Consider the following 40,689-nt stretch of genomic DNA (forward strand, 5'->3'; position numbering starts at 1 on the left):
TGCTCCGCGGCGGGCATGCCCGCCGCGCAGCAGCCGTCGGCCGCCGTTCCCGCCCCCGTGCCTGTGGCCGCGGCGCCTTCGCCGGCCCTGGTGGCCCCGCTGCCCGGGGCCAGCCCCTGCCAGCTTGCGGGCGCATCCGGCAAGGCGGTGCCATCCGGCCCGCGCCCCGCGCGCGATCGATGAAGCACCAGGACTGCCATGCAACTCGCTGAAATATCGATACGCCGGCCGGTCTTTGCGACCGTGCTGTCCCTGCTGGTGCTGCTGATCGGCGCCGTGAGCTTCACGCGCCTGTCGGTGCGCGAGTACCCCAAGATCGACGAGCCCGTGGTGACGGTGAGCGTGCGCTATGCGGGCGCCTCGGCGGAGGTGATCGAGTCGCAGGTCACCAAGCCGCTGGAGGATTCCATCGCCGGCATCGACGCGGTGGATGTGATCACCTCCATCAGCCGCCCCGAGCAGAGCCAGATCAGCGTGCGCTTCCGCCTGGAGAAGGACGCGGACAACGCGGCCGCCGAAGTGCGCGACCGCACGGCCCGCGTGCGCAACCGCCTGCCCGACGCGGTGGACGAGCCCGTGATCGCCAAGGTGGAGGCCGACGCCTCGCCCGTGATGTGGCTGGCCTTCAGCAGCGACACCCGCACGCCGCTGGAGATCAACGACCTCGTCAACCGCATCGTCAAGCCGCGCCTGCAGACGGTGACCGGCGTGGCCGACGTGCCCATCTATGGCGAGCGCAAGTACGCGATGCGGGTGTGGCTGGACCCCGAGCGCATGGCCGGCTACCGCCTGACCACGCAGGATGTGGAAGACGCCATCCGGCGCAACAACCTGGAGCTGCCCGCGGGGCGCATCGAGTCGCAGCAGCGCGAGTTCAGCGTGACATCGCAGACCGACCTGGCCACGCCCGGGCAGTTCGCCGAGGTGGTGATCCGCACCGTCAACGGCTTTCCGGTGCGCATCCGCGACGTGGCGCGCGTGGAGGAGGGCGCGGCCAGCGACCGCAGCCGCGTGCGCCTGAACGGGCGCGAGGCCATCTCGGTCGGCGTGATCCGGCAGGCCACGGCCAACCCGCTGGAGCTGTCGCAGGGCGTGCGCGCGATGATGCCCGTGCTCAAGGACGACCTGCCCTCGGACATCGTGATCGACGTGGCCAACGACAACTCGCTGTTCATCGACCGGTCCATCAAGAGCGTGTACTCCACCATCGCCGAAGCCGTGGTGCTCGTGGCGCTGGTGATCTTCGTGTTCCTGCGCACGCTGCGCGCGTCCATCATCCCCATCATCACCATCCCGGTGAGCCTGGTGGGCAGCTTCGCGCTCATGTCGCTGGCGGGCTTTTCCATCAACACGCTCACGCTGCTGGCGCTGGTGCTGGCCATCGGCCTGGTGGTGGACGACGCCATCGTGATGCTGGAGAACATCTACCGGCACATCGAGGAAGGCCTGGACCCGTTCTCCGCCGCCATCAAGGGCGCGCGCGAGATCGGCTTTGCCATCGTGGCCATGACGCTCACGCTGGTGGCCGTGTATGCGCCGCTGGCCTTCACGCCCGGCCGCACCGGGCGCCTGTTCGTGGAGTTCGCGCTGGCGCTGGCCGGCGCGGTGGTGGTGTCGGGCTTCGTGGCGCTCACGCTGTCGCCCATGATGTGTTCGCTCCTGCTCAAGCACAACCCCAAGCCCAACTGGTTCGACCGCTCCATGGAGCGCTGGCTCACGGCACTGTCGGACGCCTACGGCCGCCTGCTGCGCTGGATCGTGACGGCGCGCTGGGGCGGTCAGGGCGCGGGGCGCGGCGGCATTCGTGGCGCGGTCTTCCAGGCGCGCTGGATCGTGATCGCGGTCATGGCGGTCAGCGGCGCCGCGCTGGTGGTGGTGTACCCGAGCATGCGGCAGGAGCTCTCGCCGCTGGAAGACCGGGGCACGGTGCTCGTCAACGTCACCGCCCCCGACGGCGCCACGCTGGACTACACCAACCGCTACGCGCTGGAGCTGGAGAAGGTCGGCCGCGAGTACCCCGAGTTCGACCGCATCTTCGCCAACATCGGCAACCCCACCGTGGCGCAGGGCAGCGTGATCTACCGCACGGTGGACTGGGAAAACCGCAAGCGCACCACGCTGGAGCTTGCGCGCGAGCTCCAGCCCAAGGTGGGCAACCTGCCGGGCGTCAGCTCGTTCCTCATCACCCCGCCGTCGCTGGGCCAGGGGTTCCGGGCGCGCCCGCTCACCTATGTGATCCAGACCTCGGACAGCTACGAGAACCTCAACCAGGTGACCACCGCGTTCATGGCCGAGATCGCCCGGAACCCCGGCATCATCGGGCCCGACATCGACCTGCGCCTGAACAAGCCCGAGCTGCGCATCGAGGTGAACCGCGAGCGCGCGGCCGACCTGGGCGTGAGCGTGGACGTGGTGGCCAAGGCCATCGAGACCATGCTGGGCGGGCGCACGGTGACGCGCTACAAGCGCGATGCCGAGCAGTACGACGTGATCGTGCAGACGGCGGCCCGGGGCCGCACCACGCCCGAGAACATCGACACCATCTACGTGCGGGGACGCAACGATTCGATGATCCCGCTGTCCAGCCTGGTCAAGGTGCGCGAGAGCGTGAGCCCGCGCGAGCTCAACCACTTCGGGCAGCGCCGCTCGGCCACCATCACGGCCAACCTGTCGCCCGACTACTCGCTGGGCGAGGCGCTCAAGTTCATGGATGACACCGCCGCCAAGGTCATCCGGCCGGGCTACACCACGGATCTGAACGGCACGTCGCGCGAGTTCAAGAGCTCACAGGGCGCTTTGGGCATCGTGTTCGTGCTGGCGCTGGTGTTCATCTTCCTGGTGCTGGCGGCGCAGTTCGAGAGCTTCATCGACCCGCTGGTGATCATGGTCTCGGTGCCGCTGTCGATGATCGGGGCACTGCTGGCCCTCAAGTGGAGCGGGGGGTCGCTCAACGTGTATTCGCAGATCGGGCTGATCACGCTCGTGGGGCTGATCACCAAGCACGGGATCCTGATCGTCGAGTTCACCAACCAGCTGCGCGAGCAGGGCATGGAGATGGTGGACGCGCTGGTCAAGGCCTCGGCGCAGCGCCTGCGCCCCATCCTGATGACCACGGGCGCGATGGTGCTCGGCGCCATCCCGCTGGCGCTGGCCTCGGGCGCGGGGGCCGAGACGCGCACGCAGATCGGCTGGGTGATCGTGGGCGGCATGTCGCTGGGCACATTGCTCACCATCTTCGTGGTGCCCACCATGTACACGCTGTTCGCGCGCCGGGCCGTGCCGGGCGCGAACACGGCGGTGGCGGCCGAGGAGCCCGCGCATCCGCTGCACCCGCATGACTACGTGGCCAAGTAGCGCCCCTCCCGGTCCGGGGCGCCGGGCGCGTGCATGAGGAACGGATGAAAGGAAAGCCCCCTCGGGGCTTCTTTTCGTTCAGGGCGCCCGGGCGTGGTCAGGCCGGCCCCGCGTTCGCCTGCAACGCATCCAGCACCTCCTGCAGGGCCTGCGGCCGCACGAGGCGCGCCACTTCCTGCCCGTTCTTCAGGAACACCAGCGTCGGCCACAGCTTGACCCCAAAAGTGCGGCCCAGGCGCTGGCCGGGGCCGTCTTCCACCTTGATGTGCGCCACGTCCGCGCGGCCCTTGAGCGCCTGCTCGATGAGGGGCTGGGCCCGCTGGCAGTGGCCGCACCAGGGCGTGCCGAACTCGACGACGGCCGCGCCCGGCAGGCGGTCCACATCGTCGCGGGAGGGGGGCGTGGCAAGGTGCTGGGCGGCGTAGGTCATGGGCAGAGTCCACGGAGGGAAATAAAAACAAATGGAAGGCAGTGGGTTCCAGACTAGCGGGACAGGGGTGGACGGGTACCGGCCCGGTACCCGTGGCCGTGTCAGATCACGCCGTCAAAGAGCATCACATCCACCGCGTCGCCCACCGCCACATTGCCCTGGCCGTGGTGCAGCACGATGAGCCCGTTGGCCTGCACCATGGAGCTGAGCACGCCCGAGCCCTGGTTGCCCGTGGTGCGCACCTGCAGCGTGCCGTCGGCGGCGGTGGTGACGGTGCCGCGCTGGTACTCGGTGCGGCCGGGTTTCTTGCGCAGGGCTTCGGTGCTGGTGGCGCGCACCAGGGGCGGGGCGGTGTGTGTGCTGCCCATCATGCGCAGCAGGGCGGGGCGCACGAAGGCCAGAAACGTCACCATCACGGCCACCGGGTTGCCGGGCAAGCCGAACAGCACCGCGCCGTTGTGGGATTGTTTGCTATTATTTTGGTAGCTATTGGCGCTTGCTGGATCAGCGCCAGAGGCTGTTTTTTCCTCAAATTCCGTGGCGGCGATGCTCCCTGCGGCCATGGGGCGGCCGGGCCGCATGGCGATGCGCCAGAAGGCCACGTCGCCCAGCTTTTTCATCATGGTGCGCGTGTGGTCGGCCTCGCCCACGCTCACGCCGCCGCTGGTGATGATGGCGTCGGCGCGCTGTGCCGCGTTGCGAAATGCCGCCTCCAGCAGCGCGGGCTCGTCGCGCACCACGCCCAGGTCGATCACCTCCACGCCCAGGCGGGTGAGCAGGCCGAAGACGGTGTAGCGGTTGCTGTCGTACACCGCGCCTTCGCGTGGGGCTTCGCCCAGGCTCAGGATCTCGTCGCCGGTCGAGAAATACGCCACGCGCAGGCGGCGGAACACCGTCACCGTGGGCAGGCCCAGGCTGGCCACCAGGCCCAGCGCGGCGGGTGCCAGCAGCGTGCCCTGGGCCAGCGCAACGCCGCCTTCCAGGAGGTCTTCGCCCTTGAAGCGGCGGTTGTCGCCGGTCTTGAGCACGCCGGCCGCGATGGTGATGTGGCCATCATCGGCTGCGGCCGTGGTGAACTCCTGCGGCACCACGGTGTCCAGGCCCGGGGGCATGATGGCGCCGGTCATGATCTTCACGCAATCGCCCGCCGCCACGGTGCCCACCCAGGCCTTGCCCGCCAGCGCCGTGCCCACCACCCGCAGCGTGAGGGGCTGCCCTGGGGTGAGTTGTGCGCCGGCGAACGCATAACCGTCCATCGCCGAGTTGTCGTGCGGGGGCACGCTGAGGGGCGAGACGACGTCCCGCGCCAGCACGCGGCCCAGGGCGTCGAAGAGGGGGAGCTCTTCGGTGGCGGTCACGGGCTCGACCAGCCGCTGCAGAAACGCATTCACGTCGGCGGCGCTCAGGGCCTGCGGGTCGTAGCCTTGCAGTTCGGCGGCAATCTGGGCAATGGTTTTCATGGGTCTCAGTAGCTTTCAATCAGTCGTGCAGCACGCGCACCATGTGCAGCTTGTCGAAGCCCACGCCGTCCACCACGATGGCGTGGGGCAGCAGGCCCCAGGCGCGGAACCCGGCCTGCTCGTACAGGCGCACGACGTGCGTGTTGGAGGCGGTGACGGTCAGCACGAGCTGGGTCAGCCCGGGCACGCGGCTGGCGGCCTCCACACAGGTGGCCACCAGTTGCTGGCCGATGCCCTGGCGCTGCGCACGGGGCGCCACCATCATGCCCACCACCACGGCGCAGTGGCGCTGCTTGGCGCGCTGTTCGCGTTCACAGCCCAGGCAGCCGAGCAGTTGGCCCGTGGCGTCGAAGGCCCCCAGGAAGAACTGGCCGGATTCCAGGGTGCCAAAGCGCGTCACGTACTCGCTGGCATCGCGGCCCACCGAGGATTCGTAGTCGGAGGTGAACGCATCCGGCGCCGTGCGCAGCGCCTCGTCGCGCAGGGCCTTGTAGGCCACGGCATCCGCGGCGGCCAAGGGGCGGATCTGTACGGAGCTGGTGGCCGGAAACGGGCGCGTGTTCATGGCGGTTGGGGGGCGCGTCAAGCCTGTGAGGCCTGTGGGGCCTGCGGTGTGCTGGTGCTCTCCAGCGCGTGCAGCTCGGCCAGCGTATTGGCGTTGAAGAAGGCCTTGGGGTCATCGCCCGGCTGGTCGAAGGGCACGATGGCGCAGTGGTGCTGGCCCGTCCAGGCGTCGATCTTGCGGCCGCCGGCCTGGGTGAAGGCGACCAGGCTTTCGAGCAGGTCCACGCGCAGCAGGCAGAGCACCGGCTGGGTGCGCACGCTGGTGCGGCCCGTGCCATCGTCCTCGGGCGCCGCGGCCATGGCGATGTCGGCGTCCTGGGCGTCCGCCGCGGCCGCCAGGCGCTGGGCCAGGTCCAGCGGGAACAGCGGGGTGTCGCAGGGCACCGTCAGCAACCAGGGTGTTTCGCAACGCTCCAGCCCGGTCAGAAAGCCCGCCAGCGGGCCGGCATAGTCGGCCAGCACATCGGGCCACACGGGGGCGCCAAACGCCTCGTAGGCCGCGAGGTTGCGGTTGGCATTGACCATGGTGGCGCCGGTCTGCATCTGCAGCCGCATCAGCGTGTGCAGCGCCAGCGGCAGGCCGCGAAAGTTCTGCAGGCCTTTGTCGACGCCGCCCATGCGGCTGCCGCGTCCGCCTGCGAGCACGAGGCCGGTGATGTCTTGGGTTTCGATCATGGGGGTGGGCGATGGGGTGAAAAGCAGGGTGCTACAGCGGCTGCCGGGCACGCAGCGCGGTCAGTTGCAGGCACGAAAGGACGGCCGTGCAGGCCAGCAGGCCCAGGGACACGGGTTGCGCGAACGCCCCGTGCCCCAGGGCAAAAAACAGGCCGTGGATCGCCACGGTCAAGGCTCCCAGGCAGGGCATGAGCTTGTAGAAGGCCAGGGCCGAACGGCCGTCGCCCCGGGCGACCTGCGCCTGGGCATACAGCACCAGCGCAATGATGGGCAGGTTGAGCAGCAGGTTGACCTGGTTGCCGCCGGGAATGTGGAACAGCTCCCACTCATGCCAGTACGCGGCGTCGATCTGGTGCGTGACCAGGACGGTGGCATTGGCCAGGAACAGTGCACGGTGCGTGGATTGAAGGAGCATGGGGTGGGTGTGGGCAAGAGGTGAAGGCCGCGGCCACCCATGGTGCCTGAAAACCGTCGGCGCCCGGACCATGGCGCGGGGCGGGGGCTCCGCAGGGCCGAGATGCACGGGGCCGGCCCCACCGCTAGCCGCCGATATAGCTCATCTCCACCCGCCGCGCGCCACCCTGTGTGGTGTCCGCCGGCAGGCTGCTGCGCAGCTCCGAATAGCGGTCGCCGCGCTGTTGCCAGATGGGGGCGATGGCCGAGGCGATCGCTTCGTCGCTGGCGCCGCCGCGCAGCAGGGTGCGCAGGTCGTAACCCTCCGAGGCAAACAGGCACAGGTAGAGCTTGCCTTCGGTGGACAGGCGCGCGCGGTTGCAGTCGTGGCAGAAGGCCTGGGTCACGCTGCTGATCACGCCCACCTCGCCCAGGGCGGGGTCGTACTGGCCTTGTGCGTTGGCATAGCCCCAGCGCTCGGCGGTCTCGCCGGGGCTGCTGGGGTCGAGCTGCACCAGCGGCAGCTCGGCGCGCAGGCGTTCGATCAGCTCGGCCGAGGGCAGCACCTCGTCCATGCGCCAGCCGTTGGTGGCGCCCACGTCCATGTATTCAATGAACCGCAGCGTGGTGCCAGTGCCGCGAAAGTGGCGCGCCATGGGCAAGATTTCATGGTCGTTGGTGCCGCGCTTGACCACCATGTTGACCTTGATGTGCGACAGGCCCGCCGCGTGCGCGGCTTCGATGCCCGCCAGCACGTCGGCCACCGGAAAGTCCACATCGTTCATGCGGCGAAAGATCGTGTCGTCCAGTCCGTCCAGGCTCACGGTCACGCGGTTCAGGCCCGCATCCTTCAAGGCCTGGGCCTTGCGCGCCAGCAGCGACCCGTTGGTGGTGAGGGTGAGGTCGGGCGCCAGGCCGTCCACCGTGCGCAGCTGGGCCAGCTGGGCCACCAGCGCTTCCAGGTTCTTGCGCAGCAGGGGCTCGCCGCCGGTCAGGCGGATCTTGCGCACGCCATGCGCCAGGAACAGCCGCGCCAGCCGGGTGATCTCCTCGAAGCTCAGCAAGGCACCGTGCGGCAGGTAGGGGTAGTCCTTGTCGAACACTTCCTTGGGCATGCAGTAGTTGCAGCGGAAGTTGCAGCGGTCCGTCACGCTGATGCGCAGGTCGCGCAGCGGGCGGCCCCGGGTGTCGGTGAGTTGGCCCGTGGGGGCCACCGGGTGCGTGGGCACCCGCGCCGCCAGTGCGGCGATGCGTTGGTCCACCAGGGGAATCACACGTTCGGCCATGGGGTGATTTTGCCGCAAGGGGCCCCGCGGAGGGGCAAGCCCCTGCGCGCGGAGTTGATCGCGGTCAAGTTCTGCCCCGGCGGCGGCGTGGCCCGCCTTTGACATGGCGCAGGGCGCTCTGGATGTTGCATTGCAACAATACGGCATCCGATTTCAGGGGATTCCCATGCCAGTTCGTGAGTTCTTCGCCGACGCCCTGCCATGTCAGCGCCGCGTGGCGGTTCAATGGGTGGCGGCGGGCATCCTGCTGCCCACCTGGGGCCACAGTGCCCAGGCGCAGATAGGGCTGTCGGGGGCCATCAACTATGCGGGCTGGTTCCGCGCCCTGTCGCAGCGGATGGCCAAGGCCTATTGCCAGCAGTACCTGCAGGTGCTGCCGGGGGCGGCGGTGGATGTGATGGGGCTGGCGCGCAAGATGGTGCAGTCGGGCAGCAGCGAACTGGCGCGGGGCCTGCAGTCGGGGCGCTGGCCGGCCGACGTGGGGCGCCAGCTGGAAGAAGTGCAAAAGCAGTTTGCCCTGCTCAACCAGTTGACCGCCGTGCCAGCCACCCAGACGGCGCTGGTGGTGGCGGCGTCCGACCAGGCCGACCGCACGCTGCTGGTTTCCCAGGCCGTGACCGAGTCGATCGAGAGGCTGGCGCAGGCCCCCAGCGCGCGGCTGGTGAACCTGGCGGGCCGCCAGCGCATGCTGTCGCAGCGCCTGGCCAAGAACTACTTTCTGCACGCGGCCAAGGTGGAGTCCAAGGTGGTGCAGGCGCAACTGGCCTCCGACGCCGCCGACTTCCGCCAGGCACTGCAGACGTTGAAGGCGGCGCCGGTGTCCACCCCCGCCATCCGCAACGAGCTGGAGCTGGCCGACTCGCAGTGGCTGTTCTTTGAATCGGCCCTGCGCCGCCCGGCCGATGACGTGGGGCTCAACGCCGTGGCCACCACCAGCGAGCGCCTGCTGGGCGTGATGGACAAGCTCACCAACCTGTACGAGGCAGCCCTGCGCGAGGTGCTGGGCTGAGCGTCCGGGGGCAATCCGGCCATCCGGCCCCCCATCAGCCGCTGCAGGCCGCGTGCTGCGTGAAGTCCGCCAGGCGGCAATCGCGCCCCACCAGCACCAGCCGGGTGTCCAGCGCGTCGAAGAATCCCGGGGGTGGTGGCAGGGGCAGGCGCTGCACGCGTTTGTGCGCGTCGATGCGCACCGCCGCCAGCTCATAGTCGCGCGCCAGGGCCATCCACAGGCCGTGGGCCCCGGCGGACTGGCGTGCCCCGGTCATGAGGCTGCGGCCCGAGTCCAGCCACCAGCGGTAGATGGCGGAGGCAATGCCCATGCGGCGGTAGCCGTCCACCACCTTGGTGTGGGGCGCGCGCAGGTGGCGGTCGGTGCGGCGGTCCACCTCGACCAGACGGTTGAACACGGTGTAGGCCACGATGCGGTTGCGCTGCGGGTCGATGGCGTAGACAAAATACTCGCCGTCGGCTTCGCGCAGGCGCAACTCCAGCCCGTGCAGGCGCAGGGGCAGCGCGCGCATCGCGTCGCGGGTGCGGTGGTTGGTGCGGATGCGTTCGTGCAGTGCGTCGAACTCGCGCTGGATGTCGCGGCCCGACAGGTCCACGTCGATGCGAAGTTCGGTCAGCAGGTGGCCCAGCGCACCCAGCCAGCCCCGGCCGGCCGGGGCACCGGGGGCGATGCGGGGCGCGAGGTGCAAGGCGCAGGCCCCGGGCATCATGGCGTGTGCCCCTGGCCATCGGTCCAGCAGCCGCTCAGCAGGCGCGCGGGCTGCTCACGGGCGCACACCCGGGCGCTGTGGGGCCAGTCGGGCAGCGGCACCACCAGGCCGGCATACACGCCATAGGCTTCACCCGCCGCGATGGTTTCCCCCGCCGACAGGCTTTCGCCCGCGCGGATGGCCCCTCCTGCGTGGATGCGCCCGCCCGCGCGGACGCCCGAGCCCACCTGCAGGTGGCCGCGGCAGTCCACGTCGCCCGCCACCTGCAGGCCGTGCGTGGCCTGCACGGCCGCGTCGCCGTGCAGGTGGCCGCCCACCTTGATGCCTCCGCCGCCGTCCAGGGCGCCTGCCACGCGCAGGTCCTGGCCCACCGTGCAGTGGCCGCCGATGTGGGCCGAGGCGCCAGCGTCCAGCTCACCGCCCACGCGCAGGCCGCCCGTGCACTGCAGCCGCTGCGCCACCACCAGGGAGCCGCCCACGCGCGCGTCGCCGTGCAGCCGCACGCTGCCCTCACAGCGCAGCGCGCCCGCGACGCGCAGGTCTTCTCCCACCCGCAGCGCACCGCCCACCCGCAGGCCACCCAGCACGCTGAGGCTGCGGCCGGTGCGCAGCACACCGTCCACGTCGGCGCTGCCCTGGCACCGCACGCTGCCGGCGAACACCAGCGCGTCGGCCTCCAGATGGTCCACCTCCAGCACGTCGTTGGTGGGGCCGAACTGGTCGAGCATCCAGCAGGCGTCCTCCACCCGGCCTTCGCGCACCAGGTCGTCCAGCAGGGCCTGGTAGTTGCTGGCGCCCTCCTGGCGGCGCAGGTACCAGCGGTAGCCGTCGGCGCAGGGCCGTTTGGCGCGGATGAAGTGGCGGGTGATGTCGGTGGCGGCCGTCAGGCCGGCAGCGGCTCCGTCGGCGGGGTCGTGGCGCGCGGGGGGGCACGGGGCGAGCGATATCTCGCCGGAAGGGAACGGGGGCATCAACACTCCTCAAGGCTGCCCCGGGCCGTGGCCTGGGCGCAAGCAAGCGCCTGGGGGATGGGCCCGGCGACAGGAGGTGCGCGAAAGAACGTGGGGGAGAGGGTGTCGCCGGGCTCAGGAGTCTGCAGCAAGCGTGCAGACCCGGCGGTCGCCGGCCTGGAGGGTGGCTTGCGAGCGCGCGGCACGGCGCAGCGGCGCGGTGCCGCTGGGGGTCGTGACGGGAGAGGCGCTTGCAAACATGGATGGGCGGCACTATAGGCAGCTGCCCTGCAACCGTCAATCAATCCGCACCTTCCTGGTGCGGCTTGTGCCTGCGCGGGGCGGCCTCCGGCGGCCTTGCAGGTGGCGGGCGCCCGGGCGCGATCCCTTGCGAGACCGCCAGCAGGTGACTACACGCAGCGCCCGCCGTCCACCTCGATGCACACGCCGCTGACGAAGGACGCCTCGTCGCTCGCCAGGTACAGCGCGGCGTTGGCCACGTCGAGCGCGGTGGAGAAGCGGCCCAGCGGGATGGTGGCCAGGAACTTGGCGCGGCGCGCCTCGTCCACCGGGCCGCCCGCGAACTCGGCGGCCAGGCCGGTGTCGGGGTTGAACACGGGGTTGATGCAGTTCACGCGGATGTTGTCGGGGCCCAGCTCGGCGGCCATGGACTTGCTGGTGATGATGACGGCGCCCTTGGAGCCGTTGTACCAGGTCAGGCCCGGGCGGGGGCGCAGGCCGGCGGTGGAGGCGATGTTGATGATGCTGCCGCCACCGGCCTGGCGCAATGCGGGCACGGCGTGGATGGCCGACAGGTAGATGCTCTTCATGTTGATGGCATAGACCTTGTCGAACTCGTCCTCGCTCACTTCGAGCATGGGGCGGTTGCGGTGCGTCCAGCCCGCGTTGTTCACCACCACGTCCAGGCGGCCGTACAGGCGCACGGCCTCGTCCACCATGGCCTTCACTTCGGCGGACTTCGTCACGTCGGCCTTGAAGAAAGCGGCCGTGCCGCCTGCCGCCGTGATCTCGGCCACCACGCGCTGGCCTCCTGCCTCGTTGATGTCATTGACGATGACCTTGCCGCCCTCTGCGGCCAGGCGCTTGGCGATGCCTTCGCCAATGCCGTTGCCGGCGCCGGTGACGATGATGGATTTGTTCTGCACACGCATGGGTGTCTCCGATGGGTTGTGGTGAGATATATCAAAATTGATAGCTGCCAGCGCTTATTCAACCAGCGCTAGAGCCCGATGGGGCTGAAACTTCAGTGGCAGGGGCCGTCGGGGCGGCCGGGGCGGATGCCTTGGGGTCCCGGCCATGGAACTGGGGGAAAAATTCCTTCACGCCGCTGCCGTTGAAGTCCCACCCCGTGCACTGGCCCAGGTGGCGCGGCGGCTCGTCGGGGTGGCTGGCGGCAAACACCGCAGGCACCGACTGGAAGGCCGCCGTGGCCAGGTTGAACAGCAGTTCGCGCAGGTGTGTGCAGCTTTCCACGCCGCCCAGGTGCTTCTGGATGGCCTGGCGCCAGCCGCGCGCCATGCTGCAGCCCACCATGCGCTGCAGCGCCGCCTGGGCCTCGGTGCAGCCTTTGAGCGGGTGCGAGTCCATGGACACGTCCACCGCCTGCACCACCAGCTGGCGGTTCACGGTCACGCGCAGCCACATGTGGTGGATGGCCTCACCCGCCAGGCGCGTGCGCGTCGGGTCGCGGTGCGAGGGGGCGTCGTAGGCCTTGCTGTCGTGCAGCTCGCCCTCGATGTCCCACAGGCCATCGTCGCGTTCAAAGCCCTGGTAGTTCACCCGGCGGACATGCTTCAGGGTGCGGGGGGCGGGGGGGCTCAGGGGCATGGAGGAAGAAAAATCGTCGTACAGAAGCAGCCGAGGTTAGCGGGGCCTGCCCGTGCCGTCGTGCGCGGGCGGGACACTGAGAACGTGTTCACGATCTCGCAGGGGATCGCGTTGGAGCGCAATCGGGATGAGTGGATGCTTCGGATGCGCCGCATGGGCTCATGCCCATGCAAGCAGCCGAGGCGCCCAATCGCCCGATTTCGCTCCAACCCTTCGGGCAGTGGTCTTTGCGGGCAGTCTGCGGCGTTGCGGCGCTTGCCAATAGCCGAGCTATTGGCTGTCCACCGCGCCTTGCATCCCATCCCGCAAAAACCACTGCGCGACCCCTGGGAGATCGTGAACACGTTCTAAGGCCTTCAACCGTACTTGATGGCGACGGTCTTCAAGGTGGTGAAGCCGTACAGCGCCTCAAAGCCCTTTTCGCGCCCGTAGCCGCTGGATTTGACGCCGCCAAATGGCAGCTCCACACCGCCGGCCGCGCCGTAGTTGTTGATGAACACCTGGCCGCTGTGCACGCGCTTGGCCATGCGGAACTGGCGCGCACCGTCGCGCGTCCAGATCCCGGCCACCAGGCCGAACTGCGTGGCATTGGCGAGTTCCACCGCATGGTCCTCGTCCTGGAAGGCCATGGCCGACAGCACGGGGCCGAAGACTTCTTCCTGCGCCAGGCGGTGGCCCACGGGCACATCGCGCAGCAGCGTGGGGGCTTGGTAGTAGCCGGTCTCGGGCGCTTCGTCCACCACCACGCCCTGGGCCACCATGGGGATGCCGGCCACCTGCGCGTCGGACAGGAAGTCCCACACGCGCTGCTGCTGCGTCTGGCGGATCAGCGGGCCCACGTCCAGGTCCATGGCGGCGGGGCCCACGCGCAGCTTTTCAAACGCCTTGCCCAGGCGTTCGAGCAGGGGTTCATAGATCAGCGAGTCGATCAGCACGCGCGAGCCCGCCGAGCAGGTCTGCCCGGCGTTCTGCACGATGGCGTTGATGACCACGGGAATGGCGGCGTCCAGGTCGGCATCGGCAAAGATGATCTGCGGGCTCTTGCCGCCCAGCTCCAGCGTGACGGGGCAGTGGCGCTCGGCGGCCACCTGCTGGATCAGCGTGCCGATCTTGGGGCTGCCGGTGAAGCTGATGTGGTCGATGCCGGGGTGGCGCGCCAGCGCGTCGCCCACCTCGTGGCCGTAGCCGGTGACGATGTTCAGCGCGCCGGAGGGGAAGCCCACCTCGGCCGCCAGCTGCGCCACGCGGATCAGCGACAGGCAGGCGTCCTCGGCGGGCTTGACCACGCAGACGTTGCCCGCCGCCAGGGCGCCGCCCACGCTGCGGCCGAAGATCTGCATGGGGTAGTTCCAGGGGATGACGTGGCCCGTCACGCCGTGGGGTTCGCGCCAGGTCAGCACGCTGTAGCCGTCGGGGTAGGGAATTGTCTCGCCGTGGAACTTGTCGCACGCACCGGCGTAGAACTCGAAGTAGCGCGCCAGCGCAATGGCGTCGGCGCGTGCCTGCTTGGTGGGCTTGCCGCAGTCGCGCTGCTCCAGGGCCGTGAGTTCGTCGGCATGCTCCAGGATCTTGGCCGAGAGCTTTTGCAGCAGGCGGCCGCGCTCCACGGGCGCCATCTTCTGCCACACCGCGTGGTAGCACTGGCGCGCCGCATGCACCGCCGCATCGATGTCGTCGGCGTTGCTGCGCTGGATTTCGTCGAAGGTCTGGCCGTCGGACGGGTCGATCACGGGGATCGTGCGGCCCGAGGCGGACGGAACCGAGGCGTTGGCGATGTAGTTCAGTTGCATGGCCGTCATTTTGCCCGGAAATGGAATGTGTGCTTACTATTTGTATGAAAAATGGCTATGGCGCTTGATGGTAAAGCGCTGGTTGCTATATATTTAATAGTAATTCAATAGCAGGTGGCCCGCAGCGCCGCCAGGTCCAAGATCTCCACCTCGCCACGCTGCACGCGCACCAGGTGGCGCGACTCCAGGTCCTTGAGGATCTGGTTGGTGGTCTGGCGCGAGATGGCCAGCATCAGCGACAGCTGCTCCTGCGAGATGCCGATCACGCGGCGCGACTGGCCCTCGGCCGTCCACTGGCCGTAGCCCTCGGCCATCATCACCAGGCGGCGTGCCAGGCGCTGCGGGGCGGGCAGCAGCGCCAGTTCCTCCATGGCCACGAAGGCGGTGCGCAGCTTGTCGGTGAGCAGCAGGGCCAGCGCATGCCAGTGTTGCGGGTGGGCCTGCAGCCAGGCCTGCAGCCGTTCGTGCGGCACCTGCAGCAGCGTGCTGGCCTCGGCGGCATGGGCGTCGTGGGTGCGCGCCGAGCCGTCGAACACCGAGATCTCGCCAAACCAGTGCGGCGGCTCCAGCCGCGTGAGCAGCGCAGCGCGCGCCTCGTGCGCCCGCCCGCCCGTGCCCGAGATGCTGATGGCCCCGCGCACCACCGCGTACAGCCCGCAGGGCGCGTCGCCGCGCAGGAACAGCACCTCGCCCGGCTGCAGCTGGCGCAGGTGGGCCATGGCGATCAGCGGCTGGGCAAAGTCCGGCGGCAGGTGGGCAAACCAGCGGCCGGACTGGAGAACGGGCAGGTAGGCGGCGGGGTCGGTCATGCGGGGAGGGCGGGGCGCGCGCGGGGCGGAAGGAAGGGGCTGAAGGGGAAGTGCTGAAGGGAAGGGGGCTTTTTGTCGTGTGTACGACAGACGTTGCGGCCCCTGCGGGGCGACCATTGATCCTGCTCAAAACAATACCAGGAGACACCCATGAAAACCCTGATCGACCACCTGGCCCAGTACGCCGACTACCACCGCGACCCGCGCAACATCCACACTCACTTCGTGGGCGTGCCGATGATCATGTTCGCGGTGGTGGTGCTGCTCTCGCGCCCCGCGTGGGCGGTGGGCGGCCTGCCCCTGACCCCGGCGCTGTTCTGCGCGCTGGCCAGCAGCGTCTTCTACCTGCGGCTCGACCTGCGTTTTGGCCTGGCCATGGCGGCGCTGCTGGCCGCGATGCTGGTGGTGGCGCAGTGGGTGGCGCTGCAGTCCATGGCCGTGTGGCTGGCCACGGGCATCGGCCTGTTCGCCGTGGGCTGGGTGATCCAGTTCGTGGGCCACCATTACGAAGGCCGCAAGCCCGCGTTCGTGGACGACCTCGTGGGCCTGATCGTGGGCCCGCTGTTCGTGGTGGCCGAGTGGGCCTTCGCGCTGGGCCTGCGCAAGGAAGTGCAGGCCGCCATCGAACTGCGCAGCGGACCGGTGCGCCTGCGCACGGGCCAGGCGGCGGCCTAGGGGCACGCCGCTTTTCCCGCCCGCCTCGCTGCCCCTTTTTCCTTCTCTTTCTCTCTCTCCTTGTCGTCCGGTCGCGGCACTCCGCCCATGGCGCCCTTGTGGCGCCGTGGGCATCGCCGTTTCCACCCGCTTTGAACGGAGCACGGCCCTCTGCGGGCCGTGTGTGCACATGAGCTTTGTTTCCATCCTTCCCACCCTGCTGTTCATTGCGCTCGGGCTGGTCATGTTCGGCCTGGGCCTGTCGCTCACGGTGGGCGACTTCAGGCGCCTGCTGCAGCATCCGCGCGCGGTGCTGCTGGCCCTGGTGCTGCAGGTGCTGGTGCTGCCGGCGGCGTGCTACGCCCTCATCGTGCTGCTGGGCGTGGCCCCCGTCTACGCGGTGGGGCTGATGCTGCTGGCGGCATCGCCCGGCGGCGTGTCGGCCAACCTGTTCAGCCATCTGTTCGGCGGCAACGTGGCGATGAACATCTCGCTCACCGCCATCAACACCGTGCTGTCCATCGCGAGCCTGCCGCTCATCACCAACTGGGCCATCGACACCTTTGCCCGCACGGGCCAGGTGGTGCCGCTGCAGTTCGGCAAGGTGGTGGAGGTGATCGTCATCGTGCTGGTGCCCGTGGTGCTGGGCATGGCGGTGCACCGGCGCGCGCCGGCGTTCAGCGCACGCATGGAAAAGCCCATGAAGATCTTCAGCGCCGTGGTGCTGGCGGCGTTCGCGCTCATCGCCATCGCTAAGGAGTGGACGGCGCTCGTGGAGTCCTTCGCGGGCATCGGCCCGGCCGTGCTGCTGTTCAACGCCATCAGCCTCGCATCGGGCTACTACCTCGCACGCGCGGCGGGGCTGGACAAGTCCATGGCCACGGCGATCAGCTTCGAGATCGGCATCCATAATTCCACGCTCGCGATCTTCATCGCGCTGTCGGTGCTCGGCAACTTCCAGCTCGCGCTGCCCGCCGCCATCTACTCGGTCAGCATGTACCTCCTGGCCACGCTGTTCGGCATGCTGGTGCTGCGCCGCCCTGGCACGGCGGCCGCGGCCAAGGTGGCGTGAGCGCGATGCGGCCGCTGATGAAGAAGGCGCTGCTGGCCCTGGGGCTGCTGGCGGTGTTCGCGCTGGGCGCGCTGGCCTGGGCGCTGCAGCAGCACCCCTCGCTGCAGCCGTACGCGGATCTCCGCTGGAAGGTGCCCGCCGGCGGCGAGGCGCCGCCACCCGTCAAGGTGACCTTCCTGGGCGTTTCCACCGTGCTGCTGGACGATGGCGAGACGGCGCTGATGACGGACGGATTTTTCTCGCGCCCCGGCAAGCTGCAGACCTTCCTGGGCAAGGTGGAGCCCGACATGCAGGCCATCACGCAGGGCCTGCGGCGTGCCGGCCTGCCGGGCGAAACGGGCAGGCTGGCGGCGGTGATCCCCGTGCATTCGCACTACGACCACGCCATGGATGCGCCCGAGGTCGCGCGGCGCATGGGTGCGCTGCTGCTGGGCTCCGAGTCCACGGCCAACGTGGGGCGCGGCTGGGGCCTGGCCGAGGCGCAGATCCGCGTGGCGAAGCTGGGCGAGCCGCAGCGCTTTGGCCGCTTCACGGCGACGCTGTTCGCCAGCCGCCATGCGCCCACCGGCTTCACGGGGGGCGAGGTCACCGCCCCGCTGCACCCGCCGGTGCGTGCCAGCGACTACAAGGAGGGGCAAAGCTATGCCCTGCATGTGGAGCATGGCGGCAGGACGCTGCTCATCGTGGGCAGCGCGGGCTTCGAGCCTGGCGCGCTGCGCGGCGTGCAGGCCGACGTGGTGCTGCAGGGCATCGGCGCGCTGGGGCCCCGGCCCGAGAGCTACCGCGACGCGCTGTGGACCGAGGTGATCGCCGCCGTGGGCGCCCGGCGCGTCATTCCCATCCACTGGGACGACTTCTGGCAGCCTCCGGGCCGGCCCATGCAGCCCATGCCCCCGCCGCTCGATGCCTTCGATGTGTCCATGGCCTACCTGCGCGAGCGGGGCGCGCGCGACGGCGTGGATGTCCGCCTGCCGCTGGAGTGGCAGGCGATGGACGTGTGGGCCGGGCTGCCCGCGCGCCGTTGAGCGGTGAGGGAGCAGGGCGGCGGGCCCGGCGCGGCGTGGTGCTCAGACGGCTGGCAGGGGCCGGGGGCGGGTCTTGTACAGCAGCGCCGCCGTGGCCACCGCGCACAGCACCACCAGCGCGCACAGGTGGGGCAGGGCGGCCGACAGCGGCGCGCCCAGCTGGTTGAGCCGCAGCGAGGCCTGCACGCCCGAGGTGCTGGGCAGCAGCCAGCGCAGCCACTGCAGCGGCTCGGGCAGGGCCTCCACGGGCCACGAGAAACCGGCCACGAACGCGATGGGCAGCGTGGTGAACAGCAGTACCTGCAGCGCGCGCTCGCGGTTGCCGAACCACAGCCCCAGCAGCGACCCCAGCGCGGCGACGGCGGGCACGTAGCAGGCCAGGAGCGCCAGCGCGCCCAGCGGGTTGCCGCCGCGCGGGTAGCCGTGCAGCACGAAGATCCAGCCAAAGTAGAACAGCCCGCTGGCCCAGCCCAGCGTGCTCAGCGCCAGCAGGCGGCCCAGCCAGGTGGTGGCGCTGGCGCGGTGCTCGCCGGCCTCCACCCAGGTGCCGGTGAGCAGGGCGGCGCCCATGAGCAGGGTCTGCTGCAGGATCAGCAGCGCCACGGCGGGCACCACGAAGCTGCCATAGCCCTCGATGGGATTGAAGAGCGCCACCATCTGCAGCTGCACCGGCGCGCGGCTGGCCGCGGCCTGCTGCGCGCTCTGGCCGCCGGCCTGCAGCTTGCGGATCTCGACCCCGGCGGACACCGTGCCCACCGCCTCGGCGAAGCCGTACTGCACGGCCTTGTTGAGCAGCGCATAGGCACCGTTGGCCTCGATGCTGACCACCGCGTTCTCGCCGCGCACCACGCTGCGCTTGAGGTTGGCGGGGATCAGCGCATAGCCTTCGATCTCGCCGCGCCACAGGGCCTCCTTCGCCTCGCGCTCGCTGCCCGTGACCAGGCGCACCTCGATGCGCGGGTCGGCGTCGGCAAAGCGCGTGATCTGGCGCGACAGGCTGCTGTGGTCCATGTCCACCACCGCCACGGGCACGCGGGTGAGCACCTCGTCGGCATAGAACCAGGGGTAGAAGAAACCGTAGAGCACGGGCGCGCCGATCAGCAGCAGCAGCACGCCCTTGTCGCGCGCCATGGTGGCCAGCGCCAGCAGCCAGGCGTGCAGCAGGCCCCGGGGGGCGGGGTTCGTGTGGACGTGCATGTCAGCGGCCTCCCCAACTGGCGGGCTGGCCCGCGGCAAAGCTCAGCCCCATGGCGGCCACGAGCCAGAGCACGCCGGTGGCGATGAGCAGCGCCGCCATGGTGGACACGCTGGTGGCCAGCGGCGCGCCCATCTGCAACTGCTCGATCTGCAGCCGGATGTAGTGCGTGAACGGCATGGCCTCGGCCCAGGCGCGCGCGCTGGCGGGCATGCCCGCCAGGGGAAACGCCACGCCGCTGAACGCGAACGCCGGCGCCGCGAAGAACCCCGCGCCCGACAGCGCGGTGCGCAGCGAGCGCGTGAGGGCCGCCAGGGCCGCGCCCGCCGCCACCGACACGGCCATCAGCAGCGCCAGCGCGGCGGCCACCCAGGGCAGGCTGCCCGGCGGGTGCCAGCCCCGGCCCCAGGTGATGCCCGCCAGCGCCAGCAGGCCCACCAGCGTGAGGGTGGCCCAGGGCAGCACGAGCTTGCCCAGCAAGGCGCCTGCGACAGGGACGAAACGGCCCGTGCCCAGCCACTCGCCCAGGCTGCGGTCGCGCAGCTCGCGGCCCACCGTCCAGGCTCCGGCCGTCATGGCCAGGATGTGCAGCAGCGCGGGGATCAGCGCCGCGCCCAGGAACTGCTCGTAGTTGCTCGACACGTTGAACAGCGCCACCAGCTGCGTGTGGATGGGCTCCATGCTCACGCGCACGGCCTGCGCGCTTTCGCCGCGCTTGTTGCGCGCGGCCATCTCGATGCCCGCCGACAGCGTGCCCACGGCGGCGCGCACGTCGCGCTGCAGCAGGCCCGAATGCGTGCCCATCTGCGCGTTGTGCAGCAGCGTGACCTGGGCTGCGCGGCCTTCCTTCACGGTGCGCGCGAAGTCGCGCGGGATGGTGACGACGGCATAGACCTCGAGGGCGCGCAGCGCGCGCTCCGCCTCGGCCGTGTTGGCGTGGTTCTGCGCGATGCGCACGCCCGGCGTGGCGTCGAGCATGCGCACCAGCTGGCGCGACAGGCTGGAGTGGTCCTCATCGACCACCCCCACGGGCAGGTGCCGCGGCAGGCCGGCCGAGAAGATCCACCACAGCAGCGCCACGGCCAGCAGCGGCACCCAGGTGACCATGGCCAGGTCCCAGGGGTCGGCCGCCAGGCGGCGGGCCTCGCGGCGAAAGCTGTTTACTATTGAATTCATAGCTGCTGGCGCTTATGTATCAAGCGCTGAAGGCAATTTTTACGTCGATGATCCATTGCGCTTCACGGCCATCGCAGGGCATGGAAGACGCGCGGCCCAGCCAGGGCAGCCCGACAAGGGCCGCCCCGCGGCGAGGGCTGCGTTCCCCTGCCCGCAACGTACAGCGTTGCGAGAGCCGGGGGGAAGCGCCGCAGGCGCTCAGGGGGTGTCGGTACATTTCACTGCACCAGCACCGTCATGCCGGGGCGCGCGCCCTCGATGGGCGCGGCGGGGCGGGCGCGCACCTCGAAGGTGCGGGCGTCGAAGCCCTGGCCCGCGCGCGTGGCGCGCCAGGTGGCGAAGTCGGGCAGGGCGCCGGTGTGGTAGACCTTGAACTTCACCGCCTTGTTGCCCAGGGCCGGCAGCGTGGCGTCGAACTCGCTGCCGATGGCAAAGCGCTGCAGGCGGTCCTCGCGCACGTTCAGCACCACCCACTGGTCCTTGAGGTCCACCACGGTGACCACGGCCACGCCCTGGGGAGAGAGTTCGCCGGTGCGGGCCAGCACCTTGGCCACTTCGCCCGCCACGGGGCTCTTGAGCTCGGTCTCGGCCTGGGCGGCCTCGACCTCGGCCACCACGCCCGCGACCTGGCGCGCCTGGGCGCTGGCGGCCGAGCGGTCCTCGGGGCGGGCGCCGGCGCGGGCCAGGTCGTACTGGGCCCTGGCGGCCAGCGCCTGGTCGCGCGATGCCTTGAAGTTGGCCTCGGCCTCGTCACGCTTTTGCGCGGCCACCAGGCCCTCGCGGGCCAGGCCGTCCACGCGCTTGAAGGAGGACTCGGCCAGGTCGGCGGCGGCCACGGCGCGCTGCCAGTTCAGCCGGGCCATTTCGATTTCCTGCGGGCGGGCGCCGTGCTGGGCCTTGTCGGCCACGGCCTGGGCGGCCTCCTGCGCGGCGGTGGCCTGGGCCAGCTTGGCCTTGACCTCGGGGCTGTCCATGCGGATCAGCGGCGCGCCCACGGCGATCTGGTCGCCTTCCTTCACCAGGATCTGCGCGATGCGCGCGGTCACCTTGGGAGCGATGTCGGCCTCCTGGGCCTCCATCTGGCCCTGGAAAAGCTCGGGTGCGGGCTGCGAGGCCTTCCACAGGCCAAAGCCCACGAAACCGGCCACGGCCACGACGGCCACGGTGCCGATCACGGCGGCCTTCTTGCTGTTGTTCTTGCTGTTGCTCATGTCATTCGCCTTCGTTCGTTTCGCCTTCGTTCATTCCAGCCGCACCGCATCGGCGCGCGCCATGTAGTTGCCAAAGTCTTCCGACAGGCCGCAGCTCTCCAGCAGGTCGGCCAGGGCCTTCACGTAGTCATGCGCCGCCTGGGCGCGTTCGGTCTGGGCCTTGGCCTGGTTCACTTGCGCGTCGATCAGGTCCAGCGTGGTGCTGGTGCCGGCCTTCAGGCCCGCAGCGCGCAGGCGCAGCACCTCGTCGGCCAGTTCCAGGCTGGGGGCCATGGCCAGGAACTGGCGGCGGGCCTGCTCCACGCCCAGCCAGCGCTTTTCCACCAGCAGGGCGATGTCGTTCTGCGCCTGCGCGCCGGTGCGCTCGGCCTGCTCGATCTGGCGGTTGGACGACTCGGCCAGCGCATTGCGGTCGATCGAATCCCACAGCGTCCAGCGCACGCCCACGCCCGCCACCCAGTCGGCCTCCTTGCCGGTCTTGAGCTGGCGCTGGCCGAAGGCGAACACCTGGGGCTTGCGCAGTGCCTCCTGCGCGGCGTGCAGCTGCGTGGCCTGCTCCTTCTTGGCGGCCACCTTGGACAGGCCCGGGTGGCGCGCGAGCGCGGTGTCGATGAACTGCGGCAGGGGCTCGAGCGGCCCGTTCAGCACGAACAGCGGGCTGGTGGGCGTCACGCGCTCGCTGGCCTTGAGCGTGCGGGTGAGGGCGGTGGCGGCCAGCTCGGCATCGTCGCGCGCCTTGCGGGCGTTGCGGCGGGCCTCTTCCAGGGCGGAGCGGGCCTGCAGGCGCTCCACGCGGGCGATCACGCCAGCGTCCAGCATCTTCTGCGCGGCCGCGTCGTGCTGCTCGATGGTGGCCAGGGCCGCCTCGCGCAGCGCGGCCGCCCGCTCGGCCAGCTGGGTGCCGAAGTAGCGCTGCACCAGCAGCGTGGTCGCTTCATGGCCCGTCCTGGCGGCGTCGGCCTCGGCCTCGTGGGTCTGCGCATCGAGCAGGCCGCGCGCCGCCTGGCTGGCGCCCCCCATGTAGATCGGCCAGACGGCCGAGACGGAGCTGGTGGTGTCGCTCTTGTGGCGGTTGAGCGTGTAGCTCGACGGCAGGTGTGGCAGCTGCGCCAGTGGGGCCGCCAGCTGTGGCGGCAGCTGCGACAGCACGCCGGGCAGCACGCGGTTGAGCGGGTTCAGGTCCACATCCAGGTTGGCGTTGTAGGCATAGGCCGCGCCGGTGAGGTTGACCACCGGGCCGCCCAGGCGCTGCATCGCATCGCGGCGCAGCCGTGCGCTCTCGATGGCGCTTTTCGAGGCGGCAAGCTGGTCGGAGCGCTGGCCGAGCTGCTGCAGCGCGGCGTCGAACGCCATGGGTTGCGCATGTGCGGCCCCGGCGGCAAGCGCGAAGGGGACGGTGGCGATCAGGCACAGCAAAGCTTCGCCTGCCCGGCTCTTGCGCCGGTGCGTTCTGTTGGATGTCATGTTTCAGCTCGTCGTGGTCAGCGCCTGCCCCGGTGGCCGGGGGCAGGCCGCGCGGTGCAGGGCAGGTGGTTGGTTTGTAGCAGCACGGGGCTTGCGGGTCAAAGGGGCGGTGCGCGGTGGTCCGTTGCCGGCATCAGCGCGCGCCCACGGGGGTGAAGGCGTCGCTGTGTTCGGCCAGCCAGCGCGCGGACAGGTCGCTGCCGTGCTGGCCGGGGTGGAAGTCGCGCCGCAGGTATTCGCGCCAGGGCCGCCACGTCTCGCGCACGAGGCCGCCCTTGCCAAGCAGCGTGCCGGCGGCGCTGGCCCAGGTGCTCCACTTCCACAGCGTGCCGTCGCGGCGCAGGTTGCCCAGGGTCTGGCGCAGCACATCGCCCAGGAACACCAGGGTGATGCGGCGAAACCAGGTGATGCGCCATTCGTGGTTGCCGCCCAGGGCCTGGTACAGGTCGAAGGCCGTGTTCCGGTGCTCCGATTCTTCGGCGCAGTGCCATTGCCACATCGTGGCCAGGCGCGGCTCGGCGCCGGCGAGCGTTTCGGGGTGCGCCAGCAGCCATTCGGCCAGCAGGGCGGTGAAGTGCTCGTTGGCGGCGGTCACGGCCAGCGGGTGGCGCGGATCGGCATGGGCGAAAAGCTTCATGCGCTCCCGCGCGCGGGGAGCCCACTCGTTGACCAGGCCCTGCTTTTCCAGGTGGCCGTTGAACAGCGCGTGGATGCGGCGGTGCGTGGCCTCCTGGCCGATGAAGCCGTGCACTTCGTCCGCGAACCGCGCATGCTGTTCGGGCGGCAGGGCCTTGTGGCCGTCCTTCACGGCGTCGATGAAGAACTGCTCGCCCACCGGAAAGCTCATCGACAGCGCATTGAAGAACGCCGAGCGAAACGCATCCCCCCCGCACCAGTGGCGCTCGAACGGGGTTTCAAGGTCGATCAGCAGGCGGCGGACAACAAGTTCGGTCATGGAAAACATTCCTTGGGAAGGCCGGGGAACAGGGTTGGTACTGGTAAGTACCAATGATCTGGATCATGCCTGCCGGGTGTGGTACTGTCAAGTACCCGCTGTGATTCCTGCCCCCATCCGCATGCCAACCCCTGACGCCGCCCCCTCCGCCCCGGCCCCCGAGCCCCGCGCCCGCCTGCTCGAGGGCATGGCCCGCGCGGTGGCCTCCAAAGGCTATGCCGACACCACCATCGCCGACATCGTGCGCGAGGCCAGCGTGTCGCGCCGCACGTTCTACGAGAACTTCGCCGACAAGGCCGAGTGCCTGATCGCTCTGTACGAGGTGGCCAGCGGCAATGCGATCGCGGTGCTGCGCGCGGCGATCGACCCGCACAGCGACTGGCAGGCGCAGGTGGAGCAGGCGATGGGTGCGTACTTCGGCGTGCTCACGCGCAACCCGGTGCTGCTGCGCACGCTGTTCATCGAGATCCTGGGCCTGGGCGCCCCGGGCCTGGGAGCGCGGCGGCGCGCCAACCAGCAACTGGCCGACCTGATGCTGGACGTGGTGAACAACCGCCCGGGCGAGCGCCTGCGCAAGACGCCGCTGCAGCCCACCATGGCCATGGCGGTCGTGGGCGGCATCAACGAGATGGTCCTGCAGGCGATCGAGCAGGAGCGGGCGGGCCAGTTGCAGGAGCTGGTGGAGCCCGCCGCAGCGTTGCTGCGGGCCGCGATTTCGGCGGAGTTCTGAGCGTGTTGTCGGCACGGGTGCCGCAGCCCGCGCCGCGAGCCGGTCACACCTCGTTGGCAATCTCGATCAGGTTTTCATCCGGGTCGTAGATATAGACCGAGCGCAGCCTGTGGCGTGCGCCCGTTGCACCCACCGGGCCTTGCACGATGGCGACGCCTTCGGCCTGCAGGTGCGCGATGACATCGTCAAGCGGCATCCTGGTGAGAAAACACAGGTCGCCCGAGCCCGCAGTGGCATGGCGCACATTGGGGTCCACCACCGTGCCTACTTCGTGCAGGTTGATCTTTTGCGCGCCGAAGTGCAGCGCGTACCGCCGGGGCTTGAACTCCCGCGCGATCATGCCCAGCACGCGCTCATAAAACGCAATGGTCTTGTCGATGCTGGCAACGGTGAGGACGACGTGGTCGATTGATTCCAGAGCGATGGGCATGGCGTGCGGCGGTGTGTCAAGCAGGCGGGTGATTGTGCTCCAGTGTCGCGGGCTGCAGCCACCGCTTGTTGGCCGCAAACACTGCCGTCAGCGCCAGCCCGGCCAGCAGCGCCATGAACCAGTGCGGGGGCGATAGCGGCGCAAACTTGAAAGCGCTGGCCAGCCCCGGCACGGTGGTGATCGCGGTCAGCGCCGCCAGCGTGCCCCCCGACACCCACAGGCTGACGGGGGTGAGGCCCGCCCACAGGCTGCGCCAGCCCAAGATGCCGGGGGTGTCGCTGCCGCGGCTGGGCAGGATGAGCGCTGCGTTCGCAGCCACCAGCACCACGAATGCGGCCGTGCTGGCAGTGGCGGCATGTGCCGGCTGGCCCAGGAGCCAGGCATACGGGCCCACCACGGCGGCGGTCACCACGCTGCCTTGCAACATGCTCAGCAGGAAGTGGCGTGCCGAGAGCAGGGGCTCGCCAGCCCCGCGCGGCGGCTGCTGCATGAGATCGGCAGCGCCTTCCTCGGCCTCGAACACGATCGAGCAGGCCGGGTCGATGACCAGTTCCAGAAACGCGATGTGCAGCGGCGCCAGCACCAGCGGCAGCCCGAGCAGCACCGGCAGCAGCGCCAGGCCAATGATGGGCACGTGCACCGCCAGCGTGTAGACCATGGCCTGGCGCAGGTTGGCAAAGGTCTGCCGCCCCCGACGAATCGCCAACACGATGGCTGCGAAATCGTCGTGCAGCAGCACCAGGGCTGCGGCCTCGCGCGCCACGTCGGTGCCGCGCTGTCCCATGGCGATGCCGATGTGGGCGGCCTTGAGGGCCGGGGCGTCGTTCACACCGTCGCCCGTCATGGCCACCACCTCGCCCTGGGCCTTGAGGGCTTCGACCAGCGCCAGTTTCTGGTGCGGCTTGATGCGGGCAAACACACTGACCTGCCGTACCTTGTCGGCCAGTACCTGTGGCGGCATCTGGGCCAGCTCATCGCCGGTGACCACGCTCTCATGGGCGATGCCCGCCTGGGCCGCAATGGCGCGGGCGGTGCGAGGGTGGTCGCCGGTGATCATCACCACGCGGATACCCGCCTGGCGGCATTGCGCGACGGCCTGGGGCACCTCGGGGCGCAGCGGGTCGGCCAGAGCCACCAGGCCCAGCCACTCAAAGTCAAAGTCGTGCTGAATGTCAGGCCAGGTGTCTTGTGCGCGGTGCCGGGCCTTGGCCACGCCCAGTACCCGCAGGCCCCGGTCGGCCAGGCGGGCGGCCTGGGCGCTGACGGCGGCGCGTTCGGCGTCGGGCAGATGGCAGAGGTCCGCCACGGCTTCGGGCGCGCCCTTGGTGGCCACGGTGTCGTGCGCCGAGGTGCCGTCGCGCCACAGGTGGCTCATGGCCAGCAGCCGGGGCGACAGCTCGTATTCGCGCGCCAGCGACCATGTGGGGTGCAAATGATCAGTGCCCAGCAGATGGTCGCCCGCCATGCGGTGAAAGGCCTGCTCCATCGGATCGTGCGGTTCGATCTCGCTGGCCAGCACGGCGTATTCCAGCAGTTCGTGGAAAGCCTCCGGCAGCGCCGTGCCGCCTGCTGCTGCGCGCAGGTTCTGTACATCCAGCTCTTGGCCTGCGATGCACAGCGCCGCCACGGCCATGCGGTTTTGCGTGAGGGTGCCGGTCTTGTCCACGCACAGCACGGTGGTCTGCCCCAGCGTCTCGATAGCGTTGAGCCGCCGCGTCAGCACCTGCTGTGCCGCCAGCCGCCGCGCGGCCAGGGCGAGGAAGACGATCATGATCACGGGCAGCTCTTGCGGCAGGATGCCCATGGCCAGCGTGATACCCGCCAGCACGGCCTGCAGCGCGTCGCCGCGCAGCGCCCAGAACAGGGCCACCAGCAGCGCGCACAGCGACAGCCCGATGAGCACCAGCTTGTGCGTGAGTCGCGCCATTTCCTCGCGCAGCGGCGAGGCCTGCAGCGCAATGGTGTCGAGCGACTGGCCAATGCGCCCCAGCTCGGTGTGGCGCCCCACGGCCGTGACCCGAACCAGGCCCTGGCCGCCGACCACCAGCGTGCCCGCAAACACCTTGTCGGCAGTTTGCTTGGCCACGGGCTCGGATTCACCGGTCAGCATCGACTCGTTGGCGGCCAGCTCGTGGGCCTGCAGCAGCGTGCCGTCGGCCGGTATGCGGTCGCCCTCGGCAACCATCAGCAGGTCTTCGCGCACCACGTCGCGGCCCGCAATGCGCACCAGGGTGCCGCCGCGCAACGCCAGCGCGCGGGGGCTGGAGAGGTCGCGCAAGGCATTCAGCGCGTTGTCGGTGCGGCGCTCCTGCAGCACCGTGATCGCCATGATGATGACCACAAAGCCCAGCAGGATCAGCGCCTCGTGCGCATCGCCCATCGCGAGGTAGATGGCGCCTGCGCCCAGCAACAGCAGGAACATGGGCTCCGTGACCACGTCCCAGGCCATGTCGCGCAGCGTGCGGCGCTGGCTGATGCCCAGTTCGTTGGGGCCTTCCTCGCGCAGGCGCCGGGCGGCAACGGCTGGGTCGAGGCCGGTAGTGGAGTCGGTAGTGGGCATGTGGACCGTGAAGCTGCGTTGCAAGGAGGGTCGCAACGGTGCAACCGTTATACCGCGCGCTGGTGTCTGCAGCCCTGATGCAGCGCAGTGCGCTGCGCCCGGTGTTCCTTCCTCACACCTCGCACATCACAAAGTCTGCCTTGCCGACATTGCACTCCGGGCAGCGCCAGTCGGCGGGCACGTTCGCCCAGAGGGTGCCGGGCGGCGCGATCCCGTGGTCGGGCAGGCCCGCAGCCTCGTCGTAGATCCAGCCGCAAACGGCACACATATAGATTTTCATGGGGTGTTTCCTTCGTGGTCGGTGGCTATGACTCAGTCGTCATCGTGGTGCCGTTGGCGTTCGGCTGATATGCCGCTGGCAACCCAGCCGCTGGGCGATTGCTGCCACTGCCAGGCACCGAAGGCCAGTGTCGCGATCAGCAGCAGGGCTGCGAGCCAGGTGCGGTTCTTCGGGACCAGATCCGGCCCCTTGCCCTCCACCCGGCCGGTGAGCATGGGCAGCGCCTGGTTCTTGCGGCACAGCACGCTCAAGCCTGCAATCAGCGCGATGTGGGCCAGCACCACAAACAGCAGGGCGTTGCCGAAGAACTCATGCACCTCTTCCATCACTTCTCCCATCCAGTGGCCACCCAGCGCAGTGCCCCAGTCGTTGTACGTGGCGTAGCCACTGAGCGTGAGGGGCACCACCAGCGCCAGCAGCAACACGATGGCCAGCGCCATCAGCAGGTTCTGACCCTGGCGCCAGTTGATCTGCGTGACCGATGGAGCCTGGGGCAGGGCGCGCAGCCATGCGGGCGCCCCCGCCAGCTTGCGCCACAGCAGGCCCAGGCCCGAGGTGCGCGGCCCGAAGATGCCGTACAGCAAGCGAAAGCCCAGCAGCCCCGCCATGGTGTAGCCCAGTGTCACGTGCAGCAGCCGCCAGTGCTCGCCGTCGGCCGTGGCGTAGGCCCCCGCAAAGCACAGTGCAAACAGCCAGTGGAACATGCGCGTGGGCGCATCTGTCACCCTGCGGCTGGGGGCCTTGGAGGGGGGGGTTGCGCCGTGGCATCGGCGGGATGAAGGGTGGGAGTGTTGTTCATCGTGTTCTCCTTGTGGGGCTCCAGAGGTGGGCTGTGCGTGGCGGTCAGTCGTTCCAGGCGCGACGCGAACGGGCATCCAGCCCTGCGGGCATGCGCAGGTCGTGGTCGTCAAACTGCCCCTGGTCCGCGCCCGTGTGGCAGGCCGCGCAGTTGGCGGCGCTTTTCACGCTAGCGAGCTTCCAGGTGGCGGGTTCTATCTTTCGGTGCTTGCGTTCAAACCAGGCCGAGCGGGTGATGCGATCTGCGGGCAGCTCCTCGTTCACGCGCTTGTAGGTGCCTGCGTGGGCCTGCAGCCACTGGTTGAGCTGGCGCACGGTGGCTGCGTCGAGCGATGCGTCGGTGCCGTAGTGCTTGTGCAGGCCCGTCATCACGCGGTTCCACGACGCAGCGGGCAGCAGGCCGGGCGGGTAGGCGGTGTGGCAGGCGGCGCATTCCTGCGTGTAGGCACTGGGCACGTTGCGGGGCACTGCGCGCCCTCTGTCTGCATGGGCGTCGGACAGCGTCATCGTGGTGAGCACGCAGAGGACGGCGGCCATGGTAGCGGGGCCGAGGTGGGAAAGTTTTTTCATGGTGCTGCAGTTCAAGGCTTGAGGGCGCTGAGGTAGGCCAGCACATCGGCTTTTTCGACGGCTGTGCATTCGCGGCTCAGCACGTCGTTGCAATTGCGGCGAAACCATTTTTCGACCTTGGCGGTGTCGGTGAAGGCCTTGGGGTTGAACGCCGGGGCCAAGGGCGCAATCGATTTGCCAGTGCTGGCGTGTTTGCCTTGCGCGGTGGGCGGCGTGCCGTGGCACGAGGCGCAGGACCACTCGCCGCCGTGGCGGGTGGTGAAGAGCACTTGGCCCTTGTCGGCGTTGCCCGGACTGCCGGCCTGTGCGCTCCAGTGGGCGAGCTGCTGGGCGGCGGTGGTGTCTGCGGCGTGGCTCGGGCTGGCTACTGTCCAAGCAAACAGTGCTGCAAGTGCCAGGTGGCGAACGGTTGTCATCGTGGGGTCCTTTTGAGTGTCTTCGTGTGTTGCCATTGTTGAAACGGCGGCCTGAACGGCGCGTGAAAGAGCCGTTCATCGGCCGTTCAGAAACTGCGCAGGACAATGGCCCATGTTTTCGACGAGCTGCCGCACACCCACTCGCCGCCACGCCGCACGCCTGGCGGTGGCTGCGTGGGCGCTGTGGGGCACGGCGTTGGTCGCGCCGTCCGCTGCGGCCAGCGGCCATGACGACCATGACCGCGCCCGGCAGGCCGTGCAGGCAGGCCAGGTGCTGCCCTTGCCCGCAGTGCTGGAGCGCCTGCAGCGCGAAGTGCCCGGTCAGGTGCTGGAAGTGGAGCTGGAGCAGGAGCGGGATCGCTGGATTTACGAGATCAAGCTGCTCACACCTGCGGGGCAGTTGACCAAGGTCAAGCTGGATGCGCGCACGGCCGAGGTATTGCGCATCAAATCGCGCGACGATCAACGCACCGGCCGAGAGCATCGGCAAGAGCGGCCTCGCAATTAGCCATCCATGCGCATCCTCCTGGTAGAAGACGACACGCTGCTGCGCGCCCAGCTGCGCACGGCGCTGCACGGCGCTGGCTACACCGTGGACGAAGCCGACAACGGGCGCGACGCGCAGTTTCTGGGCGACACCGAGGCGGTGGATGCCGTGGTGCTGGACCTGGGCCTGCCGGTGGTGGACGGGCTCACGGTGCTCAAGCGCTGGCGGGCCGAGGGGCGCAACATGCCGGTGCTGATCCTCACCGCGCGGGACAACTGGCACGAAAAGGTGGCGGGTATCGACGCCGGTGCCGATGACTACCTGACCAAACCATTTCACCAGGAAGAACTGCTGGCGCGCCTGCGCGCACTCATCCGCCGCGCCAGCGGGCTGGCGTCGGCGGTGCTGCAGTGTGGCGACTGGTCGCTGGACACCCGCAGTGGCCGTGTGACCTGCGCGGGCCAGCCCGTGGCGCTGACGGCGCATGAGTACAAGGTGCTCGCCTACCTCATGCACCGGCCCGGCGTGCTGGTATCGCGCGCCGAGCTGACCGAACACATCTACGCACAGGACTTTGACCGGGACTCCAACACCATCGAAGTCTTTGTCGGGCGCTTGCGAAAAAAGCTGCATTCGCTGTCGGTCCACGCTGCGCGTATCGAGACGGTGCGTGGCATGGGCTACCGCCTGGTGCCGCCATGAGCTGGAGCGGTCTGCACTGGTCGCGCTCCCTGCGGTTTCGGCTGCTGGCCGTGACGGTCGCGGGGGTGGCGGTGGCCGTGGTGCTGGCTGGCGTGGTGCTCAGCGGGCTGTTCCGCGAGCATGTGCAGCGCCAGTTCGAGGCGGCCCTCCTGCAGCAGCTGGACCAGGTCACGGCGCGCCTGGAGTTTGATGCCCAGGGCCGGCCGGCGATCGCTGCGCAGGCGCTGTCGGACCCGCGCTGGCTCAAACCCTATTCCGGCCTGTACTGGCAGGTGGACGCCATGGCCCCCGATGGACACGGCCGTGCCGGGGTGCTGCGTTCGCGCTCGTTGTGGGACACCAGCCTGGCCTTGCAGGTGGATGCGCTGACCGATGGCGCCGTGCATGTGCATGAAGTGGCTGGCCCGCAGGGCGCGCCGTTGCTGGTGCTGGAGCGCTCGGTGCGTGCCGAGGGCGCGGAAACGGCGCGCTGGCGCCTGATCGTGGCGGCCGATCTGCAGGCCACGCAGGCGGCCACCGCGCGCTTCACGCGCGTGCTGGCGCTGTCGCTGGCGGCGCTGCTGGTGCTGCTGGCAGCGGCCGCCTGGGCCCAGGTGGCGGTGGGGCTCAAGCCCTTGCGGGCGCTGCAGCGGGGTTTGCTGGATGTGCAGCAGGCGCGGGCCACCCAGCTGCAGGGCGCATTCCCTGTCGAGGTGCAGCCGCTGGTGGATGACTTCAACGCCGTTCTGGGCCGCAACGCCGAGGTGGTGGAACGCGCGCGCACCCAGGCGGGCAATCTGGCGCACGCCTTGAAAACACCGCTGACCGTGCTGGAGAACGCGGCGCGCGCTCCACCATCCGATGATGGGGGCGCGCTGGCGGCGCTGGTGCACGACCAGGTGCGGGTCGCGCGGCGCCACATCGACTGGCACCTGGCACGGTCACGCTTGGCCGCATCGGCGCGCCTGCCCGGCCAGCGCACGGCGCTGGAGCCGGTGGTGGGCGGACTGGTGCGTGTCATGAACAAGGTGCATGCCGGGAGGGGCCTGGACATCAGGGTAGCGTTGCCCGATGCTCCGCTGTTCTTTGCAGGCGAGGCGCAGGATCTGCAGGAAATGCTGGGCAACCTGTTGGACAACGCCTGCAAATGGGCGCAGTCCACCGTGCGGCTGCGGGCGCAGGCCCTCGGCGGGCGGCAGCCACAGGTTGTGGTCAGTGTCGAGGATGACGGCCCCGGCATCGGTGCCGCGCAGCGTGCACAGGCTGTGGAACGTGGTGTGCGGCTGGACGAGACGGTGCCAGGCACGGGGCTGGGCCTTGCCATCGTGCAGGACCTGGCGGCCATCTACGGCGGGCGGCTGGACCTGGAGCCGGCCGACCTGGGTGGCCTGCGGGTGGTGCTTGCGTTGCCCGCCGCGCGGGAGGCTGTGTAAAAAGGCCTGCTGGAGCGGCACCGGCGTAAAAAAGCCCGCCGAAGCGGGCTAAGGCCCTGACAAATCCCCTCGATCTCTCGAATGTCGCAAAGCCTTGGACTGGACGTGGAGAGCCTATCACCCGCCGTGGCGTTTGACCATCAGGGGAACGATAGGCCGTGCCACGATATTTGGGACCTTGGGCGGCCGGACGGCGCGGCTCGCCGCGCGGTGGCAGGCAAGAAAGCCCTCAGCGCTTGTGAAATATGCGTTGGCTGCTCTTGATTCAGGAGCGGATCAGAGCCTGCTCTCCACGCTGTTGCGCATGGCGATCTGTGCCACGGCATCCAGCGCGCCGTCCACCACGGTCTGCTGGGAGAGCACGTGCAGGGCGCCTTGCTGGATGAGCCGGTCCACCAGCCGCAGGGTCATCGACTGGGTGTGGCCGGAGGCGCTGGTGAAAAGGAAGAAGGTTCCGTTCGAGCCGATCCACGACAGCTGGGTCCGCTCCCACTTGCCTGCGACCAGCAGGTTCACCCAGCTGCCGATGGCCAGCGGGGGGATGCCCGGCGCCTCGCCCGCCTCGGGCGCCGGCACGGGCTCCGGCCTCTCGGACTCGGGAGACTGCGAGGATTCCATGAAGCCCGACTCCCTGGCTTCGGAGGGCGCGACCCAGGGCTCTTCGTCCTCGAGGGGGGCGGGCTGCGCTGGCGCCGCCGCCTTCGCCTCGGCGGGCGGTGCGCAGGGCGCGGGCGGCGCAGCGGCCGGCCTCGGCGTGGGCTTGAAGGCCTGCTGGTGCAGCTGCATCAGCAGAGCGAAGACGGCCTCGGTCCGGTCCGGGGGGTAGTCGATGGACACCAGCCCCTCGCGCAGCTTGGCCAGCAGCTTGGGAAGCAGGCGCGCGAGCTGGCCCGTGTTCATGCGCGTCAGCTCGGGCTGCGCGCTCCAGATGAGCGCGTCCACCACTTCCTGGTAGCGGCCCGGGTCGGTGCTGCCGGTCTTGTCGGCCAGGCGCGCCTCGGCCATGACCTTGGCCCAGGGGCCGAGCAGGAATCGGGAGATGGCGTCGGGAACCTTGCCGATGTCGGGCAGCAGCCAGATGTCGCGCGATATCTTGGTCGCCAGGAGGTGGCGCTGCTCAGCGTGCTGCAGCGCCTCGATGGCGCGCAAGCGCTCCTGCTTGCCCGCCTGCTCCCTCTGCTCCCATTTGGCGTGCAGCTGCTGCAGCACCTGCTCGAAATCGTGGGGGCCCTCGATGGTGGCCGTGGCCAGCGGGCCCGCAATGTTCATGAGCGACCGCATGAAGCTCTGGAAACCGGGCGCCTCGGTGCTGTTGAAGGCGAGGCTGCGGTCGGTGATGTCCTGCAGCAGGCGGCGCGCGGAATGCTCCTTGTGGCTGAAGAAACGGGGGTCGGCCAGCGCCAGCTGCATCAGCGCGGGCTCCAGCGCCCGCACGAACTGCTGCACGGGCCACAGCAGCCGGCTGTCGCGCGCGATGTTGTCCACCATCAGCGCGACCACCTCCATGCTCAGGGCCTGACCGAGCCCGCTGGCGTGCCGGCGCGGCGTGGCCGCGGAGCTCGCTCCCTCGCCGCCGCCTGCCGGAGGGCGCTGGTTTCCCAGGCGCTCCATCATGTGGCCGACCTGGTTCATCTCCTGCAGTGCCTCGAAGGCGGCGGGCACGGTGATGGCGAAATCCGTGGGGGGTGGATCGAGCGCCGGAAGCTGGTCGGGGTTCTCGAACTCGCGCGCGAACCGCTCGGCGAAGTTTTCCTGGGGCGCAGGCCCGTGTTCCGGTACCGGGGCGGGCTTGTCGCTGAGTTCGCCCAGCAGGAGCCGGCGCAGGCGGTCGAGCGTGAGCAGCGGGTCGGCGGCCCCCCCCGAGGCGGACAGGTCGGTGTCGGCGGCGAAGCCGGGGGACGCGCCGCCCTCGGCTGGCGCGACATAGACGACCTGGCCGTCGGCCTGGCGCATGGCGTAGCCCACGGGCTGCACGCCGCTTTGCCGCAGCTGCGCGGTCTGGGCGAGGTACAGCCCGCGCAGCTCTGTACCCAGCGCCTGCGCCAGGTGCCCCATCCAGTCGTGCCGCACCTGGTCCGTGACCTGCATCTGCGACACCACGGCCTGCAGCGCCTGCAGGAAGACCTCGGGGCGCAGGGGGTTCTGGTCGGGCAGCACTTTCGGCAGCCCCTGCGCTGCGCACACCAGGGCGTCCAGGTCGGCCAGCGGCCCCTCGACGGCGGAGATCAGGACCTGGCGGGCACGGGCACGCTCGACGCTTTCGCTGATCTGCGACTCGTCCATCAGTTCGAGTTCATCGAAATGGACGGTGAACAGGGAGCGCGAGGATTTTTCGTCCTTGCGCGTGGTTTCCTGGTCGAGCGCCTTGCGCAGCGCGTCGGGATAGCGCTCGCTCATCACGAAGGCCAGCCGCGAGAGCTGCTGCCGTGCTTCCAGCATGGCATGGTGCTCGCCGGGGGTGCGGGCGGTGTCCAGGCGCGCCTGCAGGGACATGCGCGCGGCCTCGGCGACGCGCTCCATCAGGTGCCTGGACTCCGCCACCACGCCGTGCACGATGCGCTGGTACGGCGAGGCGTGGCTGTCGGAGGGGGCAGGGGCGGACGATGCGGTGTGTTTCAAGGCCATCTTCTCTGAAGAGATACCGGTAGCCATCATGGTACGCGGCAAAAAGGGGCCGAAGCCCCTGGTTGCCCTCTATTCCAGGCGGGTCAGGCCTGGTGACTGCCTGGCGCGGGCGACCTACCCGCCGTGGAACTTGACCACCAGCGGCACGATCAGCAGCGCCACGATGTTGATGATCTTGATCAGCGGGTTGATGGCCGGGCCGGCGGTGTCCTTGTAGGGGTCGCCCACGGTATCACCGGTCACGGCGGCCTTGTGGGCCTCGCTGCCCTTGCCGCCGTGGTGGCCGTCCTCGATGTATTTCTTGGCATTGTCCCAGGCGCCACCGCCGGTGCACATGCTGATGGCCACGAACAGGCCGGTGACGATGGTGCCCATGAGCAAGCCGCCCAGCGCCTTGGGCCCCAGCAGCAGGCCCACCACGATGGGCACGACCACGGGCAGCAGGCTGGGGATCACCATCTCCTTGATGGCGGCGGTGGTCAGCATGTCCACGGCCTTGCCGTACTCGGGCTTGCCTGTGCCGTCCATGATGCCGGGGATGGTGTTGAACTGGCGGCGCACCTCCACCACCACGGCGCCGGCCGCGCGGCCCACGGCCTCCATGGCCATGGCGCCGAACAGGTAGGGGATCAGGCCGCCGATGAACAGGCCGATGATGACCAGCGGGTCGGACAGGTCGAACGTGATGGCGCGGCCGTAGCTCTCCAGCTTGTGCGTGTAGTCGGCGAACAGCACCAGCGCGGCCAGGCCGGCCGAGCCGATCGCATAGCCCTTGGTCACGGCCTTGGTGGTGTTGCCCACGGCGTCCAGCGGGTCGGTGATGTCGCGCACGCTGCTGGGCAGCTCTGCCATCTCGGCGATGCCGCCGGCGTTGTCGGTGATGGGGCCGTAGGCGTCCAGCGCCACCACGATGCCCGCCATGGACAGCATGGACATGGCCGCCACCGCAATGCCGTACAGGCCCGCGAGCTGGTAGGCCGAGAGGATGGCCAGGCACACGAAGATCACCGGCCAGGCGGTGGATCGCATCGACACGCCCAGGCCCGCGATGATGTTGGTGCCGTGCCCGGTGGTCGAGGCCTGCGCGATGTGCTGCACGGGCGAATACTGCGTGCCGGTGTAGAACTCAGTGATCCAGACCAGCGCAGCCGTCAGCGCCAGCCCGGTGAAGCAGGCGCCAAACAGGCGCATCTGGCTGCCGCTGGCCATGATGGCGTTGTCCGGCATGATCCACATCGTGACGAAGTAGAAGGCGATGAGCGACAGCACGCCCGCGATCGCCAGGCCCTTGTACAGCGCGGGCATCACGTTCTTCATGCCGGGCGAGGCCTTGACGAAGAAGCAGCCGATGATCGACGCCACGATGGACACGGCGCCCAGCGCCAGCGGGTACACCACCGCATTGACCGGGGCTGCCGCCACCAGCAGCGCACCCAGCACCATGGTGGCGATCAGCGTCACCGCATAAGTCTCGAACAGGTCGGCCGCCATGCCGGCGCAGTCGCCCACGTTGTCGCCCACGTTGTCGGCGATCACGGCGGGGTTGCGCGGGTCGTCTTCAGGGATGCCGGCCTCCACCTTGCCCACCAGATCGGCGCCCACGTCGGCGCCCTTGGTGAAGATGCCGCCACCGAGCCGCGCGAAGATCGAGATCAGCGACGAGCCGAACGCAAAGCCGATCAGCGGGTTGAGCAGATTGGCCAGGTTGGCCGTGGGCGTGAGGTTGCCGTTGCCCGCCAGGAACCAGTAAAAGCCCGTGACGCCCAGCAGCCCCAGCCCCACCACCAGCATGCCGGTGATGGCGCCGCCACGGAACGCCACGTCCAGCGCCGGGCCGATGCCGTGTGTGGCGGCCTGCGCCGTGCGCACATTGGCGCGCACCGACACGTTCATGCCGATGAAGCCGCAGGCGCCCGAGAGCACCGCGCCCACCACGAAGCCCACGGCCGTGGTGCCGTCCAGAAAGATGCCGATGAGAACCGCCAGCACCACGCCGACGATGGCGATGGTCTTGTACTGGCGGGCGAGGTAGGCGGCGGCGCCGGCCTGGATGGCGGCGGCGATCTCCTGCATGCGGGCGTTGCCGGGGTCCTTGGCCAGGATCCATCCCCGGGCCCAGATGCCATAGGCCACCGCAATCAATCCGCAAACCAGAGCCAGTATCAGAGGGGCAGTCAGCGCTGTATTTCCAGCCATTCGTCACTCCTTGAAATATTCAGTTGCACGGAAGGAAACATCACAACGCGGGACGGTGGTGCTTCCGTTGCGTTGCTTCCTCGTGCTCCCTGGGCATTTCGCGGCAGGAGTCGATTGGCCAACGGGCCCAATTTACAGGCAAACGCCGGTTTGCAAGCGGGCAGAAAGGGGCGTGCGCCTAAAATCAGGGTTAATCCCGACGCTTCATTGCGCTGCGTCAGCGCCGGATGCCTCGCGGGTTATCGTTTTCAAACCACTATCCAAAGACATGTCCCTCAACAACGTCCCCCCAGGCAAGAACGTCCCCGACGCCTTCAATGTCGTCATCGAAATCCCGATGAACGCCGACCCGATCAAGTACGAAGTGGACAAGGAATCGGGCGCCATTTTCGTGGACCGTTTCATGACCACGGCCATGCACTACCCCACGAACTACGGCTACGTGCCGCAGACGCTGTCGGGCGACGGCGACCCGGTGGATGTGCTGGTGATCACGCCTTACCCCCTGTTCCCCGGTGTTGTCGTGCCCTGCCGCCCGCTGGGCATCCTGATGATGGAAGACGAGGCCGGCGTGGACGGCAAGGTCATCGCCGTGCCCACCTCCAAGGTGCTGCCCATGTATGACCACTGGAAGACCATCGACGACGTGAACGCCATGCGCCGCAACGCCATCGCCCATTTCTTCGAGCACTACAAGGACCTGGAAAAGGGCAAGTGGGTCAAGGTGCTGGGCTGGGAAGGCCTGGACGCCGCGAAGAAGGAAATCACGGACGGCATCGAGGCCTACAAGAAGTCCGGCAACGCCTGATTCCCGCACCCGGCCTCCGCACCGGCCGTTCGTGCCGGATTGGAGGCCGTGGAGGCCGCCAGCGATTGATGGTAAAGCGCTGGCAGCTATCAAAATAGAAGCAATTGGTGAAAGCGCACAGGTTCCTGGCCTGTGCGCTTTTTTCATGGCCGGGGGGCGGCACGCCCGCGCGGTGCCGTCTGCCGCCCCCGGTCCCGTCTGTCATGGTCCCGCAACACGGCCGTCCTAGGCTCTGGCGCTTTCCTGGTTCATTCATTCATTCCATTCAATCAACGGCCCGGCAGGGCGGGAGCGGCGGCGATGGCACTGGTGCATTCATGGCGGCGCATGGCCGTGGGCGTGGCAACCGCCGTGGCGATGGCGGCTGCATTGGCGGGCTGCGGCGGCAACGGTGACGATGGCCGCGCACAGCCCATTGCCTCCCTGCGGCTGCTGGGCAGTGCGTCACTGCCCACGGGCACGGTGTTCGAAGGGGTCGAGTTCGGCGGCATCTCGGGTCTGGACCGGGCGGCGGACGGCAGCTACTGGGCGATCTCGGACGACCGAGGCGGCGAGCGGGGCACGCCGCGCTTTTACAACCTGGGCATCGACTACGGTGCCAGCGGCAACGTCACGGTCAAGATCAACCGCCAGGCGAACATGCTGCGCGAGGACGGCACGCCGTTCCCCGCCACGGCCCGCACGGTGGACCCCGAAGCCATCCGCACCGCACCGGACGGCAGCCTGTACTGGGCCTCGGAAGGCAACTGGAGCCCCACGGCCGCCAGCCGCTTCCAGCCGTTCGTGCGGCAGATGACGGCCCAGGGAGCCTTCGTGCGCGAACTGGCGATGCCCGCCATGTACCGCTACGTGGACAACGCCACGGAAGGCGCGCGCAGCAACAAGGTCTTCGAGGCGCTGGCGGTGGCGCCCGACGGCACGGTGTACGCGGCCAACGAGGACGCGCTGGTCCAGGACGGGCCCCTCACCACGCTGCAGGCCGGCAGCGTGGTGCGCGTGACGGCCTTCGACCCAGGCACCGGCCGGCCCCGGGGCCAGTACGCGTACGCCTTGCCCCCGATTCCGGTGGACGCGGCGCCGGGCGCGCCGTTCGGGCCCGACAACGGCCTGTCGGACCTGCTGGCCGTGGGCAACGGCCAGTTCATCGCGGTGGAGCGTGCCTTTGCCTCGGGCGTGGGCAACACCATCCGCCTGGTGTGGACCGAGATCACCGGCGCCACCACCGATGTGATCGGCACCCCGCGCCTGGCGGGCGCCACCTATGCGCCCATGACGCGGCGGGTGCTGCTGGAGATGCCGCTGGCCTACCAGGGCGTGAAGCTGGACAACATCGAGGCCATCACCTGGGGCCACACGCTGCCCAACGGCCACCGCACGCTCGTGCTGGCGGCCGACAACAACTTCACGGCCGACACCCAGGCCAGCCAGTTCATCGTGTTCGAGGTGCTGCCGCAGTAGCGCCTGGGAGCGGCGCGCGGCGCCCGGTTGAGGCGCCCGGCGGCCGCCCGGTGCCCGCCGGCACGGCGCGGGCAGCTATCGAATCGGAAGCGTCTGGAGGCCGCTGCGGCCGCAGGCCGCGCCTGGCGTGGACGCCGAAACCGTGAAACACCTGAGAGAAGATGCCGCGCCGGACTGATAGACTGGCTCAGCATTTTGTTACAAATGGGGGCGGCCGTGGCGGCGCCCTCCGGAAGGGTGATTCATGAAAATTTCCGATCTGCGCATCGGCGTCAAACTGGGCGTGGGATTCCTGTCGCTGGTGCTGTTCACGGCCTTGCTGGGCGCCATCGCGCTGGTGCAGATGTCGCGCATCCATGCCAATGCCGACGAGATCGCCACCAACCTGCTGCCCAGCGTGTCCCAGACCGGCGAACTGCGGGTGCTGCTCAACCGCATGCGCCGCTCGGAGGCGGGGGTGGTCACCGCGCGCAACGCGGCCGAGGTCAAGGCGTTCTCCGAACAGGTGGCCGCGCGCCACAAGGACCTGGACCGCGTCGAAACCACGTACGAAGCCCTGATCGACATCCCCAGGGAGCGCGAGGTCTACGGCGCCTACAAGAAGCGCAAGGCCGCCTATGTGGAGCTGCAGGCCAAGCTGATGGACATCGCCCGGAACGTGGACTTCAGCACCACCGAAACCCTGGAGCTCACGAGCGACGCGCTGGGCATGCTCTATGCGGGCGAGTCCGAGGCCGCGTTCGTGGCCACCGCCGAGACACTGGGCGAGCTGCAGAAGATCAACACCGAGGCCGCGCAGCAGGCCAAGGAGGATGCCTACCAGGTCTTCTCGCTGGCGCGTATCTGGGTGCTGGGCACGCTAGCGGTGTGCGTGGCGCTGGCGGCGGTGCTGGGCATCGGCATCACCCGCGCCGTGACGGGCCCTGCGCGCCATGCCGTGCAGGCCGCCCGCGCGATCGCCGGGGGCGACCTCACCTCCGAGGTGCCGCCCGGCGGCAAGGATGAAATGGGCCAGTTGCTCACCGCCCTGGGCGAGATGCGCCACAGCCTGGCGCGCGTGGTCTCGGGCGTGCGCGGCAACGCCGAAGGCGTGGCCTCGGCCAGCTCGCAGATCGCCTCGGGCAACAACGACCTGTCGGCCCGCACCGAGCAGCAGGCCTCGGCGCTGCAGCAGACGGCCGCCTCGAT

At 69.4% G+C, this 40,689-nt stretch carries 36 protein-coding genes and 2 pseudogenes; 13 read left to right on the forward strand and 25 right to left on the reverse strand.

Annotation, left to right across the window (positions count from 1 at the left end; genetic code table 11):
• Window positions 1-183 (forward strand): annotated as a pseudogene (locus AC07PV_RS24435) (hypothetical protein); the annotation flags it as partial.
• A gap of 15 nt (window positions 184-198) precedes the next feature.
• A complete protein-coding gene (locus AC07PV_RS24440; protein ID WP_218297641.1) occupies window positions 199-3,354 on the forward strand; it encodes an efflux RND transporter permease subunit in 3,156 nt (1,051 codons plus the stop codon).
• 97 nt (window positions 3,355-3,451) lie between these two features.
• Here the strand turns inward: AC07PV_RS24440 and AC07PV_RS24445 are convergent, their stop codons facing one another.
• The 6 genes from AC07PV_RS24445 to moaA form a co-directional block, all read right to left on the reverse strand.
• Window positions 3,452-3,784, reverse strand: a complete 333-nt coding sequence (locus AC07PV_RS24445; protein WP_218341613.1) for a thioredoxin family protein — start codon at window positions 3,782-3,784, stop codon at window positions 3,452-3,454.
• A gap of 101 nt (window positions 3,785-3,885) precedes the next feature.
• Entirely contained in the window at window positions 3,886-5,244 is a 1,359-nt protein-coding gene (moeA, locus tag AC07PV_RS24450) for a molybdopterin molybdotransferase MoeA (protein WP_218341614.1), read from the reverse strand.
• A 19-nt stretch (window positions 5,245-5,263) separates the two neighbouring features.
• Complete coding sequence (locus AC07PV_RS24455; protein ID WP_494631556.1) at window positions 5,264-5,809, reverse strand: GNAT family N-acetyltransferase; 546 nt, start codon at window positions 5,807-5,809, stop codon at window positions 5,264-5,266.
• A gap of 17 nt (window positions 5,810-5,826) precedes the next feature.
• Window positions 5,827-6,483: a molybdenum cofactor guanylyltransferase MobA gene (gene mobA, locus AC07PV_RS24460; protein WP_494631557.1), complete on the reverse strand. Its 657-nt coding sequence runs from the start codon at window positions 6,481-6,483 to the stop codon at window positions 5,827-5,829.
• A gap of 31 nt (window positions 6,484-6,514) precedes the next feature.
• Window positions 6,515-6,898 (reverse strand): DUF6713 family protein, encoded by a 384-nt coding sequence (locus AC07PV_RS24465; RefSeq protein WP_369642774.1) that lies wholly within the window; start codon window positions 6,896-6,898, stop codon window positions 6,515-6,517.
• 124 nt (window positions 6,899-7,022) lie between these two features.
• The gene (gene moaA / locus AC07PV_RS24470) at window positions 7,023-8,162 is read right to left on the reverse strand and encodes a GTP 3',8-cyclase MoaA (RefSeq protein ID WP_492245459.1); all 1,140 of its coding nucleotides are present in this window, start codon (window positions 8,160-8,162) and stop codon (window positions 7,023-7,025) included.
• Between the two features lie 166 nt (window positions 8,163-8,328).
• Between moaA and AC07PV_RS24475 the strand changes: the two genes are divergently transcribed.
• Complete coding sequence (locus AC07PV_RS24475) at window positions 8,329-9,171, forward strand: type IV pili methyl-accepting chemotaxis transducer N-terminal domain-containing protein (RefSeq protein ID WP_218341618.1); 843 nt, start codon at window positions 8,329-8,331, stop codon at window positions 9,169-9,171.
• A 34-nt stretch (window positions 9,172-9,205) separates the two neighbouring features.
• Here AC07PV_RS24475 and AC07PV_RS24480 read toward each other — a convergent pair whose 3' ends face one another.
• The 6 genes from AC07PV_RS24480 to AC07PV_RS24505 form a co-directional block, all read right to left on the reverse strand.
• Window positions 9,206-9,880: a hypothetical protein gene (locus tag AC07PV_RS24480; protein WP_492255478.1), complete on the reverse strand. Its 675-nt coding sequence runs from the start codon at window positions 9,878-9,880 to the stop codon at window positions 9,206-9,208.
• Window positions 9,877-10,851, reverse strand: coding sequence for a bactofilin family protein (locus AC07PV_RS24485; RefSeq protein ID WP_492245462.1), 975 nt, complete (start codon window positions 10,849-10,851; stop codon window positions 9,877-9,879). Before AC07PV_RS24485 ends, AC07PV_RS24480 begins: the two co-directional genes overlap by 4 nt.
• A 389-nt stretch (window positions 10,852-11,240) precedes the next feature.
• Complete coding sequence (locus tag AC07PV_RS24490; RefSeq protein WP_218297631.1) at window positions 11,241-12,002, reverse strand: SDR family oxidoreductase; 762 nt, start codon at window positions 12,000-12,002, stop codon at window positions 11,241-11,243.
• Window positions 12,003-12,060: 58 nt separating this feature from the next.
• Window positions 12,061-12,678: a DUF2889 domain-containing protein gene (locus AC07PV_RS24495; protein WP_494631559.1), complete on the reverse strand. Its 618-nt coding sequence runs from the start codon at window positions 12,676-12,678 to the stop codon at window positions 12,061-12,063.
• 356 nt (window positions 12,679-13,034) lie between these two features.
• Window positions 13,035-14,468 (reverse strand): aldehyde dehydrogenase family protein, encoded by a 1,434-nt coding sequence (locus AC07PV_RS24500; RefSeq protein WP_218341622.1) that lies wholly within the window; start codon window positions 14,466-14,468, stop codon window positions 13,035-13,037.
• 104 nt (window positions 14,469-14,572) lie between these two features.
• Entirely contained in the window at window positions 14,573-15,277 is a 705-nt protein-coding gene (locus AC07PV_RS24505; protein WP_492245465.1) for a Crp/Fnr family transcriptional regulator, read from the reverse strand.
• A gap of 150 nt (window positions 15,278-15,427) precedes the next feature.
• On the opposite strand from AC07PV_RS24505, the gene AC07PV_RS24510 reads away from it, so the two are divergent.
• The 3 genes from AC07PV_RS24510 to AC07PV_RS24520 all read left to right on the forward strand — a co-directional run bounded on the left by AC07PV_RS24510 (window position 15,428) and on the right by AC07PV_RS24520 (window position 18,028).
• Window positions 15,428-15,952: an Mpo1 family 2-hydroxy fatty acid dioxygenase gene (locus AC07PV_RS24510; RefSeq protein WP_218297627.1), complete on the forward strand. Its 525-nt coding sequence runs from the start codon at window positions 15,428-15,430 to the stop codon at window positions 15,950-15,952.
• Between the two features lie 169 nt (window positions 15,953-16,121).
• The gene (locus tag AC07PV_RS24515; protein ID WP_218341624.1) at window positions 16,122-17,003 is read left to right on the forward strand and encodes a bile acid:sodium symporter family protein; all 882 of its coding nucleotides are present in this window, start codon (window positions 16,122-16,124) and stop codon (window positions 17,001-17,003) included.
• A 5-nt stretch (window positions 17,004-17,008) separates the two neighbouring features.
• Entirely contained in the window at window positions 17,009-18,028 is a 1,020-nt protein-coding gene (locus tag AC07PV_RS24520; protein WP_369643759.1) for an MBL fold metallo-hydrolase, read from the forward strand.
• A 42-nt stretch (window positions 18,029-18,070) separates the two neighbouring features.
• On the opposite strand, the gene AC07PV_RS24525 is transcribed toward AC07PV_RS24520, so the two are convergent.
• The 5 genes from AC07PV_RS24525 to AC07PV_RS24545 all read right to left on the reverse strand — a co-directional run bounded on the left by AC07PV_RS24525 (window position 18,071) and on the right by AC07PV_RS24545 (window position 24,029).
• Window positions 18,071-19,225: an ABC transporter permease gene (locus AC07PV_RS24525; RefSeq protein WP_494631560.1), complete on the reverse strand. Its 1,155-nt coding sequence runs from the start codon at window positions 19,223-19,225 to the stop codon at window positions 18,071-18,073.
• A 1-nt stretch (window position 19,226) separates the two neighbouring features.
• Window positions 19,227-20,399, reverse strand: a complete 1,173-nt coding sequence (locus AC07PV_RS24530; RefSeq protein ID WP_494631561.1) for an ABC transporter permease — start codon at window positions 20,397-20,399, stop codon at window positions 19,227-19,229.
• Window positions 20,400-20,617: 218 nt separating this feature from the next.
• Entirely contained in the window at window positions 20,618-21,610 is a 993-nt protein-coding gene (locus AC07PV_RS24535; RefSeq protein WP_218297622.1) for an HlyD family secretion protein, read from the reverse strand.
• A 30-nt stretch (window positions 21,611-21,640) separates the two neighbouring features.
• Window positions 21,641-23,074, reverse strand: coding sequence for a TolC family protein (locus AC07PV_RS24540; RefSeq protein ID WP_494631563.1), 1,434 nt, complete (start codon window positions 23,072-23,074; stop codon window positions 21,641-21,643).
• A gap of 133 nt (window positions 23,075-23,207) precedes the next feature.
• Complete coding sequence (locus tag AC07PV_RS24545; RefSeq protein ID WP_494631564.1) at window positions 23,208-24,029, reverse strand: metal-dependent hydrolase; 822 nt, start codon at window positions 24,027-24,029, stop codon at window positions 23,208-23,210.
• A 121-nt stretch (window positions 24,030-24,150) separates the two neighbouring features.
• Here AC07PV_RS24545 and AC07PV_RS24550 point away from each other — a divergent pair, with 121 nt between their 5' ends.
• Window positions 24,151-24,759, forward strand: coding sequence for a TetR/AcrR family transcriptional regulator (locus AC07PV_RS24550; protein WP_218297619.1), 609 nt, complete (start codon window positions 24,151-24,153; stop codon window positions 24,757-24,759).
• Window positions 24,760-24,802: 43 nt separating this feature from the next.
• On the opposite strand, the gene AC07PV_RS24555 is transcribed toward AC07PV_RS24550, so the two are convergent.
• From AC07PV_RS24555 to AC07PV_RS24580, 6 genes and pseudogenes are all read right to left on the reverse strand, one after another.
• Complete coding sequence (locus AC07PV_RS24555) at window positions 24,803-25,189, reverse strand: VOC family protein (protein WP_218297618.1); 387 nt, start codon at window positions 25,187-25,189, stop codon at window positions 24,803-24,805.
• Between the two features lie 16 nt (window positions 25,190-25,205).
• Window positions 25,206-27,749: a cation-translocating P-type ATPase gene (locus AC07PV_RS24560; RefSeq protein WP_494631565.1), complete on the reverse strand. Its 2,544-nt coding sequence runs from the start codon at window positions 27,747-27,749 to the stop codon at window positions 25,206-25,208.
• Window positions 27,750-27,861: 112 nt separating this feature from the next.
• A pseudogene (locus tag AC07PV_RS24565) lies at window positions 27,862-28,014 on the reverse strand (rubredoxin); the annotation flags it as partial.
• Between the two features lie 47 nt (window positions 28,015-28,061).
• Complete coding sequence (locus tag AC07PV_RS24570) at window positions 28,062-28,733, reverse strand: cytochrome b/b6 domain-containing protein (protein ID WP_494631567.1); 672 nt, start codon at window positions 28,731-28,733, stop codon at window positions 28,062-28,064.
• Between the two features lie 139 nt (window positions 28,734-28,872).
• Window positions 28,873-29,397, reverse strand: coding sequence for a diheme cytochrome c (locus AC07PV_RS24575; RefSeq protein ID WP_494631568.1), 525 nt, complete (start codon window positions 29,395-29,397; stop codon window positions 28,873-28,875).
• A gap of 11 nt (window positions 29,398-29,408) precedes the next feature.
• Window positions 29,409-29,813, reverse strand: coding sequence for a DUF1924 domain-containing protein (locus AC07PV_RS24580; protein WP_494597382.1), 405 nt, complete (start codon window positions 29,811-29,813; stop codon window positions 29,409-29,411).
• A 112-nt stretch (window positions 29,814-29,925) separates the two neighbouring features.
• Here AC07PV_RS24580 and AC07PV_RS24585 point away from each other — a divergent pair, with 112 nt between their 5' ends.
• The 3 genes from AC07PV_RS24585 to AC07PV_RS24595 are packed head-to-tail and all read left to right on the forward strand — an operon-like array spanning window position 29,926 to window position 32,414.
• Window positions 29,926-30,321 carry a PepSY domain-containing protein gene (locus tag AC07PV_RS24585; protein WP_010458002.1) on the forward strand — a complete coding sequence of 132 codons (396 nt, stop codon included), beginning with the start codon at window positions 29,926-29,928 and terminating at the stop codon, window positions 30,319-30,321.
• Between the two features lie 6 nt (window positions 30,322-30,327).
• A complete protein-coding gene (locus AC07PV_RS24590; RefSeq protein WP_218297611.1) occupies window positions 30,328-31,002 on the forward strand; it encodes a response regulator in 675 nt (224 codons plus the stop codon).
• Entirely contained in the window at window positions 30,999-32,414 is a 1,416-nt protein-coding gene (locus AC07PV_RS24595) for a sensor histidine kinase (protein WP_494597381.1), read from the forward strand. Before AC07PV_RS24590 ends, AC07PV_RS24595 begins: the two co-directional genes overlap by 4 nt.
• Before the next feature lie 276 nt (window positions 32,415-32,690).
• Here AC07PV_RS24595 and AC07PV_RS24600 read toward each other — a convergent pair whose 3' ends face one another.
• Window positions 32,691-35,039: a DUF1631 family protein gene (locus AC07PV_RS24600; RefSeq protein WP_494631570.1), complete on the reverse strand. Its 2,349-nt coding sequence runs from the start codon at window positions 35,037-35,039 to the stop codon at window positions 32,691-32,693.
• Window positions 35,040-35,153: 114 nt separating this feature from the next.
• The gene (locus tag AC07PV_RS24605) at window positions 35,154-37,235 is read right to left on the reverse strand and encodes a sodium-translocating pyrophosphatase (protein WP_494631572.1); all 2,082 of its coding nucleotides are present in this window, start codon (window positions 37,233-37,235) and stop codon (window positions 35,154-35,156) included.
• Between the two features lie 268 nt (window positions 37,236-37,503).
• Here AC07PV_RS24605 and ppa point away from each other — a divergent pair, with 268 nt between their 5' ends.
• The 3 genes from ppa to AC07PV_RS24620 form a co-directional block, all read left to right on the forward strand.
• Entirely contained in the window at window positions 37,504-38,043 is a 540-nt protein-coding gene (ppa, locus tag AC07PV_RS24610; protein ID WP_218297607.1) for an inorganic diphosphatase, read from the forward strand.
• 300 nt (window positions 38,044-38,343) lie between these two features.
• On the forward strand, window positions 38,344-39,501 hold the full coding sequence (locus AC07PV_RS24615) for an esterase-like activity of phytase family protein (RefSeq protein WP_492253456.1): 1,158 nt from the start codon (window positions 38,344-38,346) through the stop codon (window positions 39,499-39,501).
• Between the two features lie 244 nt (window positions 39,502-39,745).
• The coding region (locus AC07PV_RS24620; protein ID WP_494616587.1) for a methyl-accepting chemotaxis protein at window positions 39,746-40,689 on the forward strand (944 nt) is incomplete at its 3' end.

The organism is Acidovorax sp. GW821-FHT09A11 (assembly GCF_059418365.1).

Coding starts and splice junctions, on each gene's coding strand:
- AC07PV_RS24440 (WP_218297641.1), top strand. CDS start 199: ATGCAACTCGCTGAAATATCGATACGCCGGCCGGTCTTTGCGACCGTG.
- AC07PV_RS24445 (WP_218341613.1), bottom strand. CDS start 3,784: ATGACCTACGCCGCCCAGCACCTTGCCACGCCCCCCTCCCGCGACGAT.
- moeA (WP_218341614.1), bottom strand. CDS start 5,244: ATGAAAACCATTGCCCAGATTGCCGCCGAACTGCAAGGCTACGACCCG.
- AC07PV_RS24455 (WP_494631556.1), bottom strand. CDS start 5,809: ATGAACACGCGCCCGTTTCCGGCCACCAGCTCCGTACAGATCCGCCCC.
- mobA (WP_494631557.1), bottom strand. CDS start 6,483: ATGATCGAAACCCAAGACATCACCGGCCTCGTGCTCGCAGGCGGACGC.
- AC07PV_RS24465 (WP_369642774.1), bottom strand. CDS start 6,898: ATGCTCCTTCAATCCACGCACCGTGCACTGTTCCTGGCCAATGCCACC.
- moaA (WP_492245459.1), bottom strand. CDS start 8,162: ATGGCCGAACGTGTGATTCCCCTGGTGGACCAACGCATCGCCGCACTG.
- AC07PV_RS24475 (WP_218341618.1), top strand. CDS start 8,329: ATGCCAGTTCGTGAGTTCTTCGCCGACGCCCTGCCATGTCAGCGCCGC.
- AC07PV_RS24480 (WP_492255478.1), bottom strand. CDS start 9,880: ATGATGCCCGGGGCCTGCGCCTTGCACCTCGCGCCCCGCATCGCCCCC.
- AC07PV_RS24485 (WP_492245462.1), bottom strand. CDS start 10,851: ATGCCCCCGTTCCCTTCCGGCGAGATATCGCTCGCCCCGTGCCCCCCC.
- AC07PV_RS24490 (WP_218297631.1), bottom strand. CDS start 12,002: ATGCGTGTGCAGAACAAATCCATCATCGTCACCGGCGCCGGCAACGGC.
- AC07PV_RS24495 (WP_494631559.1), bottom strand. CDS start 12,678: ATGCCCCTGAGCCCCCCCGCCCCCCGCACCCTGAAGCATGTCCGCCGG.
- AC07PV_RS24500 (WP_218341622.1), bottom strand. CDS start 14,468: ATGCAACTGAACTACATCGCCAACGCCTCGGTTCCGTCCGCCTCGGGC.
- AC07PV_RS24505 (WP_492245465.1), bottom strand. CDS start 15,277: ATGACCGACCCCGCCGCCTACCTGCCCGTTCTCCAGTCCGGCCGCTGG.
- AC07PV_RS24510 (WP_218297627.1), top strand. CDS start 15,428: ATGAAAACCCTGATCGACCACCTGGCCCAGTACGCCGACTACCACCGC.
- AC07PV_RS24515 (WP_218341624.1), top strand. CDS start 16,122: ATGAGCTTTGTTTCCATCCTTCCCACCCTGCTGTTCATTGCGCTCGGG.
- AC07PV_RS24520 (WP_369643759.1), top strand. CDS start 17,009: ATGCGGCCGCTGATGAAGAAGGCGCTGCTGGCCCTGGGGCTGCTGGCG.
- AC07PV_RS24525 (WP_494631560.1), bottom strand. CDS start 19,225: ATGCACGTCCACACGAACCCCGCCCCCCGGGGCCTGCTGCACGCCTGG.
- AC07PV_RS24530 (WP_494631561.1), bottom strand. CDS start 20,399: ATGAATTCAATAGTAAACAGCTTTCGCCGCGAGGCCCGCCGCCTGGCG.
- AC07PV_RS24535 (WP_218297622.1), bottom strand. CDS start 21,610: ATGAGCAACAGCAAGAACAACAGCAAGAAGGCCGCCGTGATCGGCACC.
- AC07PV_RS24540 (WP_494631563.1), bottom strand. CDS start 23,074: ATGACATCCAACAGAACGCACCGGCGCAAGAGCCGGGCAGGCGAAGCT.
- AC07PV_RS24545 (WP_494631564.1), bottom strand. CDS start 24,029: ATGACCGAACTTGTTGTCCGCCGCCTGCTGATCGACCTTGAAACCCCG.
- AC07PV_RS24550 (WP_218297619.1), top strand. CDS start 24,151: ATGCCAACCCCTGACGCCGCCCCCTCCGCCCCGGCCCCCGAGCCCCGC.
- AC07PV_RS24555 (WP_218297618.1), bottom strand. CDS start 25,189: ATGCCCATCGCTCTGGAATCAATCGACCACGTCGTCCTCACCGTTGCC.
- AC07PV_RS24560 (WP_494631565.1), bottom strand. CDS start 27,749: ATGCCCACTACCGACTCCACTACCGGCCTCGACCCAGCCGTTGCCGCC.
- AC07PV_RS24570 (WP_494631567.1), bottom strand. CDS start 28,733: ATGTTCCACTGGCTGTTTGCACTGTGCTTTGCGGGGGCCTACGCCACG.
- AC07PV_RS24575 (WP_494631568.1), bottom strand. CDS start 29,397: ATGAAAAAACTTTCCCACCTCGGCCCCGCTACCATGGCCGCCGTCCTC.
- AC07PV_RS24580 (WP_494597382.1), bottom strand. CDS start 29,813: ATGACAACCGTTCGCCACCTGGCACTTGCAGCACTGTTTGCTTGGACA.
- AC07PV_RS24585 (WP_010458002.1), top strand. CDS start 29,926: ATGTTTTCGACGAGCTGCCGCACACCCACTCGCCGCCACGCCGCACGC.
- AC07PV_RS24590 (WP_218297611.1), top strand. CDS start 30,328: ATGCGCATCCTCCTGGTAGAAGACGACACGCTGCTGCGCGCCCAGCTG.
- AC07PV_RS24595 (WP_494597381.1), top strand. CDS start 30,999: ATGAGCTGGAGCGGTCTGCACTGGTCGCGCTCCCTGCGGTTTCGGCTG.
- AC07PV_RS24600 (WP_494631570.1), bottom strand. CDS start 35,039: ATGGCCTTGAAACACACCGCATCGTCCGCCCCTGCCCCCTCCGACAGC.
- AC07PV_RS24605 (WP_494631572.1), bottom strand. CDS start 37,235: ATGGCTGGAAATACAGCGCTGACTGCCCCTCTGATACTGGCTCTGGTT.
- ppa (WP_218297607.1), top strand. CDS start 37,504: ATGTCCCTCAACAACGTCCCCCCAGGCAAGAACGTCCCCGACGCCTTC.
- AC07PV_RS24615 (WP_492253456.1), top strand. CDS start 38,344: ATGGCACTGGTGCATTCATGGCGGCGCATGGCCGTGGGCGTGGCAACC.